Here is a 52025-nt window from a genome sequence, read left to right as displayed (position 1 = left end):
CAGCTACCGCTGGGAGGTGCCCCCGGACGGAGTCTGGGGGAGGTAGCTGGGGGAGATTGAGGACAACGCGGCGAAGCCGTGTTGCGGGGTCCGGGGCGCAGCCCCGCGCAACGGACCCGCACCCGGGACACCCGGAGCGCCCAGCGGCAGCGGCTCGGCAACGACTAGCGGCAGCGGTCCACGGCCTCGATCGTCCGCGCCGCCTCACCCAGCGCGGCCCGCAGCACCGCAGGATCCGTCGCCTCGGAGAACGCGGCCTCGGGCGCGACCAGCCAGCCCGTACCGGTGATGGGCGGCGGCTCCGCCTCGTCCAGCCGGAAGCCCCGGCCGTTCGTCTGGGTGCAGGCGCTGCCCGGGACGTCCCACGCGTCCGCCGTGCCGGGCGGCACCAGGAAGCCGAGGGTGTCGCACTCGCCGTCGTGCAGCACCGGGCCGACGCCGTCGCGCAGCCGCAGGATGTCGACCGCCTCCAGGCCCTGCCGGGCGGGCACGGTGACCAGGTCGCAAGGGCCGGCCTCGACGGCCTCCCCCGCGGCGCACGGGGACGGGCTGTGGTCCTCGCGCGGCTGGTGCAGGGCCGTCGTCCGCGAGCTGCTGATGTCCACTCCGGCCTCCACCAAGGGAAACCCCTCCTCCGCCGTGCCAGCCGTGTCCGCTCCGCGCAGAGCGCGCTACACCGGTACAACGCGCGAAGGGCGTCAACGGCAACGGTGCCGGGCCGTCACAAAGGATGGCACTTCATGGCGGATCGTAAGTGAGATATCCGTTTTGTAGGAGATTTACGGGAGAACGGCCGCTGGCGGAGGGCGCGTTGCCGGTACGGTCTTCTCCGCCGATCCGGCAGCCGAACCACGAGAGGGGCCGATCATGGCCTCGTCCCACGCGTCCTCGCCGTCACCACCGCCCCGCCCGAACACGGCCTTCCGGCAGTTGCGGGGAACGCTGTCGCCGGGCGAGTTCGCGGCGGCCGTGCGGCGCGCGGCCCGGGAGATCGGCGAGCAGGTCTCGTGCGACGCGCGCTACGTCGGGCGCGTGGAGTCCGGGGAGATCCGCTGCCCCAACTACGCCTACGAGCGGGTGTTCCGGCATATGTTTCCCGGCAGGGAACCGGCGGACATGGGTTTCTCGCCGCGGAACGTGGTACGCGGCAAGAGGGCGTGCGCATCCGCCGAGGCACCGCCCCATGAGCCCGCGGGAGCGGCCGGCGGCCGGGCCCCGGGCGCTGCCGGTATCCCCTTCGAGAGCCACAAGGAGAGCGACGTGTTGCGTCGCGCGTTCATGACCAGCGGCACGGCCACCGTGGCGGCCGTCTCCCTGGGTGCCTCGCTGGGCGCCGCCCCGGGCATCCCCGTACCGCGCCGGGCCGGGGAGGCGGAGGCGGCGGCCGTGGAACAGGCCGTCCGCCGCATCCGGCTGCTGGACGACCGGCACGGCGCGGACGGCCTCTACCGGCGCGCAGCCCGGCCGTTGAAGGTCGCGTACGAGCTGCTGGACGCGGACACCCGGCGGCAGTCGGTCGCGGACCGGCTGCACGCGGGGGCGGGGGAACTGGCGATCTCCGTGGGCTGGCTCGCGCACGACTCGGGCCGCTTCGCGGACGCCCGCTCGCACTACGCGGAGGCGCTCGCCACCGCGCGGGTCGCCGGGGATCCGGGGCTGGAGGCGCACGCCTTCTGCAACACCTCGTTCCTCGCGCGGGACGCCGGGCGTCCGCGGGAGGCCGTACGGGCGGCGCAGGCGGCGCAGCGGGCCGGGCGGCAGTTGTCGTCGCCCCGGCTGATGTCGCTGCTGGCGCTGCGGGAGGCGGGCGGCTGGGCCGGGCTCGGGGACCGCGGCGCGTGCGCGGCGGCGCTGGCGCGGGCGCGCACACTGTTCGAGCGCGGGGCGGCGGACGCGGACCCGGAGTGGATGACGTTCTTCGGCGCGGCGGAGCTGGAGGGGCTGGAGGCGCAGTGCTGGTCGGTGCTGGGCGAGTGGACGCGCGCCGCGGAGCACGCGCGGCGCGCGGTCGATCTCCAGGACGCGCACTTCGCGCGCAACATCGCGCTGTTCACCACCCAGTTGGCGGGCGACCTCGCCCGCGGCGCACGACCGGACGCGGCCGCCGCCGCGGGGAACCGGGCCCTGGACGCGCTGGACGGCATCCAGTCCACGCGGATCCGTTCGATGCTGGCCGCCACGGCGCGAGTGCTGCGCGGCTGCCCTAAAGAGGCGGGTGGCTTCCTGGACCGGTACGCGGCCACGACCGGCCGTTTCTGAGCAGCGGGACCGGGGGCGGGGCCCGGCGGGAACCGCCTACGCCAAGTGGCCCGTGTCGTTCCAGCGCTCGATGGCAGGGGCCCCGTAGGCCCAGCCCAGGATGGACAGCGACGTCGGGTCGAGCCGGACGCGGGCCGCGAAGGAGGCGTCGAAGCCCAGCCAGCGCGCCCCGATCGTGCGCAGGATGTGCCCGTGGGCGAAGATCAGCACGTCGCGCTCCGCCGAGCGCGCCCATGCGACGACCTGGTCCGCGCGGGCGCTGATCTCCGCGAGGGTCTCGCCCTCGGGGACGCCGTCGCGCCAGATGAGCCAGTCGGGGCGGCCGGCCTTGATCTCGCCCGGGGTCATGCCCTCGTAGGCGCCGTAGTCCCACTCCATCAGCGCGTCCCACTCGGTGGCCCGGTCGCCGAAGCCGGCCAGCTCGCAGGTCTCCTTGGCGCGCACCAGGGGGCTCGTCCGGATCTCGACGTCCCGCAGGCCGTCCCAGGGCGCGCGGTGCAGCCGCTCGCCGAGCAGCTTGGCGCCGCGCCTGCCCTCGTCGAGGAGCGGGATGTCCGTGCGGCCGGTGTGCTTGCCGGAGAGCGACCACTCCGTCTGTCCATGCCGGGCCAGCAGGATGCGCGGTGCCATGACGAAGGCCCCTTCAGAAGATCTCGGTGATTATTCGGTGATTTTGGCTACAGATCGTGGCAGATATTTACAAGCTCCGACAGAAACGAGCCGCTCGTCCTCCATCATCGCTCACACCCGCCACAGGCAACCCTCCAGCCAATCCCGACGTCTCCCCCCTCGCACTCCGCCCCCTGTCGCCGAACAACGGGCGAACTCGGCGTTTCCGATAAGTCGCGGGGCGGTGTGCGACGGATGCGGCGTACACCGTACGGTTGCATGCGCGCTTGTTGGCCGCCTGAACACATGGAGAGCGTCCGGATGTACCGCACCGCACCACAGGGGAAGCGGCCGCGCTGGTGGACCGAGCTGCCGTTGATCGCCGTGGTGTACGCGCTGTACTCGGCGGGCCGCCTGCTGGTCAGGGGCGATGTGCAGTCGGCCGTCGATCACGGTCTGGCGATCCTCGACCTCGAGAAGACCTTCCGAATAAATTTCGAGCACCCGCTCAACCGGCTGTTCACGGACCACCCGGCCCTCGGCATACCCGCCGACTTCGCCTACGCGTCCCTGCACTACGTCCTCACCCCCGCGCTCCTGGTCTGGGCCTTCAAGCGCCGCCCGGCCGACTACCGCTTCCTGCGCAGCTGGCTGATGATCGCCACCCTCATCGGCCTCATCGGCTTCACGCTCCTGCCCACCTGCCCGCCCCGGCTGCTGGACCCCGCCGAGGGGTTCGTCGACACGATGCGGACGTACGCGTCGTACGGCTGGTGGGGCGGTGACGCCAGCGCCCCGCGCGGCCTCGGCGGGATGACCAACCAGTACGCCGCCATGCCGAGCCTGCACGTCGGCTGGGCCCTGTGGTGCGGCGTCGTGCTGTTCCGTTACGGCCGGACCACGTGGTCGAGGATCGCCGGCGTGGTCTATCCGCTGGCCATCGCGCTCGTGGTGATGGGCACCGCCAACCACTACTTCCTGGACGCCGTCGCCGGGTGCGCCGTCATGGGCGTCGGGCTGCTGCTGGCCCGGCCCGCGGTGCGGGCCGCCGACCGGATCCGGGGCCGGTTCTCCCGGCCGACAGGCAAGGAAACCACCGGTACGCCCGCGGATGTCGGTGCCGGATGCGAGACTTCGGCAGGTACAGCGCACTCCCGGGCCGCGGCCTCCGGCGCACCGGCCGGAGACGGCTCCCGGGGCGCGCCGGAGAGACTTCGCAAGGCGGAGGCCAGTGACCAGATCCCTCGACAGCCGACCCCCGACGAGGCCGGGGACAACCGTCCCGACGGCGCTGCGGCAGCGGCTCGCTGAGCTCCGCGGGCCGGGCACCGCGGCCCGCCCGCTGGACGCCCGCGCCCTGGCGGCCCTGGCCGCGAACCCGGGCTGCCGCCGCCGGGTGCTGCTCGACGGGGCCGGGGTCGACAAGGGCGCGCTGGCGCGGGCCCTGGGCGCACCGGCCTCCTTCGGGCAGTCGCAGTTCGCCCTGGCGCGCGGCCACTCCTTCGAGAAGCGGGTCAAGGCCGACGGCGGCGCCGCGCTGACCGGCCTGCTGCACGAGCGGCTCGGTGACGGCTCGCCCCCGCCGGAGCCGGGTTCCGTGGCCGTGCCCGACCTGTCCGCCGCCGGCCCCGAGGGCCGCACGGCCCGTACCGCCCTGGCCCTGCGCGAGGCCACCGGCGCCGGGCGCTGGACGCTCCTGGACCACCCTCTGCTGGCGCTGGACGTCGCCGGGACCCCCGCCTACCTGGAGCCGGACGCGGTGGTCGTGCACCCCGACGGCGGCTGGACCGTCGTGGAGATCAAGTCCTTCGCGATGGTCGACGGCGCGGCGGACCCGGCCAAGGCGGGTGCGGCGGCCCGGCAGGCGGCGGTGTACGCCCTCGCCCTGGAGGAGGTGGCGGCCCGGATCGCGGAGCCCTCCCCGCGCGTGCACGCGCGCGTGCTGCTCGTCTGTCCCAAGGACTTCTCCAACCTCCCCGCCGCCGAACTCGTCGACGTGCGCAAGCAACTCGCCACCACCCGGCGGCAGCTCACCCGGCTGTCCCGGGTCGAGGACATCGCCGCGGGGCTGCCCGCGGGCACCACCTTCGACCTGTGCCCCGCGGAGGACGGCCGCACGGCCACCCGGCCGGCCGGCGAACTGCTGGCCGCCGTCGAGGCGGTCGAGGCGGCGTACGCGCCGGAGTGCCTGGCCGCGTGCGAGCTGGCCTTCCACTGCCGCGCCCGGTCCCGGGAGGCGGGCGCCGTGGAGTCGCTCGGGCGCGGGCTGCGCGGCGAGCTGGGCGGCCTGACCACGGTCGACGCGGTGCTCGCCGCCGCCCGGAGCGAGGCGGGCGACCCGGAGGACCCCGCCGTCGCCGCCCTCCGTCGCGCGGCCGCCCTGCGCACGGAAGCGCTGGCCCTGTCCGGCACGGGTACGGAGGCCGCCGGATGACACCCAGCCGTACGGGCTCCCGCCGTACGAAGCCCCGCGTCCCCGCCTCCGTCCGGACGGAGGCCGCATGTCGCTGATCACCGCGCTCGCGCGCATGGAGGCCGTACGGGAGGGCAGGGCCCGCCCGCTGACGACCGTGCGGCACCGGCACCTGGCGGAGCGGCCCCTCGTCCTCGTACCGCTCACCACCGCCGGTGAGGCGGGCGCCCCGCTCGGCGCGCTCGTGGGCACCGACCGGGACGCCCCGCGGCTGCTGGTGGTGCCCCAGCCGCGCGACCGCGACCTGCGCTCCGCGTTCCTCGCGGAGCTGGCCGACGCCGTGCTGCCCTACGTCGAGGGCTTCGCCGACGCGGTGGAGACGGAGGAGCGCAAGGAGACCGACCCGGCGACCGGGAAGAAGGTGCCCGTCGAGGTCGAACTGTGCGCCGACGCGCCCCAGTTGCTGGTGCCGGGCGCGGCGGGCGTGGAGTACGTCCGGCTGCTGGGCCGCTCCATGCGCTTCCGCCGCACCGCCGAGCAGGACCCGGAGGCCCTCTTCCCGGCGCCCCCGCGCGTGCCGCTGCTCGGGCGCTGGCTGACGCACTTCGGGGAGCGGGCGCGGGTGCCCGGTTCGTCGCTGCTGATGCCGATGACGCGGCTCCTCGCCCGGCACTGGGCGACGGGGCAGAGCAATCTGGAGGACCAGCACCTGGGCGCGCTGCTCGCCTGGCTCGCCCCGCCGCCGGGGACGACCGGCGCCGAGGCGGCGCTGCGCGCGGAACTCGCCCGGGACGCTGAGGGCCTGCTGCTCTGCCCGCCCGCCGGCCCCGCCACGGACCCCGCCTTCGACAACAGGAAGCTGGCGCCCGCGACGGCCCGCTACGACCGTGCCCGCGCGGAGGCGGCGGAGGCCACGGCCGCACCGGCCGCCGCGCCGCACTCGGGCACGTCGATGGCGAAGGCCCGGCAGCGCGCCGCGAACAGCGCGCTGGAGAGCGCCGAACGGGAGATCCGCGCCCTCCTGACGTCCCAGCTGCGCCCCACCTGGGACGCCGTGTGGCAGGGCGTCGACCTGCTGCGGGCCCTGCCCGAGGGCGAGCGGGTCGCCGAGCGGTGGAAGCGCGACCGCTGGTCGTACACCACGCACCGCGACCGCGTACGGGCCGGGGAGCCTCCCCAGCCGCGGCGGGACGACGCGGTGACCGCGGCCCGGAAGCTGGCGGCACGGGAGACGGCGCTGACGCGGCTGGACGCGCAGGAGGCGCTGGACGATCCGCTGGTGATGGCCGCGCGGCGGCTGGCGGGCGAGGCGTTCGCGGGGGAGGTCGTCGAGGTGGTCATGGAGTACTCGGAGGCGAAGGTGCCGCGCCCGCGCCCGCTGGTGACGGTGCGCACGGACGACGCGCCGCTGCTGTCCGGGGGCACGAAGCTGTACCGGGCGCTCGGCGGGACCGCGCAGACCGCGGAGTTCGTGGGGCCGGTGCCGGACGAGCCGGGTGCGCTGACGGTCCGGCTGACCGGCGGCATGGGCCGGGGCAAGGTGCCGGAGCCGGGGTCCGTGCCGGAGAAGGGCGACCGCGTCTGCTGGACGCTCTTCGAGCACTCCCCCCGCGGCGGCCCCGAACTGCCCGACCCCGAGCGGACGCCCTGGACCCACGGCGGCCCGCCGGACGGAACGGCGGACGCGCCGGACCCGGTGACCGCGGAGGACCACCTGTGAAGGCGACCGGAGCAGTGCCCCCCGTCCCGGCGCCGCGCACCCGTACCGCCGCCTTCGACCCCTCCGCGGCGGCCGCCGCGGCGACCGGGGCGATCCTGCGCGACACCCTGCACGGCGCGCACCGCGGTGTCGTCGTCGACTCCCCGCCGGGCGCGGGCAAGTCGACGCTGGTCGTGCGGGCGGCACGGGAACTGGCCGCCGCGGGCCGTCCGCTGATGATCGTCGCGCAGACCAACGCCCAGGTCGACGACCTGGTGCTGCGGCTGGCGGAGAAGGACCCGGAGCTGCCGGTCGGGCGGCTGCACAGCAACGAGGCGCGGCCCTACGACCTGGCGCTCGACGCCCTCCCGTCGGTGGTGAAGTCCGCGCGGGCGGCCGATCTCGCGGGGCTCGACGTCGTGGTGTCCACGGCCGCGAAGTGGGCGCACACCAAGGTCGCCGAGCCCTGGGGGCATGCGATCGTCGACGAGGCGTACCAGATGCGGTCGGACGCGCTGCTGGCGGTGGCCGGGCTCTTCGAACGGGCGCTGTTCGTGGGCGACCCGGGGCAGTTGGACCCGTTCAGCGTGGTCGGCGCCGAGGGCGCGGCGCAGTGGGCCGGGCTGTCGTACGACCCGTCGGCGAGCGCGGTGTCCACGCTGCTCGCCCACAATCCGGGCCTGCCGCAGCACCGGCTGCCGGTCTCCTGGCGGCTCCCCGCTTCGGCCGCGCCCCTGGTGTCGGCGGCCTTCTATCCGTACACGCCGTTCCGCAGCGGCACGGACCACGGCGACCGGCGGCTGGCCTTCGGGGTGCCGTCGGACGGCTCGGCGGCGGACCGCGTGCTGGACGAGGCCGCCGCGTCGGGCTGGGGGCTGCTGGAGCTGCCCGCCCGGCACACGCCGCGCACGGACCCGGAGGCGGTCGGCGCGGTGGCGCTGGTCGTCCGGCGGCTGCTCGACCGGGGCGGGGCGGCGACGAGCGAGCTCCCGCCCGGCCCGGTGCCGCTCACGGCGGACCGGATCGCGGTGGGCACGGCCCACCGCGACCAGGCGGCCGCCGTCCGGCACGCCCTGGCCGGGCTGGGTGTCCCGGACGTGACGGTGGACACGGCGAACCGGCTGCAGGGCCGGGAGTTCGACGTGACGGTGGTGCTGCACCCGCTGTCGGGCCGGCCGGACGCGACCGCCTTCCACCTGGAGACGGGCCGCCTGTGCGTCCTGGCCTCACGGCACCGGCACGCGTGCGTGGTGGTGGGCCGCGCGGGCGTCGACACGCTGCTGGACGAACACCCGTCGACGGAGCCGGTGCAACTGGGAGTGACGATGAAGTTCCCGGACGGCTGGGAGGCGAACCACGCCGTGTGGGCACACCTGCTGGAGCACCGGGTGCGGTGGCGGGGCTGACGAACGCCGGACGAAGTCCGGCACGCCGCCGGAGGCGGCCGAAGAACACAGCCCGGACGGCTGGGAGGCGAACCACGCCGTGTGGGCGCACCTGCTGGAGCACCGGGTGCGGTGGCGGGGCTGACGCCGGGATCGGCGCGGGGCCGGTCCGGGGCGCTCACCTGAGAGCCGGAAACCCCTCCCCCGTGGGCGCACTTGCGCGGCGCAGGACAATGGATGGCGGTGCAGACGATCCTGGAGGTATGTACATGTGCGAGCCGAAGCAGGCTCCCGGCGCGCGCGACAGCGGTCCGCGCCGCTTGAAGCCCGCGCAGCTGCTCTTCGAACCGCCCGAGGCCGTCGCCGACCCGGAGCACTTCTTCGACCTGGAGTCGATCGAGGACCCGCGGGAGCTGCTGGACCGCTCCACCGAGCTGGCGATGGCGTTCCGCGCCGCCGCGGACAGGGCGACCGAGTTCCAGGCGGTGGCAGCGGCCCAGCTCGCCGACCCCGGGCGCTTCGACCGGCTGCCGACCGCGGTGATCGCGGAGCGCGCCGAGTGGAGCGAGGACTACGCGAAGAAGATGGTCGAGTTCGGCCGTGATCTGCTGCGGGGCGGCAGCACCGTCGAGTGACCGACGCGGCCCGTGGTTCCCTGCCGTGGGCCGTTGGCATATGCGCCGCGGAAGATAGCGCACCACGCACCGCGCTGTCCCGACTTCCGGCAACTATCGGAAATGGCCGGTGACTTGCCCGGGAGCATGGGTGCCATGACCTCCCGGCCGAACGACCCCCGCCCCGTCCGTCTCCCGTCGTCCCCCTCCGTCCGCGCCTTCCCGGCCGCCGTCCGGCCGGGCCGCCCGTTCGCCCGCCGGGCGGCGCCGGCCCGGGGCGGGGTCCGGCGGGCCCCCGGCGACGGGCTCCGGCACACCGCCGCCCCCGTGACGCTCGCCGGGGCCGACTGGCTCGCCTCCGCCGGGCCGTCCCCGCATCAGGTGCACGCCCTGTGGGCGGAGAGTCCGGGCGCCCCCATGGTGCTGCCGTGCGGCACGACGTTCGACGTGGTGGGCGTCCCCGCCCTCTTCGGGCGGAAGGTCCTGGACCGGTTATGGACGACCGGGCCGGGCTCCGGGCCGGTCGCCGTCCAGCGCGGGCGGCTGCTGCTCTTCGCCTCCCCCGGCACCGCCCAGCGGCTGCCCGCGCTGCTGGCCTGGGAGGAGTGGGCCCGTGCGATGCCACCGCTGCTGTGTCACGGCACAGGCGACGCGGTGACCGTCCCCCCGCTCTATCCGCCCGCCGAGGAGGAACCCGTGCCCCCGGCCTCCCGCTGGCTGGTCGCCCCCGAGGTGCGCCACCCCTGGCTGCCGGACGCGGAGGTGCTGCTGTGGGCGTGCGTACGGGTCGCCCGCGAGGCCGCCGACGCCTTGGACAGGCCCGTGACCAGCACACCCACGTTCTGAGCCCGCTCAAACATACGGATTTTCGTTCCACCGGAACGGGGTGCTAAAGTCTTCCACGTCAGCAGGCGCCGCTAGCTCAGTTGGTTAGAGCAGCTGACTCTTAATCAGCGGGTCCGGGGTTCGAGTCCCTGGCGGCGCACAGACGGAAGAAGGCCCCCACCACTGGTGGGGGCCTTCTTCGTGCGCGGGCACCCGGCGGGCACGCGCTCAGTCCCGGGTCACCCCGACCGTCCAGGACCCGGCCGCCGTGCGTCCGCGCACCGTGACCCGTACGCCGTCCGCCTCCGAGCGGAGGGACTCTCCCACGCCGAGCGGGGCGTCCGCGAGCGTCGGGTAGACGGACTCGCCCCAGCACGCCTGGTGTCCGGGGTGTCCGTCCAGCACCTGCACGGGCCCGTTGCCGGACGCGACATCGCTCTGCACCCGGTAGACCAGGACGCCTTCCGTGCAGGTGGCGGCGTCGTTGCCGGACGCGGAGCGGGCCTCGACGGCGATGGCGCTGGTGGGGCCGGTACGGACCACGACCATGCGGGTCCGGTTGTCGCCGCCGGGAAGCATCGGGGCCTCCAGCGGCTGGAGGGTGTGCAGGCTGCTGCCGCGGCCCGGGACGCAGGCGACCTGGCGCGCGGTGAGCCAGCCCAGCTTCCACTTGTGCCAGCCGAAGGGGTCCGAGGCCAGCCCGAACTGGCTGCCCATGAGGTCCCAGTCGCCGACGTGGGTGTCCCAGTCGCCCTTGCCGTCCGTGGGCCGGTGGTAGAGGTCGGGCAGGTCCAGGACGTGCCCGGTCTCGTGGGCGAGGACGTTGCGGTCCGGCGGATGGTGTTCGAAGACGGTGACGACGCGGCGCAGGGTGGTGCCGTCGACCTGGACGGGGTGGTCGAGGTTGACGACCTTGGTCGCGTCGGAGTCGACGCCCGGGGCGTCGGGGTCGGCGACGAAGTAGACGAGGTCGTAGCGGCTGAAGTCGACCTGGCCCTCGGCGGCCGCGATGGCGTCGCGCAGGTACTCGGAGCGCCGGTCGCCGTCCCAGTCGCGCTGTATCCGGTACGTGGTGGCGGAGCGGGGCATCCGCAGCCAGTGGCGCATCGGGTGGGCGCGGAGCGAGAACCGTCCGTAGGAGGCGCGCTCGAAGAAGCGGGTGGTGGCGGGGAAGTGGTCCGCCGCGAGCCGTTCGGGGGTGACCTCGGGCCGGGAGTCAGGGAAGGACAGGAAGATCATCACGGCGTCGAGGCGGCCGACGGGCCGGGGATAGGCCGGGTTCCAGGTGTCGAGGCCCTCGGAGTGGTGCGCCTGACTGCGCGGGAGCGCGCACGGGCCGCCGGGCCCCACGGCGTGCGCCGGTCCCGCGATGACCGTGGTGGCGATCGCGCAGAGGGCGGTGAGGACGGCCCCGGCCCGGCGCAGCCGTGGTCTTTCCACCCCCATGGGTGTCTGCGGACGCACCACGTCGACCTCCCGGAACGGATTCGGGACACCTCATCCAGCCTCAATCGCTTTGTGGTGATATGCCCGTTTCTATTGCCCCGGTCGAGTGACTAAGCCGACTTCTGGGTACATCACACTCAGTCACTGATGGTCAATCGAGATGGCGCAGCACCATCAGCTCAGCCATGAGCGCGCACGGTCGAGCAGAAATGGACAAACCGGAGAAGGCGCCAGGGGCGGCGGGGGCCGGGCCGCTGGATCGGTCCACGTGCGAGCCCTATGATCGCCACATTTCCAGCACGGATTCCCCCGGACAGACGGCCGTCCGCCGGATGCTCGGACATGCGTACGAGAGCCAAGAGACCCATACGAAACCAGTGCGGAACGAATGCCATGCGGGAGCGAGCGGTGAGCGGAACCCTCGACGGCCAGGGCGGCGCGCCCGGCTCAACGCCTACAGTCGTCACGCAACGTAACGAATCCAGCGATTTTCGTGCCGCCTTCCATGCCGCGCAGCTCGCCATGGCCGTGGTGGGCCGCGACGGTCTGGTCCGTACCGCCAACCACGCGCTCGGCAAGCTGCTGGGCACCGATCCGGCCCGGCTCACCGACGCACCGGCCGCCGACTTCGCCGGGCTGCGCGAGGACCCGCGCGTCTGGAGCGCGTACCGCGAGGTGCTGCTCGGGCGACGGGACCGGCTGCACTGCACCCGGCGGCTCGGGCGGCGGGGCGGGCAGGGGGTGTGGGCGGAGGTGGTCGTCACCCCGCTGCCGGACAGCTGCGACACCCTGCTGTCGGTGGCGGACATCAGCGACCGGCGCGATCTGCGGGCCCGGCTGCGGCATTTGAGAATGCACGACCCGGTGACCCGGCTGCCCAACCGGAGCCTGTTCTTCGAGCGGCTGACCGCGGCACTCGCCTCGGGGTCCGTCGCGCACGGCGGGCGCGGCCGGATCGGGCTGTGCTACCTCGATCTGGACGGCTTCAAGGCCATCAACGACACCCTCGGGCACCGGGCGGGCGACCGGCTGCTGGGGGCGGTCGCGAAGCGGCTGACGGAGTGCGCGGCGCCCGGCGGCCATCTGGTGGCCCGGCTCGGCGGCGACGAATTCGCGCTGCTGGTCGAGGAATCGGCGGGCACCGAGCAGCTCGTCGGGCTCGCCGCGGCCGTCCAGGCGGCGCTCCAGCGGCCGTTCGAGGTGGCCGGGCAGCGGCTGGCGGTGTCGGCGAGCATCGGCGTCGTCGAGCGCCCGGCGGCCGGTACGCACGCGACGGAGCTGATGCAGGCCGCGGACACCACGCTGTACTGGGCGAAGGCCGACGGCAAGGCCCGCTGGACCCTCTTCGACCCGGAGCGCAACGCCCACCGGATGACCCGGCAGGCCCTCTCCAGCACCCTGCGGCCGGCGGTCGAGCGGGATGAATTCGTGCTCCAGTACCAGCCGTTGGTGGGGCTGGGCGACGGGGTCGTGCGGGGTGTGGAGGCGCTGGTGCGGTGGCGCCACCCGCAGTTCGGGATGCTCCCGCCGAATCGGTTCATCGGCCTCGCGGAGGAGACCGGCGCCATCGTCCCCCTCGGCCGCTGGGTGCTCGCCACCGCCTGCCGTCAGGCGCGCCGCTGGCAGCTGGCCCACCCCCGGGAGCCGATCGTCGTCAGCGTCAACGTGGCCGTGCGGCAGGTCTGGGACTCCGACCTGGTCGCGGACGTGGCGGCGATCCTCGCCGAGACGGGGCTGCCGCCCCGGCTGCTCCAGCTGGAGCTCACGGAGTCCGCCGTGATGGGCTCGGCGGGGCGGCCGCTGCAACAGCTGCACCAGCTCAGCGACATGGGGGTGGCCATCGCCATCGACGACTTCGGCACCGGCTACTCCAACCTCGCCTACCTCAGCAGACTGCCGGTCTCCACGCTCAAGCTCGACGGCTCCTTCGTGCACGGCTTCCGCGCGGAGGAGCCGCCGAATCCGGCGGACGAGACGATCGTGGAGGCGCTGGTGCAGCTGGCCCACCGGCTGGGGATCAAGGTGACGGCGGAGTGCGTGGAGAGCGCGGAGCAGGCCGAGCGCCTCGGCCGCATCGGATGCGACACCGGTCAGGGCTGGTTCTACTCCCGGCCGGTCGCGGCCGACTCGATCTCGGCGCTCCTGACGGAGGGGGTGGTGGGCGCGGCCTCTTCTCCGCACCGCACCTTCCCCTGACCGGGGCTACGCGGCGGGCAGCCCGTAGACGTCCGCGATCAGCTCGAAGCTGCGCAGCCGCGCGTCCGCGCCGTGCGCGTTGCTGGTGATCATCAGCTCGTCCACCCCGGTCCGCTTCACCAGCGCGTTCAGGCCGTCCGCCACCTCGTCCGGCGTCCCGTGCACCACGTTGGACAGCCAGTCGTCGACGAAGTCCCGCTCCGCGGGGCTGTAGTCGTAGGACTCCGCCTCCTCCGGCGTCGGGATCAGGCCGGGCCGGCCCGTGCGCAGCCGCAGCATCGAGAGCGCCCCGGTGCGGGCCTGCCGGCGGGCCTCCGCCGCGTCGTCCGAGGCGAACGCCTGCACTCCGATCTTGGCGTACGGACGGTCGAGGACCTCGGACGGCCGGAAGGACTCCCGGTAGAGGTCGAGGGCCGGGACGGTGTTGGCCGACGAGAAGTGGTGCGCGAAGGAGAACGGCAGCCCGAGCACCCCGGCGAGCCGTGCGCTGAAGCCGGAGGAGCCGAGCAGCCAGATCGAGGGACGGTCGGCCCGCTGCACCCCACCGGGGACCCGGCCCTGCACGGGCCCGGGGATGGCGTGGATGCGGGAGTAGGGGTGGCCGTCCGGGAAGTCGTCGTCCAGGAAGCGGGTCAGCTCGGAGAGCTGCTGGGGGAAGTCGTCCGCGTCCTCCCGGAGCCGGTCCGCACGGCGCAGCGCCGCGGCGGTCGCGCCGTCCGTGCCGGGCGCGCGCCCGAGCCCGAGGTCGATGCGGCCCGGGGCGAACGCCTCCAGGGTGCCGAACTGCTCGGCGATGACGAGCGGCGCGTGGTTGGGCAGCATGACCCCGCCCGAGCCGAGGCGGATGCGGTCGGTGTGGGCGGCTATGTGGGCCAGCACGACGGCCGGGGAGGAGCTGGCGATCCCGGGCATCGAGTGGTGCTCGGCGACCCAGAAGCGGTGGAAGCCACGCCGCTCGGCGAGCCTGGCCAGCTCCACGGTGGTGGCGAGCGCCTGCCCGGCGGTCCGGCCGCTGCCGACGGTCGCCAGATCCAGCACGGACAGGGGCACGGGCGCGCTCCCCCGCGCAGTACCCCGGATGAAGTCACCGTCCTGTACGTCGGCCACGGTGGTCCGCCTTCCTGCTCACCGGCGGCACTCTCGTGCCGCGCTCCGGTCGTTTCGGGTCGTTTCGCCAGCGGACAACCGGAGAAGATCTCCGGTTATTCCCGGAGGTCATGGACTTCCCGATCTTCCCCGCCCTTCCCCGATCTTCCCCGCGGCCTCACGGGACCCACATGACATACGCATATGCCATGGTGGCGAGGTCCTGCACAGGGGCGCACGAGTCGGCCACGGTACGGTCAACACCCTCTTCTTATCGCACCTTTCGCGGATATCGTGGGCAGCGGGAAACCCACCGGAAGCCCGTAAGGGGGGAAACCGTGGCGCTCAAACCCGAGCCGATGGCGCCGCTCCACTCGGTGCAGTACGCCCTCCGCGTCCTGGAGGCGGTCGCCGGACGGCCCGCGGGGGTGACCGAGTCCCACATCGCGCGCGAGACCGGCCTGCCCGCCCGCCACCTCACCCCGCTGCTGCTGATGCTCCGCCGCGAGGGCTACGTCCAGCGGCTGCCCGACGGCGCGTACGCGGTGGGCGACGTCCAGGCCCTGACGGCCTCCGGCCGCGACCGCGAGCTCGCCCTCCGGACCAGGCTCCGGCAGTCGCTGTCGGCGCTGCGCGACTCCGTCGGCGCCGCCGTCTACCTGAGCCGCTACATCGACGGCGAGATCAGCATCACGGAGTACGCGGACGGGCCGCAGACCCCCAAGGTCCACGAGTGGGTCGACTTCCGCTCGGCCGCCCACGCCAGCGCCCTGGGGAAGTGCCTGCTCACCCAGCTCGACCACGACGACCGCCGCGACCACCTCTCCCGGCACAGGACCGCCCGGCTCACCTCCCGGACGATCACCAGCGAGAAGGTGCTCCTCCGCCAGCTCGACGCCCGGCCCGCGACCGTCCCCGTCCTCGACCTCCAGGAGTACGCGGTGGGCACGGTCTGCGCGGCGGTGCCGATGACGGCCGGGCGCTCGGTCGGCTGCCTGGCCCTGTCGCTCCCGCTGGACCGCGCCCACCGCCTGCGGCACGCCGCCGACACCCTGAACCGCCGCGCGGCGCCCCTGCTGCTGTCGCTCGCCCTCTGACCGCGCGGGCCGGTCCAGGACCGGCCCCGGACCGGCGGCGGTGGAGAGCACCCTTCCGGACCAGGTATATTTATCTCGTCAGCAGGCGCCGCTAGCTCAGTTGGTTAGAGCAGCTGACTCTTAATCAGCGGGTCCGGGGTTCGAGTCCCTGGCGGCGCACAGACGGAAGAAGGCCCCTCGCCAATCGGTGAGGGGCCTTCTTCGTGCACGCACGGCCACCGGAACCCGGGGCCCGGGACCCCGGAGACCCCCGAGACGCCGATGACATAAGTCATCGCCGACCCGTGATCGACGAATCTGCCGCCGTTCCTCCCCCGCCGACAGACTTCTTGCCATGGACACCGCGACGATCACCGCAGCCCCCGCCCCCGCCATGGACACCGCCATGGACACCGCCACGGGCACCGAGCAGGTGGCCGGGATCAAGCCGCTGCCGGTCTGGTACTTCGCCTTCGAGGCCGTGGCCTCCGCCTCGTACGACCTGTACATGGCCTTCCCCGGCCAGGCGCTCTGGGTGCTGATCCCGCTGGCCGTCTGCAACCTCGTCATCTCCCTGACCCTGCTGCGCTCGCGGCTGCGGCTCGCGAAGCGGCTGTGGCGCGGCAAGGGCACCCGCAAGATCGCCATCGGGCTGGTCGCCCTGCGCCTCGGCAGCCACTTCGCGCTGACCCTGATGGGCGCGGCCGTGGTCTCCCGGGCGGGGCACCTCGTCTTCGCGGCCGTGATGGGTGTGCTCTCGGGCGCCATGCTCTGGTTCACCCAGCGCACCGCCCTGCGGGCGGTCGCCGCCGGGGACGCCCGGCACGCGCTCGCCACGCGGGAGGCGTGAGGGGCCCGTAGCATGGAGGACCCGCCGCCCTCGCGCAACGAGAACAGGAAGGAGCGGTACGTGCCGCAGCAGCGCCGCCCGTCGGCGGCCGCCGTGCTCCTGTTCCTCCTCGCGGTGGTCTTCGGCCCGTCCCTCGCCGGGACGGGCTCCTTCGCGTTCGCGTCCGGGAAGCCCGCGGCCGCGCAACCGCCCGCGGCGGTGCCCGAGGCCCGGCCGCACACCGCCGACGCCCCCGGCACCGGCGGCACCTGCACCCCGCAGAACGCCCCGATCGGCGGTACCCAGGCGGTCGTCGCCCACCCGCAGACCGACCCCCTCACCGGCCCCGGCGGCGCCACGCGCGCCTCTCTGCCCACGGGCCGGGCGCCCCGGCCGGGCGGCCCCCGGGCCCCGCCCGTTCCGGTGGCGGGCTGCGCCGAGCTGCTCCCCGTCCTACGGATCTAGACCGTCCGCCCACGGCCCGCGCACCGGGCCGTGTCCCGGCACGTCCAGATATCCGTAAGCCTCAGGAGCACTCCCCTATGTCCACACGTCTCTCCAGTCCCTCCCGCCGCATTGCCGCGATCGGTGCCGTCGTCGCCCTCGTGGTCGCGCTCGTCGCCGCGGGCATCGCCATCGGCAAGAACGCCGGCGGCTCCGGCAAGCGCGGGCCCGCCGCCGACTCCGCTCCCTCCTCCGACCAGCGCCAGGAGGTCTACGACAAGCTGGAGAAGGCCACCGCCCGCCGCGCGGACGGCGACCCGCTGGCCGTCGGCAGGACCGACGCGCCCGTCGTGCTCGTCGAGTACGCCGACTACCAGTGCTCGTACTGCGGCAAGTTCACCCGCGACAGCCAGCCCGAACTGATCAAGAAGTACGTGGACGAGGGCACCCTGCGGATCGAGTTCCGCAACTTCCCGATCTTCGGCAAGGACTCCGAGCGGGCCGCCCGCGCCTCCTGGGCGGCCGGTCAGCAGGGCCGGTTCTGGCAGTTCCACGACGAGGTCTACGCCAAGACCCGCAAGGGCGACGCGCTCGCCGAGGACAAGCTCGTCGACATGGCCAAGGACAGCGGCGTCACCGACCTCGACAAGTTCCGCGCCGACCTGAACGGCACGGCCTCCGCGGACGCCGTGAAGAAGGACCAGGAGGAGGGCTACTCCATCGGCGTGCAGTCCACCCCCTCCTTCCTCGTGAACGGGCAGCCGATCGCGGGCGCCCAGCCGATGAGCGCCTTCGACGAGGCCATCGCGCGGGCCAAGGCGGCGAAGAAGAGCACGAAGTGACCGACATCGGCTACCTCGCTGCGTTCCTCGGCGGCGCCCTCGCCCTGGTCAGCCCGTGCAGCGCGCTGCTGCTGCCCGCGTTCTTCGCCTACTCGCTGACGAGCCCCGGCCGGCTGCTCGCCCGTACGTCCGTCTTCTACCTGGGGCTCGCCACCACGCTCGTCCCGCTCGGCGCCGCCTCCACCGCCGCCAGCAGACTCTTCAACGGCCACCGCGACCTGCTGATCACCGTCGGCGGCTGGGTGGTGATCGCGATGGGCGCGGCGCAGATCCTCGGTCTGGGCTTCGCGTCGAAGCGGGCGCAGGCGGCGGCCGGGCGGATCACACCGCGGTCGGCCGCGTCGACGTTCCTGCTGGGCTGCGTGTACGGGCTGGCCGGGTTCTGCGCCGGACCGATCCTCGGCGCGGTGCTGACCGTGACCGCGGTGCACGGCAATCCGGTGTACGGGGCGTCGATGCTCGCCGTCTACGCCCTGGGCATGGCGCTGCCACTGTTCGTGCTGGCGCTGTGCTGGGACCGCTTCCGGCTCGGGGGACGGGCCTGGCTGCGCGGCCGGGAGTTCCGCGTGGGACCGCTGCGGCTGCACACCACCTCCCTGGTGTCCGGGCTGTTCTTCATCGGGATCGGGGTGCTCTTCCTCGCGTACGACGGGACGACCGGGCTGCCCGGCTTCCTGGACGCGGACCAGGAGTTCCGCCTGGAGGAACTGGCCTCCCGGGTGGGCAACGCCGTACCGGACTACGCCCTGCTCGCGGTCGTCGCCCTGGCCGTCGCCGGGGTGCTGGCGCGGATCGCGCTGCGGCCGGAGAAGCAGGCGGAGACGGAGAAGGCAGAGGAGGTCACGCCGGGTCGGCCGCCCGCTCGGCGTTCATGACGGTGGGGCATGCTCGTCAGGTGGGACGCTTCCCCGCTCCGCGCCCGCGGAGCGGGGTCGCGGGTCAGAACTGGACGTCGGAACAGGCGTAGAACGCGTTGCCGGTGTCGGCGATCGTCCACACCGCCAGGATCAGCTGCTTGCCGGTCCGCCCGTCCGGGATCGTCCCCTCGTGGGTGACGGTCGCGTCGGGCACCCGCCCTCCGTACGGCACCGTCAGGAACGGCTCCGGTTCGAGATCCGACCTGGTGAGCGGCATGGTCGGGTCGTAACTCGGCTTGGTGAGGTAGTACTTGAAGTCGGTCGTCGCGTGCCGGGCCGTGAGCCGCCACCGGAAGGTGTAGCTCTGCCCCGCGGTGACCTGGGTCGCGGGCCACTGCCCGCCACGGGGATCGTCGAGCTGGGCGAAGCGGCTGTTGCCGCCCGCGCAGATCGTGCCGTCGGAGGGTCCGTGCGAGGGGAAGCCCTTGGGGCCCTCGACGCTCTGGGGCTCCCATTGGATGTCACCGCAGTCCTGCACGGTGCCGTTCGCGCAGAATTCCTGGCGACTGGTGGGAGAGTCGGTGTAGCCGTGGCTGTTGGCACTGCCCGTGCCGAGCAGGGAGACAGCGGCGATGCCGAGGCCGATGATCGCCGCACTGATCTTTTTGCGCATGCTGGAAGCTCTCCTCGAAGAACGTGGGGGGTTCTGTGAACTCGGGAACGTGGGGGTTCCGTGAGCCGAGAGAAATGCGGTCTAGACCAAGGCGGAGGCTAGTACCGACGTCTAGTCATGTCCAGGCCAATGGTTGAAAGAAATCCGGCCGAGGCCGTACGGTCACGCGCGGTCAGCGGACCCGGCCGTACCGGTTCGGGTGGTAGCGCGAGAACGTGGAGACGCGGACCTTCATGCCGGGCCGCGGCGCCTCGATGTACCGCTCGTCCCCCAGGTAGATCCCCGCGTGGTGCACGCCGGACGCCTTGCCGTTGCTGGTCCAGAAGACGATGTCGCCGCGGCGCAGGGCGGAGCGTGCGATCCGGGTCGTGGCCCGGTACTGGTCGGACGCGATGCGCGGCAGCCTGACCCCGGCCCGGCGGTACGCCTGCTGGATCAGCCCGGAGCAGTCCCATTTGTGTGGCCCGTTGCCACCGAGGGCGTACGGATCGCCGATGTGCGCCATGGCGAAGGCGATGGCGGGTTCGAGGTCCCGCCGCCCGGCGACGGGACCCTCCAGCACCTCACCGGTTCCCGCGTCCGGCACGTCCTCGGGCACGCCCGTGTCGACCACGGACTCACGCACCCCCTCCCGTACGGGCTCCCCAGCCACCCCCGACCCGACCTCGGACTGCCCCGATCCCGGCCCGGCCACCCCCGGACGCCCCGGGACCTGACCGACTCCGGCAGGACCCACACCCGGGGGCACCGGTTCCGCCCCGGCCGTCCCCGGACCCACCGGATCCTGACCGCCCCCGACAGGGCCCGCATCCGGGGGCACCAATTCCGGACCCACCCCAACCCCGGCAGGGCCCGCGCCCTCCGGAGACACCACCCCTTGGCCGGACCCGGCGGAGGCCGCCTCCCCCGGAGGCTCCGCGTCCACCCACCCGCCGGCCCCCGCACCCACACCACCGGCCCCTGCCCCCTGGGCCCCCACCCCCGGACGATCCGCCCCCTGCCCCGGCGACGAAGGCTCCGCCCCCGCGTGGTCCACCCCCGGCCCGGCAGTCACGGCATCAACGCGACCGTCTCCCTGCTCCCGAGACCCCACACCAGGACGACCCGAACCCGGGCCCGCCCCCGCCTGGTCCGCCCCTGGCCCGCCAGTCCCCGCGTCAGCGCGACCGACTCCCTGCTCCCGAGGCTCCACACCAGGGCGACCCGAACCCGGCCCGGTCACCCCCGGAAGCTCCAAACCCGGACGCCCCGGCCCCGGAGCCTCCACCCCCGCCTGATCCACCCCCGGCCCGGCAGTCGCCGCATCAGCACGGCCGGCCTCCTGCTCCCGAGACCCCACACCAGAGCCGCCCGATCCCCCACCCGACCCCGAGGGCTCCGCGCCGGGCCCGGCATCCGCACGGCCCGCCCCCTGACCCGGCCCCGAAGGCCCCTCCCCCGCCTGATCCGTCCCCGGCCCGGTAGTCGCCGCGTCAACGCGACCGTCTCCCTGCTCCCGAGACCCCACACCAGGACGACCCGGCCCCGGGCCCGGCCCCGGAAGCTCCACACCGGGCCCGGCAGTCGTCGCATCAGCGCGGCCCACCCCCCACTCCCGAGACTCCGCACCAGGGCGGTCCGATCCCCCACCCGACCCCGGAGCCCCCGCCCCCGGCGCATCCGACGGGCCCGTGCCCTGCCCCTCCACCCCTGGGCCCGGGCGCGGAGGCCCCGCGTCCAAGTGGCTCAGATCCTGCCCGGAAGGCCCCGAAGGCTCGGGAGGCCCCGAAGACCCCGCCTCCCGGCGATCCGGGCCCCCGCCACCCGACGACCCGGCAGCCCAGCGGCCCAGCGCCCCCGTATCGTGACCGCCCGCCCCCACGCACCCGCGCACTCCCGGCCCGGCCAGGACCGCCGCTCCCACCGCCACGACCGCCGCGCCGCGCATCGCACACCTGTGCCACGCGTGACTCTCGCCACTCGCGCCACCCTCCCCGGCCCCCTCCGTCTCGGTGAATGCCGGTATTCGCACGGCGTCGCCGCCTTCCCTCGTACGAGGCACAGCCTCTCAATGGCCAGCAAAAACCGCATGTCGGGGCATTACGGTCAGCAAGCAGGGCCGTCACCGCGATCAAGGGGTGGTCGGGAGCACCCTCCCGGATCGGGTAGAGTTTTCTTTGTCAGCAGGCGCCGCTAGCTCAGTTGGTTAGAGCAGCTGACTCTTAATCAGCGGGTCCGGGGTTCGAGTCCCTGGCGGCGCACAGACGGAAGAAGGCCCCTCACCACTGGTGAGGGGCCTTCTTCGTGCGCGCGGAAGATCCCGGAAGCACGGGTACCACTTCCGAACGCTTCAACCGCATTCACACAGGTATCCACGAGGCGCACCGCTTTGCCCGGTAAACACCTTGTTTCACCCTTGTGATCATGGTGCGGCGTCCGAGATCCTAACCAAAAGCAATGACTCAACGTCATTGGGTAACCAATGAGTTGGGCTGTGCCGGTGGGGAGCCGGCATGACCGGGCCCGTACGGCCGTGGGGGGCGACAGGGGCTCGCGACTGACACACGCAGTCAGCATGCGTGCGGGGGGAATGACCATGACGTCCACACCTGCCGACGCCCGGCAGCAGATCCATCGCCCGGCGGCCACCGGCGCACCGCCGCGCGCGCCGGGCCGCCAGGGCCCGCACTCCGCCGGGGCCACGCCGACACCGCTCGGCGACCACATCGCGGCCCTGACGCCCACGCGCCTGCCCAGAGCGCGCGGGCGCTACGACTACGAGCACTACAGCAGGCTGGCGGGCCCGCTCACCGAGCCCGAGCCCGGCAAGCCGTACCGCGTCCGCTACCGCAGCCTCCTCGCGGACGAGACGCACCGCGTCATCGGCGCGCTGCTGCTCGGGGCCGCGCCCGTCGTCTCGGCAGGGCTGCTGCTGTGGCTGATGCAGCCCGCGCACTGGACGCAGCGCGACCATGTCTCGGCCCTGACCCGGACGCTGGACGCGATAATGCTGGTGTCGATCGGGCTGATCGAGCTCTTCCGCACCCTGAACGTCGCCTCCAACGCCCACGCCACCCTCGTGGCGCGCGACCCGGTCCCGGTGGTGCCCGAGAGCGGCACCAAGGTCGCGTTCCTCACCTCGTTCGTGCCCGGCAAGGAGCCGATCGAGATGGTCACCCGGACGCTCCAGGCGGCGGTCCGGCTGCGGCACCGCGGCCCGCTGCACGTCTGGCTGCTCGACGAGGGCGACGACCCCCAGGTCAAGGACATCTGCAGACGGCTCGGCGTCCACCATTTCTCCCGCAAGGGGGTCGAGGAGTGGAACCAGCCGAAGGGTTCTTTCCGCGCGAGAACCAAACACGGGAACTACAACTCCTGGCTGGCCGCCCACGGCGACGACTACGACTTCTTCGCTTCCGTCGACACCGACCACGTGCCACTGCCCAACTTCCTGGAGCGCATGCTCGGCTACTTCCGTGACCCGGATATCGCGTTTGTCGTTGGACCACAGGTGTACGGGAACTACGATGCGGCCGTGACCAAGGCCGCCGAGAGCCAGCAGTTCCTTTTCCACGCCCTGATCCAACGCGCCGGCAACCGCTATGGCGCCCCCATGTTCGTCGGCACCAACAACGCGGTCCGCATCAGCGCTCTCAAGGGCATCGGCGGGCTCTACGACTCCATCACCGAGGACATGGCGACCGGCTTCGAACTGCACCGGCACCGCAATCCGGCGACCGGCCGGAAGTGGCGTTCCGTGTATACCCCGGACGTCCTCGCGGTGGGCGAGGGGCCGAATTCCTGGACCGATTTCTTCACCCAGCAGCTGCGCTGGTCCCGGGGCACTTACGAGACCATCATCAAGCAGTTCTGGAAAGGCCCGGCCACCCTGTCGCCGGGCAAATTCCTCAACTACTCGCTGATGGTCATCTATTATCCGATGACCGCGCTCAACTGGCTGCTCGGCGCCCTCAGCTGCGCACTGTTCCTGGGGCTCGGCGCCTCCGGTATCCAGATCGATTCCGAGGTCTGGATGATGCTCTACAGCGATGCGGCGGCCCTCCAGATCGGGCTCTACATCTGGAACCGCAGGCACAATGTGTCGCCGCACGAGCCCGAGGGCTCCGGCGGGCTGGCGGGCATGGTGATGTCCGCGCTGTCGGCGCCGATCTACGCCCGTTCCCTGCTGGACGCGGCCCTGCGCCGGAAGAGCACCTTCGTGGTGACACCCAAGGGCGACTCCGCCAGCCCGGACACCCTGTTCGGCACGTTCCGCGTGCACCTGTTCTTCCTCGCGGTGTTCGGCGGCTCGCTGCTGGCCTCGTTCTGTCTGGGGCACACGCACATCGCGATGCGCACCTGGGCGACGCTGGCCCTCGCGATCACCCTCGCGCCGATCGCCGCGTGGTGGTGGACCGTGCGCCGAGCCCGGCAAGCCGTGGAGGCCGGCCGATGAACCAGCCCCGTTTCCGTGTCAGCCGCCGCACCCGCCGGATGGCCGTCGGGTCGGCGGTGGTGCTCGTCCTGGCGGGAATGAACGGTCCTGCGCTGTGGGGCTACGCCTCCGACCAGTACCACGAGTACAAGATCAATCAGCCCGGGTACAAGGCGAAGAACGGCCACTGGGACGTCGTGGACGTCCCCGACGAATACCGCATCAACACGATCCACGCCGCGCTGCTGCACACCGGCAAGGTGCTGCTGGTCGCCGGTTCCGGGAACAACGCCGCGAATTTCAAGGCGAAGTCCTTCCGTTCCGTCCTCTGGGACCCGGCGAAGAACACCTTCAAGAACATCCCCACCCCGAAGGACCTCTTCTGCTCGGGGCACACCCAACTCCCCGACGGGAAGCTGCTGGTGGCGGGCGGCACCCAGCGCTACGAGAAGCTGGGCGGGGACGTCACCAAGGCCGGCGGTCTGATGGTCGTCCACAACGAGGACCCGGACAAGCCGATGACGCTGCCCACGGGCACCAGATTCACCGGCAAGAACAACGGCAAGACCTTCGAGTCCAGGGACCCCGTGCTCGTGCCGCGGGCGAAGAAGGTCCAGGACGAGCAGACCAAGAAGGTCACCGTCACGGTGAGCACCGCCCGCGTCTATGTCGAGGCCCTGGAGAAGGGCCACCAGTTCGAGACGGGGCTCACCGACAACTACACCATTCAGGGCCTCAAGGGCACCGACGTCCGCAATGTATACGGCATCGCCAACAAGCTCTCGTTCGACAAGAAGGACTTCCAGGGCATCAAGGACGCCTACGAGTTCGACCCGGAAGCCGAGCGCTATGTCACGGTCGATCCGATGAACGAGGCCCGCTGGTATCCCACCCTGACCACCCTCAAGGACGGCAAGGTCCTCTCCGTCTCCGGCCTGGACGAGATCGGCCAGGTCGTCCCGGGCAAGAACGAGATCTACGACCCGAAGACGAAGAAGTGGTCCTACCTGCCCAAGGAGCGGTTCTTCCCGACCTATCCCGCACTGTTCCTCACGGACAACGGGCGCATTTTCTACACGGGTTCGAACGCGGGCTACGGCCCGGCCGACAAGGGCCGCTCCCCGGGCATCTGGGATCTCGGCAGCAACGACTTCACCGAGGTCCCGGGGATGAGCGACCCGGACGCCCTGGAGACCTCGATGTCCGTCCTGCTGCCGCCCGCGCAGGACCAGCGCTATATGGTCCTCGGCGGCGGCGGGGTCGGCGAGGACAAGAAGGCCACCGCGCGGACCCGGATCGTCGATCTGCACGCCTCGAAGCCGCGCTTCCGGAACGGGCCCGACCTGTACGCCAAGGCCCGCTATCCCAGCAGCGTCATCCTTCCCGACGACACGGTGCTGACCACCAACGGTTCGGGCGACTACCGGGGGCGCAGCGACTCCAACGTCCTCAAGGCGGAGATCTACGACCCGAAGAGCGATGCCCGGCGCTCGGCCGCCGATCCGCTGGTCGGCCGCAATTACCACTCCGGCGCGCTGCTGCTGCCCGACGGGCGGGTGATGACCTTCGGTTCCGACTCCCTCTTCGGCGACAAGGCCAACACCAGGCCGGGCACGTTCCAGCAGCAGATCGACATCTATACGCCGCCCTATCTCTACAAGGGCGGCACCCGGCCGGAGTTGAAGGACACCGCGCCCCGGACGGTGCAGCTGGGCGGCAAGGTGTCGTACCGGACGCAGGGCGTGCGGCCGGTGGCCAAGATGCGGCTGATCCGTCCGGGGTCGTTCACCCACGTCACCAATGTGGAACAGCGGTCCATCGCCCTCGACTTCACGAAGGAGTCGGGCGGCGTATCGGTGACACTCCCCAAGGACTCGTCCTTGGTGCCTCCGGGCTGGTACATGCTGGCCGCGGTCGACGACCGCGGGGTCCCGTCGGAGGCGGTCTGGCTGAAGGTCCCGGGGGCGTAGGGGCGGCGCCCGGGACCCGGTCGATCAGCGGGCGTTGCGCGCCAGCTCGAGCGCGTACGTCTCCCACCACTGCCCCGCGTCCGGCCCGCCCTTGCAGGTGCCGTCCGACTCCCCCGGCCGCTTCACCCACAGATAGGCGTCCACCAGGGAATCGCCGGTGTGCGTGGTGGGGGGCTCGCCCAGTGCCCGCCCCGAGGGGTTGCACCAGGCCTTCTCGTGGTCGCCGGAGAGCGGGCCGTTGCCGTTGCGGCTGGTGTCGATGACGAAGTGCTTGCCGCCCAGCAGGGACGCCAGGGTGTGCCCGTATTCCTTGTTGTCCTGTGTGGTCTGGAAGTTGGACACGTTGAGCGCGAAGCCGTCGGCCTGTTCGATGCCGGCCCGTTTCAGCGGCTCGACCATCCGGTCGGCGGGCGTGACCCAGCTGGAGTTGCCCGCGTCCAGATAGACCTTGGTGTGCGGCAGCGCCTTGAGCTTGCCCACGGCTTCCTTGAGGAGGGCGTACCGCTCCTCGTGGAACTGCTGGGGGGTGCAGCCGTCCTCCATGTGCGGCAGGGCGTCGGGCTCCAGGATCACGGTGGCGTTGCGGTCGCCGATGCCCCTGGCCGCCTTGTCCAGCCAGTCGCGGTAGGTGTTGCCGTCGGAGGCCCCGCCCTGGCTGTACTGGCCGCAGTCGCGGTGCGGGATGTTGTAGAGGACGAGGAGCGCGGTCCGGTCGGCCTGGGCGGCCGCTTCGGTGTAGCCGCGGGTCTGGCCCTCCGGGTCGTCGACCCCGATCCACTCCGCGACCGGCTGGGCGGCGATCTTCCCCAGCAGGTCGGCCTTCTTGCCGCTGCCGTCCTTGCGGAGCTCGTTGGACCGCTTGGAGGCGGTGGACTCAGGGTTGACCCAGAACGGCGCCCGGGCCTTGGGCTGTTGGGCGGGCTGCCGGGGCGGTGGGTCGGCGGCCGCGGGGGGCTCCGCGGAGGACGATGTGGACGAACATCCGGCGAGGAGCAGCAGGGCCGCCAGGGCGGCTCCCGCACCTGTCCGGGTCGTGCGGGCGCGATGCGTGCGGCCGGTGTGGCTGCCGTACATCCATTCCCCCTTGGGTGTACTTCCTGTGGGGTGTCCCCCGGTCCCCACGGGACAAGACCGGTCTTTTCCATGCTTGCACAGAAATCGCGGCCGCTGTGGGTGCTCGGGCGATGACCCGGCGTCAAATCGCCCTGTTGGAGCAGGGGCAGGCCCCGGAGCCCGCTCAGACATGTCCGGCGCCGGTCAGATAGGCGGATACGACGACGTTGGAGTCGTACGAGTGGTGGACGCGGTCGAAGCCGCCGCCGCAGGTGATCAGGCGCAGCTCGGCACGGTCCGGTCTGGCCGTGCCGTAGACCCGGGCGGCGTCGAAGCGGTCCTTGGGGACGACGGAGACGTCCTCGACGGTGAATTCGGCGGTGGTGCCGTCCGCGCGGTCGACGGTGACGGTGGCGCCGGGTCCGAGGCTGCCGAGGTCGTAGAAGACGGCGGGGGCGTGGTCGGTGTCGACGTGGCCGACGAGGACGGCGGCTCCGGGCGTGCCGGGCTGGGGGCCGCCGCGGTACCAGCCGACGGCGCCGGCCCGCTGGTACGGGGGCGGTGCCACGGCTCCGGCGCGGTCCAGGTCGCTGCCCTCGATCGGGGCCCGGACGCGGAGTGACGTGATGACGAGGGTCTTGGGGGGCGCCGCGGGCAGGGGTGCGTGGGCCGGGGGCAGCGGGTGGGCCTCGGGGCGGCCCGCCGCGGCGACGTCGCCCGCGACGGGGGTGGCGGTGACGTTCCCTTCGGTGATCTCGCGGCCCCAGAGCCACACGGCCACCAGCAGGACGGCCCAGGCCGTTCCGGTCAGGAGGCGGCCGCGGCCGCCGGTGCGCGCTTCGGGCATGGCGGGTCGCCTTCCGTCACCGCCGGGCCGCGTAGGCGCGGCGGCGGTGCCAGATCAGTCCGGCGGCGAGCAGGGTGCCGGCGCCCGCGAGGACGAGGCCGGGGGTGCCGGGGGGTTCGGGCGCGGCCACGGTGCCGCCGCCTCCGGCAGGTACGGGCGCCACGGGCCCGCGCCGCGGCTGCCGGTCGGCGCGGGCGTCGTGTGCCCGGACCTCGCGCCGGTATTGCTCTTCGGTGACGATCGTCAGCCGGCCCTCGGTCCGGCGGCCGTCGCATTCGACCCTGACGGGGTAGCTGCCGGGGGGCGTGGCCGGGCGGACGGTCGCCTCGGTGAACAGTCCTGCGGCGTCCTTGGCCATCCGCGCGTCGGAGACGAACGCCGGTGAGGCGGCGAGCCCCTTGTCGGTGGCGCACCCGGCGACGCGGAGCCGGACGTGGCCGCCGGGGGTGCTGGTCACCGGGGTGAGGCCGACCGTCCCGGACATGGTGACGGGTCCGTCGGTGGCGTACGCGGGGGCCGTGCCGACGGCCAGCGCCGCGAGGGCGGCGCACAGGGCGGAGCGGAGCGGGTCCATGTCCCAGAGCTCACCCGGTGGCATCGGGAGGCGCATCCGCTCCGTCGCGACATTGCTCCGTCCGGTTCCGCGATCCTCCCATTGCCGCACCGGCCCCGCCGCTCCCCGCGGGACCCGGTGACCGGTGCCCGGCGCCCCCCGGGGTCAGATCAGGTCGATCAGGTCGGCGATCGAGTCGACGACGCGGGACGGGCGGAAGGGGTGGCGGTCGACGTCCTCCGGGCGGGTGAGGCCGGTCAGGACCAGGAAGGTCTCCATCCCGGCCTCAAGCCCGGCCAGCACGTCGGTGTCCATGCGGTCGCCGATCATCGCGCTGGTCTCGGAGTGCGCGCCGATCGCGTTCAGCCCGGCCCGCATCATCAGGGGGTTGGGCTTGCCGACGAAGTACGGCTCGCGGCCGGTCGCCTTGGTGATCAGCGCGGCCACGGAGCCGGTCGCGGGCAGCGCACCCTCCGCGGAGGGCCCGGTCTCGTCGGGGTTGGTGGCGATGAAGCGCGCGCCGTCGTTGATCAGACGGATGGCCTTGGTGAGCGCCTCGAAGGAGTAGGTCCGGGTCTCGCCGAGGACGACGTAGTCCGGCTCGACGTCGGTCAGGACGTAGCCGATGTCGTGCAGGGCGGTGGTGAGTCCGGCCTCGCCGATGACGTAGGCGGTGCCGCCGGGCCGCTGGTCGTCCAGGAACTTGGCGGTCGCCAGGGCGGACGTCCAGATGTTCGCGACGGGCACGGCCAGCCCGATCCGCTCCAGCCGGGCGTGCAGGTCGCGAGGGGTGTAGATGGAGTTGTTGGTCAGGACGAGGAAGGGCTTGCCGGACTCCCGGAGCCTTTTGATGAAGGCGTCGGCCCCGGGCACCGGAATGCCCTCGTGCATCAGCACACCGTCCATGTCGGTGAGCCAGGATTGGATGGGCTTGCGCTCTGCCACGGTGGGACTCCTGCCCGTATGCGACCCCTTGCGGGGCTGGGGAAACGCCGGGACGCCGCCGCTCGTGCGCCGCCCCGGCACCTCCAGCCTAATCAGCTTCCGGAGACCTTCTCCCGGGCGCCGGCACCGGAGGGCGGGCTCTTGTCGTCCCGCGCCCGGCCCGGCGCCTCAGCGCCGTGCGCGCCGCGCCCCGACGATCATGGACCCGCCGGCCAGGAGCAGGGCGAAGGCGGAGGCGCCGATCGCGAAGAGGGGGCGCTGCGAGCCGGTGTCGGCGAGCAGGGAGTGCTCGCCCTCCGCGCCGTGGCCCGGGTGCGTGCCCTGGCTCGCGGAGGGCGCGGCGCTCCGGTGGACGGCGGTGCCCTCGACACCGAAGGTGTAGTCGTCGGACTCCCCCACCCAGTCGCCGTTGTTGCCCCGCCGCTGCACCGCGGTCACATTGGCCGTGACCGGCCCTTCGGGGGCACCGCCGGTGAACCCGAGGCGCACACGCACGGGGACGGCCGCGTGCGCGGGCACCGCGAAGCCGGGGAAGTCGGGTGACGTGCCGTCGAAGACGCCGACGTTCTCCGCCTGGTCGGTCCGCTCGAACCGCACCGGCCGCCAGCGGTTGGCGGCGGTGTCGTAGAAGTCGAGCCGGATGTCGGCGGGCTTCAGGACACGCTTCCGGTCGGCGAGGACGGCCACCGGGTGCACGTCCCGGCAGTCGGACGCCGTGTCGTTCCTGAGCTCCAGCTCCCAGGTCTGCTGCTCCCCGTCCCGCTCGTACGTGTCGGGCCCGCCGCTCAGCCGCGCGGCGATCGGGAAGTCGGTGCTCCCGGGACGGCTGCACCGGGACTGCACGGGGGCCCGGTCGCGGGGGTGCTGGGGGTGCTGGGGGTAGGTGGGTGCCGCCGTCGAGACGATCGCGAGCGCGACGGCGCCGACGACGAGCGCGCGGGGCAGGAGCATCGGGCGGCCTTTACGGGTGGGGGCTCGGGGGAAAGCACGGTGTCACTGCGTGGCGGCGCGGTGGGGAGCCGCGCGGGGCGGTGGGCCGAGTGGGCGGCGGTCACCACCCGATATCCGCACGCCTCGGGGCCCGACTGGAGTACGGCGCCGCCGCCGCGGCCGGGTCGCGCCTTTTCCCCTACCCGCCCCTTCCCGAACTGGGGGAGACCCCCAGACCCCCGACCACGCTCCGCGCGGTGTCCTCAAACGCCGGACGGGCTGGATTTGCCCGCAGGCTGCGGACTACGCCGGCAAACTCAGCCCGTCCGGCGTTTGAGGACGCGGCCGCAGGCCGCCCCCGCCGCAGGCGGCAACGGCGGGACGGACTGCCCCGTTCGGGTGACCATGCGACTGAATGGGTGAATCCATGGGGATCGCATAGAGACAGCGCTGCGCGCAGCGCAAACGCACCGGCGTACCGATCGGAACGGAGAGCCCGATCATGCCCGCTCGAAACGACGCGCATTTCCCCGATTTCTCCGCCTTCATCGACGGCGTCAACAACACCGACCACGAGCAGTTCACCGCCCAACAGCCCAACGCCCCGGTGGCGGTGACGGAGTTCACCGCGATGAGGCGGCATGTCCAGTCCCTCTATGCCGGCATCGAGCACGTCCCGCACAGCTTCGTGGACGACAACGGCCAGGTCTTCGACTGCGTCCCCGTGGGCAGCCAGCCCGCGCTCAAGGGCAGTACCGGGGAGCCGCCCGCCCCGCCCGACGCGCCGCCCGGTCCCGGCACCCGCGGGGCCTCGCAGAGCATGCCGCTGCAGCCGCAGCTGCGGTCCGACCGCATCGACAAGTTCGGGCACTCGATGTCGTGTCCGCCGGGCACGATCGCGATGCGCCGGGTCACGCTGGAGGAGCTGGCGCGTGGCGGCACCCTCCGGAACTTCTTCCGGAAGAGCCCCTACGGGACGGGGCGTCACCCGCGGCTGAGTCCGCCCGTGCAGGGCGGCATCCACAAGTACGCGCACGCCTATCAGATCGTCGACAACCTCGGCGGCCACAGCTTCATCAACGTCTGGGATCCCAATGTCGGGTCCGAGGTGTTCTCCCTGTCGCAGCACTGGTACGCGGCGGGCTCGCCGGTGCAGACCGTGGAGTGCGGCTACCAGGTCTATCCGGGGAAGTACGGCACCACCCAGCCGTGCCTCTTCATCTACTGGACGGCCGACGGCTACCAGAACACCGGCTGCTACAACCACGACTGCTCGGCGTTCGTCCAGACGAACTCCGCCTGGGCCTTCGGCGGCACGCTGGGTCCGGTGAGCGTCTCCGGCGGCGCGCAGTACGAGCTCGAAGTGGCGTGGTATCTGTCGGGCGGCAATTGGTGGCTCTACCTCGGCGGCACCAGTGCGAGCAACGCGGTGGGCTACTACCCGGGTTCGCTGTACGGCGGCGGTCCGCTCGCCGGGCACGGGACGGACATCGACTACGGCGGCGAGGTCGTGAACAACGTCGCGTGGCCCCCGATGGGCAGCGGCGCCTTCGCCTCCGCGGGGTGGCAGTTCGCCGCCTACCACCGTGACGTCTACTACTACGGCACGGCGGGCGGCGCGACGGAAGCGTCCCTGACGGCGTCCCAGCCCTCACCGAGCTGCTTCACCACGGCGGTCGGCCACGCGGATCCGCCGTGGAACGAGTACTTCTTCTACGGCGGTCCGGGAGGCACGGGCTGCGAGTGAGGGCCGCCCCGCGGCTCAGCGTGTCGCGGTCGTGCCCGGGAAGCGCTCCAGGGCCTCGACCACGAGGGCGTGGTCCTCCGCCTGTGTCAGGCCCGAGACCGCCACCGTGCCGACGACTCCCGTGCCGCGCAGCCGGAGGGGGAAGGCGCCGCCGTGGGCCGCATAGCGGGCCTGGTCGAGGTGGGAGTGGGTCTCGAAGGTGCGGCCCTTGGCCCGGAAGCGGGCCCCCACCAGGCAGGAGGACTCCGCGTAGCGTTCGACGACACGGCGCTTGCGGTCGAGCCAGGCGTCGTTGTCGGCGGAAGTGCCGGGCAGGGCGCAGTGGAAGAGGCGCTGGGGGCCGCGGTGGACGGCGATGCTGACGGCCGCGCCTCGCCCGCGGGCGAGGGAGACGAGCAGGGAACCGAGTTCCCAGGCGTCGTCGTTGCCGAACCGGTCGAGGACCAGCCGCCGTTCGTCCTCCTCCAGGCGGGAGATCTCGTCGTTCGCGAAAGCGTCCAAGGCGTCGTTCATACCTTTGTCTCCTCGATCCGTACCGTACGGCTCTCGGCCGCCGACAGCCGTGCCGCTTCGAGCACACGCAGGGCGGCTGCCGCCTGGCGCGCGGTGACCGGGGGCTCGCCGCCGGTGCGGAGGGCCTCGGTGATCGCGGCGTAGTAGGCGGGGTAGTCGCCGGGGAGGGTGGGGACGGGTTCGCCGCCGCCCGACAGGGGGGACTCGCCCGCACCGATCCGGCCCCACGCGGATTCCGGTTCGACGCCCCACGCCGTGCCGCCGCCCGACGGCCGCAGTCCCTCGCGGAGGGCCGCCTCCTGGGGGTCCAGGCCGTACTTCACATAGCCCGCGGCGCTGCCCAGCACCCGGAAGCGCGGCCCGAGTTGGGCCGTGGTGGCACTGACCCACAGATGGGAGCGGACGCCATTGGTGTGGGTGACGGCGATGAAGGTGTCGTCGTCGGCCTCGGCGCCCGGCCGCCGTACGTCGGCCTCCGCGTATACGGTGGCGGCGGGGCCGAAGAGGGTGAGGGCCTGGTCCACCACATGGCTGCCCAGGTCGTAGAGCAGCCCGCCGATCTCCGCCGGGTCGCCGGACTCCCGCCAGCCGCCCTTCGGCCGGGGCCGCCAGCGCTCGAAGCGGGACTCGAAGCGCAGGACCTCGCCGAGCGCGCCGTCGCGCACAAGCTGCTGGACAGTACGGAAGTCGTTGTCCCAGCGGCGGTTCTGGAAGGCGCTGAGCAACAGGCCGCGTTCGTCGGCGAGTTCGGCGAGCGCCTCCGCCTCGGCGGCGGTCGCGGCGAGCGGCTTGTCCACGACGACCGCCAGCCCGGCTTCGAGCGCGGTGCGGGCGAGCGGGACGTGGGTGCGGTTGGGAGAGGCGATGACGACGAGGTCGAGCTCGTCCGCGCGGCCGAACAGCGTGTCCGCGTCGGCGGCGGTCCGCACACCCGGGTGCTCGGTGGCCGCCTGGCGCTGCCGCTCGGGGTTGGCGGTGACGACCGTGTCCAGGGCGAGGCCCTCGGTCGCGGCGATGAGCGGCGCGTGGAAGACGGAGCCCGCCAGGCCGTAGCCGATGAGCCCGACGCGATAGGGAGCGCGGGTGAGGTCAGGGGTGCGGTCAGCCATGCCCTCCACTTTGGCAACGGTGTTGCCAAAGTGCAAGCGGGGGTGACAATGGCCTGGTGAGCAGTGTGAACAGACCCCTCCCCCAGCCCGCCGCACCCGGCACCCCCGGCACTTCCGGACCGGCCGGGGCGAATCTCGCCGCGCTGCGCGATCACAACACCGGCGTCGTCCTCGGGCTGCTGCGGGACGCGGGCGCGGAGGGCGCCAGCCGGGCGGAGCTGGCCGCGCGTACGGGCCTGACCCCGCAGGCCGTCAGCAAGATCGCCGCCCGGCTGCGGACGGCGGGGCTCGCGACGGACGCCGGACGCCGCGCCTCCACGGGCGGGAAGCCGCCGACGGTGCTGCGCCTGGTCCCGGACGCGGCCCACGCCGTCGGGCTCCATCTGGACCGGGACGCGATGACGGCGACCCTCGTCGACCTCACGGGCGCGGAGGTCGCGACGCGTACGGCGCCGCTGGCGTTCGGCGCGGGGGCGGACGCGGTGCTGGACGCAGTGGTACGGGAGGTGGGGGCCCTGCTCGGTGCGGGCGGTTCGGCCAGGGGTGCCGTCCTCGGGGTGGGGGTCGCCGTGCCCGGTCCGCTGGACCACCGGAGTGGGGTGCTGCACCGGGTGACCGGTTTTCCGCAGTGGGACGGCTTCCCCTTGCGGGACGCGCTCGCCGGGCGGCTGGGCATGCCGGTCGTCGTCGACAAGGACACGAACGCCGCCGCGCTGGGCCTGCTGCCCCGCGCCGGCGCGGGCTCCTTCGCCTATCTGCACCTCGGCACGGGCCTGGGCGCGGGGCTCGTCCTCAACGGCGGCGTGCATCGTGGCGCGCGGACGGGGGCCGGGGAGTTCGGGCATCAAGTCCTCCAGCTCGACGGGGTGTTGTGCCCCTGCGGCAACCGCGGCTGCATCGAGGCGCTGTGTCTGGCAGCGGTGGCGGACGGCGACACCGGGCTGGCCGCACGCCTGTTGGGGGTGGGCGCGGCAAACCTGGTACGGCTGCTGGACATCGACCTGGTCCTCCTCGGGGGTCGGACGGTACTGGCGGACGCCGGGGTGTATGTGGCGGGTGTCGAAGGCGTGTTGGGCGGTACGACTCCGGTGGCCGTCACCCCGGGCGGCGCGCGGACGGTGGTCGAGGGAGCGGCGGAACTGGTGTTGGCGCCGGTGTTCGGAGCGGCGGCCGGGTAGGCGTAGCGGCGTCTGCACATGCAGCGCCTTTCCCTCTTGTGAGTGGATTTTTCGCAGCATCATGCGAGCAGTACTCATGAAGTGCCGATAAACGGCAATCAGCGAGCAGGGGAAGGCGGGCGGGTCCCATGTACGCACGGAGTTTTCTCGGCAGGATGGCGGCGGCCACCGGTGCGGCGATCGTGCTGGCGGCGGGTGCGGTCTCTCCTTCGCAGGCCGCCTCGGGGACGTTCTTCTACACGAGGGCGGACAACGGGAGTGAGACGTTCCTCGGCAGCACACCCAACGGCCAGTGCCTCTCGATTCCCGGCGGGGCGTCGTACGCCCACAACGACACCGACACCGACTCCAATCTGTACACGGACAGCAGTTGCTCCACGTTCAAGGCATCTCTCGGCTCCCGGCAGTCGGACAGCTACTCGTCACCGTTCCCGATGTACGTGAGGTTCGGATAGCACGCGGAGCACTGTCCTTACGGGGGGCCAGGGCCTTCGAGGTTGAGGCGTGCGTTACTTGGCGTGGGAGCGCCGTCCCGGAACCGGCGGCGGCTCGGGGGCTTCGATCGCCGCGACCAGGACCGCGTCCTGACTGCGGAACTCCGCCTTCAGCACGTCGAATCCATGCCGGTCGGTACCGACGGTCGTCGGGCCGGGTACCACGATGATTTCCCCGCCTCCCGCTTTGAGCGTCGCCCGGACCTTCCCCCATCCCTCACGGGACCCCAGGGGGAGGTCCGGAGTCGTCTCGATCACGGTGGTGATGACCTTCCACGCCCGGAGCTCGGCGTAGTTCCGGCACCGGGACGCCTGGCGCCGGGCCTCGGCGGTGTCCGCGCCGGACACGTACACCAGCGTGGGAGGCGGACCGTGACGGCAGGGCTTCCCGTCGGTCTTGCATCCGTACGACAGCGCGTCCACCGGCCTCAACTCCCTGTCTGGGCACCACCTTCCGGCGCCATGGCGGACTCGGGCCGGGGCGGTGCGACCAGTTCTATCTGGAAACCGTCCTCGTTCGCCAGGTAAGCCGCGTAGTGGGTGACGCCCCCGGCGTACGGGTGACGATCCGCGAACATCAGCTCCCATCCGTGCGCCTCGCCCTCCTTCGCGAGGGCCTCCACCTCGGCTTCATCCTCGACGTGAAAAGCGAGGTGGTTGAGGCCCGGCCGGCATCTGTCGTGGGTCCCCGACGTGAGTGCCGGGGATTCCTCGATCACCAGGTAGAACCCGCCCTGCCGCCAACTGCGGCCGCGCTCCCAGAGTTGATACGGCTCGTACCCCAGCGTCTCCAGCAGCCACCCGAAGCTTTTCGCTGCGCGGGCGAGGTCGGGCACCCAGAGTTCGACGTGGTGGAGGCTCCCCCTCATGTCGGCCACCCACCGTTCCGGCGGCGTCGCGTGCGGCGCATCAGCCATTGCGCGGCCGCGCGGTCTCTGTGCACGGACGTGACGCGGGACGGGGTCGTCGCCTCGGGCAGCCCCGACGGCCTCAGCGTGCCGTACTCCAGGAAACGGATCACCCCGCAGCTCTCGCAGCGGGCTGCCCCTGCCCCGTTGGGCCCCGTGGCCCACTCCCAACCGCCCGCGTGTGCGCACACACGCGCCATCGTTCTCACAGCCCGTGCTCCCTGCGCCAGTGGCTACGCTGTGCGACCACGGCGGCCCCCGTTCTCACCTTGTCCCCACTCGCCTCCGCCTCGCGGTACGCCGCCGACAGCTCCGGGCAGGTCTCGCAGTCGATGGGCGATCTGGCCATCTGGGGCCACAGCCCCGCGGTTTCCCGCTCCTCGCGGGTCGCCAACCTCAGTGCGGTGAACGGGACTTCCCACTCCTCGCCGCCCCCGGGTGCCCTGACGTGCACCCGCTTCCCCATGCTGTCCACCACCAGCGCCACCCGTGACTCCCGGGTGTCCACCACGAACGCGCCGTTCCTGTATGTCATCGCTCCACGACCTTCCCCTCCGCTACGCGCTGTAGTCACTACGTTCACGATGGACCTGCACGCGCCTCGAGCGCAAGAAATTGACTTCCACATCGCAGGACTTCATCCCTGTGGGTGACGCGAGGGTCTGCAATCAGAACGCCCTCGGGTTGTGGACCACACTGGGCAGCCCATGGCCAGCAAGGGAGAGCGAACATGGGACATCCAGCGCGCCGCACAGCACTCCGCCGGAAGTTGGGCGCAGAGCTGAGAACCCTCCGGGAGGCCGCCGCGGTCTCGGTCGAGGAGGCGGCCACGGCGATCCACGGCGACCGAACGAAGATCAGCAGACAGGAGACCGGGCGTCACCGCGTCACCAGGCTCGAGCTGGAGACCCTGTTCACCCTCTACAAGTGCGAGGATGAGCAGCTACGCCAGTGGCTCATCGCACTCTCGGCCCAGGGCGGCGGTCGCGCCTGGTGGCGTCAGCACGGAGAGTCCTTCAGAGACGGCTTCAAGGAAATGCTGACCCTGGAGTCCGACGCAGCGAGAATCGCGGCATTCCAGCCGCGAGTTGTCCCCGGACTTCTTCAGACACAGGAGTACGCAGCCGCCGTCATCACGGACAGTGCAATGGAGTTGCCCCCGGAGGGAATCGATTTCTATGTGGACATTCGGATGAGTCGGCAGAGCATCTTCCTTCGAGGCAACCCTCCGAAGTACACAGCGATCATGGCGGAGGGCGTCCTCCACCAACAGATCGGTGGCCCAGACACCTTGGCCGACCAGCTCCGGCACCTTGTGACGTTGAGCGAGACACCCGAGATCACACTCAAGGTCATCCCGTTCTCGCAGAGCGCGTTCACGAATACCGGAGGAGGGCCCTTCGTCCTGTACTCCTACCCCGACCCACTGGACTTCGATGTCGTGCAGGTGGCATACCTCCATGGAGACCTGTACTCGGAGGAGGATGAGACGGTGACCAAGTACCGGAAGGCTTTCGAGCGACTGCAGGCCACCGCTCTGCCGCCCGAACAGTCCGTTGAACTGATCTCGTCGATCTCACGCGATCTGGAACGTGGATGAGGTGCTCCCGTGATAACCCACAGCCTCCCGCACCACCGATGGTGCAAGTCTTCCTACAGCGGCGACGAGGGACCCCAATGTGTTGAAGTTCAGCCGACCTGCGACGACTTGATAGCCATAGGCGACAGCAAGAACCACCCCCGCGACATCCTCGCTATCCCGGCCCGCACTTGGACCGCCTTCATCCATGCCGTGCACCACGACCTGCTGGTGAAAGGTTAATCCGTGATACGCCACGACCTGCCCACGTCCGCGTGGCGCAAGTCTTCCTACAGCGCAGACACCGGCTCGCAATGTGTTGAAATACAGCCAACCCACGACGACTTAACGGCCATAAGCGACAGCAAAGCCCGCCCCCGCGGCGCCCTCGCCGTCCCACCCCGCACCTGGACCGCCTTCGTCCACGCCATGCGCCACAGCCAACTCCAGCCGCTACGCGGCTAGATCAGCGGCTCGAAGCCCCACCAAGCGCGCCTACGGCGCATCCCGTTTCGGCGCGGCGAGATCCAGGAGCGTCGCCGAGAGCTGATCGGCGGTGAGAGGAGCCGCGGGCAACGGAGCCGCGGCCTCGGCTCGTAGGCCGCCGAGGAGCAGGTGGAGGTGGCGCAGCCAGGCGCCGGGCGCGGCCGTGGCGGACGCGGGGACGACGCGTCCGAGAGCGGCCAGCATGAAGAGCAGGTCCTCGGTGACGATGTCGTCCCGCATCGAACCCTGCTCCTGGGCACGGCGCATCAGCAGGGAGACCGTCTGGTGGTGGTGCGCCTTGAGGGCGTCCAGGGAGGGTACGTCCTGGACGCCCGTGGTCATCAGGTCGTTGGCGCCCCGGTCGGCGGCCAGGCCCTCGAAGATGTACTCGAGATAGCGGACCAGACCCTCCCAGGCGTCCTCGGCATCCCGAGCGTCCGCGCCATGCCGAAGAGTGTCGTTCAGCGAGTCGCCGAAGACGGCCTCGATGAGCGCCCCGCGGGTGGGGAAGCGCCGGTAGAGGGTGGCGTTGCCGACACCGGCCCGGCGGGCGATCTCGTCGAGCGGCGCCTCCATGCCCTGCTCGGCGTAGATCTCGCGGGCCGCGGCGATCAGCAGTTCGCGGTTGCGCTGGGCGTCCCGCCGCAGCGGGGCCGGACGGCCACCCTCCGGCGATGCCGGTGCCGCCCCGCCGCTTCGCTCAGCACTCACTGTCCCTCACCGCTCCCGCGCCGTATGTCGGCCGTATGCCGGCCGTATGCCGATGCCGCCCTCCACTGTCGCCGACAGCACCCCGACAGCAAAACGTGGACCACTCCCCGTTTTGCTTGTTAGGGTCGGAGCCGTCAATCGGGGAGCAGTCCCCACTTGATGGGGTCGTGGCCTGCCCGAGGTCAGGGCCCGACGACGAAGGGACGACAACCCGTGAGCACGATGCCCGCGTTCGAGACTCTCGCACCGGCCGGTACGGACTTCACCGCCGACCCGTACCCGGTCTACGCCCACCTGCGCGAGCAGGGGCCGGTGCACCGGGTGGCCACCGAGGGCGCCGGCCATGTCTGGGTGATCCTGGGGCACGAGGAAGTGCGGGCCGCGCTCACCGATACGCGGCTGAGCAACGACGTGCGCAACTCCGCCCACTGGCAGGACGACGGCGGTTACGCCATCGGCCGCAACATGCTCCAGACCGACGCGCCCCAGCACACCCGGCTGCGCAAGATGGTCGCGGGGGCGTTCACCGCGCGCCGGGTCGAGTCGCTGCGGCCGCGCGTCCAGCAGCTGACCGACGAACTCCTCGACGCCATCGCCCCGTTGTCCGGTGCAGATCTCGTCGAGTCCCTCGCGCGGCCGCTGCCCATAGCGGTCATCTGTGAACTGCTCGGCGTGCCGGCCGCGGATCAGGAGACCTTCCGGGTCTGGTCGGACGCCATGGTCTTCCAGCCCACACCGGAGGCCGCGGGCGCCGCGGCCATATCGATGACGGACTACCTCAACGACCTGCTCCAGGCCAAGGACCGCTCCCCGGGCGACGACCTGCTCAGCGCGCTGGTCCAGGCCCGCGACGCGGAGGGCGCGCCGCTCGACCCGCAGGAACTGCTCGGCATGGCGTTCGTCCTGCTCGTCGCGGGCCACGAGACCACCGTCAACCTCCTGTCCAACGGGACGTACGCCCTGCTGACCCACCCCGAGCAGCTCGCCGCGCTGCGTGCCGACCGGTCGCTGCTCGAGGGCGCGATCGAGGAGATGCTGCGGTACGAGGGGCCGGTGACGTCCTCGTCGTTCCGCTGGGCCGCGGAGGACGTGGAGATCGCCGGTGTGACCATCCCGGCCGGCGAGGCCGTCATGATCATGCTGGGCTCGGCCTCCCGGGACTCCGGCCGCTTCCCCGGCGCGGACAGTTTCGACATCCGCCGCCCCCGGGCGGGCACCGGCGGTCCCGGGCACATGGCCTTCGGCCACGGCATCCACTTCTGCCTGGGTGCCCCGCTCGCCCGTCTGGAGGCCGAGGTCGCCTTCACCGCTCTGCTCGACCGCTTCCCCGATCTCGCCCTCGCCAAGGACCCCGCGGAAGTGCCCTGGCGCCCCGGCCTGATCCGGGGCCTGTCCGAACTCCCCGTCCGGTACAGCCCCCGCCCCTGAGAACCGGTCACCGGGACCGTCTCCACTACGCCGGGTGCAGGGAAGCCCTCTCGGGCCGCCCCCACGGTCCAGTGGGGGCTCGGCGTTCATACAGAACAAGACCGCGTCGCCAGCGGGCACGGCGCATCAGGTCGGGCGCGATTCGGGCAGCACGTCACCAACGCCAGCGACAGGAACTTCGGCCTCCCCAGGTAGAACCCGTGGGACACGTCGCCGCCCCACCCCAGCCGTTCAACAGCCGAGGCCACGAGGACGGTCTGCCAGATCGCGTCCTTGTCTCGCACCGAGGAGAACCGATGTGTGTACTCCGCCAGTTGCTCTCCCAACCACTCGCCGACTTCCTTCGCTTCCTCCCAGGTACCCCGGATCAGCTGTGACGGCTTCAGCAGCCAATACGCCGTCTCCAGCGGCGGCACACCGGCCACCCGCCACTCCGTCACCGCCGCGCGATACCTCTCCGCCACGTCTTGTGGGCTCGTTGTCGTCGGCTCCATCGACGAGGGCGGACGACGGACGCTCTCCTTGTCGAAGTCCGCTTTGTCACCGAGCCACCGGTAGCCGTGGAAGTGCACAGGACATCCTGTTCCGGGCAGTCGGAGGTGGCCCCTGCCCCTCCTGAAAGGCAGGGGCCACCTGTCAGCGGGCGGTCGGTCAGGCCGTGAGGCCGAAGCGGGCCGGGTCGATACCGGCCGCATTCAACTCCGCGGCGGTGAACCGCAGCGGCTCCGTGTCCGGCCGCTTGCTGTCGCCGAGGGCGTAGGCGTCCTCACCGATGCGGGCGAGGGTGACACACGATTCACCGTCCGGGTGCGTATTGCCTCCGCACGCCTTCGAGAACCGGGCTCCGTCGAGCGTCAGGCTGTACAGGTCGGTCATGGTCTGCCTTCCCGATAGGTGGCAACGGAAAGCCGAATGCTGTCCGTTGCCACCTGCACAGCGTGGAGTCGCCGGAGGCGCGAGGCCAGCTTCAGTCGCGAGGCGGACTAAAGATCACGGAGGGCCTCCGCGCATTCCACCAGGAAGCTCCGGGCATCGTCACCGAAAAGGGCGTAGCTTTCCAACGTGGCGAACAAGTCCAAGTGCGCGGCTACGTCTCTTGAGTCCCTGAGGACGAGAATCCCGGTTGTTGTCTCCACCGTGGCAAGGGACGTGTCATAGACCGTGAATGTATCCATGGGGGCCACGGGCATGTGCCCTCCGGTGAGGATGACGCCCAATCTCACGTTGGGGAGTCTCGACACCGATACGAGCCGGTCGACCTGCATGGCCATGGCCGGGGCAGGGACGAGCGGCCATTTCACGGCCAGTTCCGACAGGAGGAACGTGAACCGCTTCCTCGTGTCGTAGAGGACTTCCTGCCGTTCCAGCTTCTTCGCGATCAGCAGACCCTGGTCCCCTTGCAGGTCGGCCAGACTCGCTTTGATGTACTCGGGGGTGGACAGCAGGCCGGTGATCATGGAGAGCAGAAAGTATCTGAACTCGGTGCACGATGCTTCAAGCGCGGCCAGCTCCTGCTGCTTCCGCTGAAGCCCCTTGCGCCGGAGTGAGCGCAGGTCCTGCCACTCGGTGCGGGCCACCCTTGCGAGAGCCGTGACCTCGTCGATGAGTTCCGGAGGGGCCTCTACCGCCCGCAGGATGCGCTCTACGTCGATGATGCCGGGAAGGACCTTCCCGTTCTCGATCCTGGAAATCTTGGACTGAGACATGTTGCAGCGCAGAGCGAGCCGGTCCCCGGAGAGGCCGGCTCGCTTGCGCAGGTCTTTGAGCGTCTGGGCCAGCTCCCGCTTGGACTGGCCCAGTTCCTCAGGATCGAACGTCACCTGTGCGGATACTCCAGAAACGGCACAGATCCCTCTACGGCGATCCGTTGGTATTCAAGGAACGGCGCAGGGTCACCCGCGTGCAATTCGCGGCCGATCTGCTTGCCGTCCGGCTCGTAGTGCATCAGCACGATGGTGGAGCGGTCGAACATCCAGAAGTCCGGAACATCCGGAAGAGGGTTCTCTTTGTCGGTGGCATCCAGGATTCTGATGTCCTCTCCGATGAACGCCTGATGCCGGTAGTACCTCTCGAACTCGAATCGCAGATATTCCGAGAGCGGCCGGGTCACGATGTGCACCCGGCCGACAGACCCTCCTGCCGCCTTATGCTTCTGGATCAAGGCGGTCCAGGAGTCTTCATAGGGCTCGGAAAATCGAGCCCCGCTCTTGAACGCTGCGAACTCTTCCGATTCCTGCGGCACAAGGTACTGCGGCAGGGTCTCAAGTCTCCATGCTTCCTGTTGGAATTCCTGGAACTTGGCTGCCCACTCCTCACCATCCAAGAGCACGAAACGCCTCCCTCAACACGCTCTCGGGGATTTCCACGAGGCCTTCCCCAGTCGGGGGCCGGAAGGCGTCGGACGCCTCGCCCTGGACCAAGAACGATCCCGTGTGCGTCCGGTACACGTTGGGGCAGTCCCCTTGGCCGCACTCCCCGTTCCCGTTACCAGTGAGGCGGGTGAGCTCAACGCGTTCAGGCATGCGCAACCCCCTTGCCCGCGGCCCTCGGTCGGGCCGACCGATGACGACGGTACGAGGAGCTATGCAGGGGCGTCCATGCCGGGACGCGACTATGCGCGTCATGGACTAAGGATCTTGAAAGGGTGCGCCCCTCGTCCCCGTGAGCCTCGCGACCACCGTCGCGCGCACCGCCCGGGTGCGGCTCACCGGGCCGGAGGCCTACCGTCCGGAGGGCCAGGGCCCCGGTGCCGCCCAGGCCACCCGCCCTCACCTGGAATGATGTCGTCCGCCGACCGGGCGGACACACACCGCACTTCGGCCGGAAGCCGCCTAGAAACCCGCACTCCCCTCCCGCTTGCATAGCCATGCCCAAACCTTGGGCGCCATACGGAGGGGGGACCTTTGCGTAAGCCGAAGGCAAGACCCAGAGCATCCAGATCGTCCAGAGCGGCAACCCCGAGTGGCATAGCCGGTGGTGCGGCGGCGCTGATCAGCGCCGCCGCACTCGTCGTTTCCGCGGTACCCGCGGACGCCGCGCCGGCCAAGAAGCCGTCCAGCCCCGGTGAGGTCATCCCCGGGCAGAAAACGGCGACTCCCGCCCTGGTGGACGGTATTCACGAGGCCACCAAGGCCTCCGGGAGCGCGGCCGACGCCGCCACCGCACACCTCGCCGACAAGCAGGGCCGGTACCACATCGCCTCTCCCGCCCGCGACTTGAAGCCCGTGCAGACCACCGCCTCCGGCGCGTCGGAGACCGTACGGCTTCAGCAGAAGCACCGCGGGGTGGAGGTGCTCGGCGGGCAGTACCTCGTCCGGATGGAGAAGCGGGACGGCAAGCGCGTCGTCACCGGCACCTCCGGCAAGTACTTCACCGGGCTGACCGCCGACACCACGCCCGAGGTCGACGAGGCGCTCGCCGTCGAGCGGGCCGTCGACGCCACCATGGCCGACCTCACCTCGAAGACGTTCGGCAAGGACGAGGGCTCGGACGACGCCAAGGAGCCGCTGGCCGGTACCGCTCGCGGGCTGGTCGTGCTGCCGCAGGGCAGCGGCGTGCTCACCCAGCACGTCACCGTACGGGGCACGGACCCGGTCAGTGGGGCCCCTGTGCTGCGTGAGGTGTTCGTGGACGCCAAGGGCGGCTATCCGGTCCTCCAGTACAGCGGGATCAGGACGTTCGCGGCCCCCGGCCAGACGACGGGCGCGGCGGAGCAGTCCCCGGGTGCGGCGGCCACCACCGCACAGAGCCGCCGGACCCTCGTCGACGCCCCCGCCCTCAAGGGTTCCGGCGTGAAGTTCGACAAGCAGACCGTCGAGCTCAACCTGACCAAGGACGAGGCGAGCAACACCTACGTCATGCGCGACCGCTCCCGTGCACAGCAGGGCAGCAACAACAACCAGATCTCCACCTGGGACGCGCGGAACAAGAGCGTCGGCGACGTCTCCGGCACCTGGCCTTCCGACATCAAGGAATTCGCTTCTCCCGGGCCGAACTTCGGCCAGGAGGCGACCGAAGCGGGCGCCGTCGACGCGCACTGGGCGGCGGGCAAGGTCTACGACTACTACAAGAACGTGCACGGCCGGACCAGCCTGGACAACCGCGGGATGGCCCTCAACTCCCTGGTGGGCGTGAGCTACTACGGCATGCCGTATGTGAACGCCTTCTGGGACGGCACCAAGATGGTGTACGGCAACGGCGACAAGGAATACCGTCCGTTGTCCGCCGGGCTGGACGTCGTCGGCCACGAGATGACGCACGGCGTCGTGCAGAACACGGCCGAACTCGTCTACGCGGGCCAGTCCGGTGCCATGAACGAGGCGCTCGCCGACTACTTCGGCCAGGCCATCAAGACCGACGCGTACGGCATTTCCATGGACAGCCCGGACTCCGGGCTGCTGGGCGACACGCTGTGCCGGACGAAGACCCCGCGCGCGTGCGCGATCCGCGACCTGAACGACGGAAGGACCACCTCCAAGTCCTTCCTCGGCGTGGCCATCAGCACCGACAACGGCGGTGTCCACCTCAACTCCACGATCTTCTCCGGCGCCCTGTGGGACATCCGCAAGGACCTCGACCGGACCCTCGCCGACAAGATCGTCTACAAGGCGCTCAGCGAGTACATGACCCCGCTGGACGGCTTCACCGAGGGCCGGGCCGCGGTCATCGCCGCCGCGAAGGACCTCAAGGTCTCCGACCGTGAACAGCGCGCGGTCGAGCGGGCGTTCAACGCCCACGGCATCGTGCCCGGCTGGGAGCTGGCCATGGGCGTCGACTCCGACCAGCTGTTTGCCAAGGTCAACACGGCCCGTTCCGGCGTCGGCGCGGGCGGCGGCTGGTGGGTCGCGTCCAAGTCCAACGACGACGGCTCCGAGCCGTACTCGGTCTGGGCCGGACGCGTCGACGGCAGCGGCGAGAAGAAGCTGATCAGCCCCAACGACGGCTTCTACCACGTGAACCCGGTCACCGACGGCAAGTGGGTCGTCTGGCAGACCTACAAGCGGACCTACGTGGAGGTCCAGGCCCGGCGGATCGACGGCGGCCCCGTCAAGCGCCTCTACAGCTCCCGGCGCGGACTCAGCGCCCTGCACATCGAGGGCGACGTCGTGGTCATGGACGCCATGACCACGGTCTCCCAGCGGCACGCGATCTACGTCCGGCTGAGCGACCCGACGAAGTCCACCGTGGTGGACGAGGGCGGATGGAGAGTCATTTCCGGCTACTCGTCGATCAGCCACGGCCGGATCGCGTACTCCAAGGTGGCCCTGAACGGCGGCAAGCCCACGTTCAGCACGGAGATCCTGGACCTCAACACCGGTAAGCGGACGGTGATCCAGCAGGCCGCCGCCCCGGCGGGCTTCAGCCAGACCGCCATCAACGGCAACAGTGTCTATTGGCTGGTCAACGGTGCGCAGTCGAACGACCCGACGGTCGTGCGCCGTGCCAACCTGGACGGCTCCGGGGCGAAGGACATCAGCCCCGCGCAGGGGGCGGACGCGCTGCGCGCCCTCGACCTGACGGCCTCCGACGACGCGCTGACCGTGAGCGCGTACGTGCCCGACACGACGTACCGCAACGAGACGCTGGCCAAGCTGTGGCAGTTCACGGCGGACGGCTCGCCGCGCGGCCGGGTCTCCTGCAACCGCGGTGAGCAGTACTCCGCCGCCGCTGCCGGAGGCAGGCAGGTGGTCTGGGTGGACTCCACCACGGGCTACACCGATCTGGTGACCCGTACGCGGCCCGCGGGCAACTGCGGCTGAGCCACGCTCTCACAGCTGAAAACGGTTCAATCCGTATCCGTGTGACGGGAGCGGACCAGGGCGATCAGGCCCAGGCCCGCTCCTGAGAGCATCAGCCCGCCGCCGAGAATCATGGTGTTGCCCATCGGCGGCCCGCTGCGGGTGGGCCGCGGGGCGTGCGCTCCCGGTCCCGCGAAGGCGGGCACGGTGCAGGCGCAGGCCAGGAGCACGCCGCCGATCATCGTCGCGGCGGCCGTCGGCCGCCACCGTCCTCGCCCGGTCCGACGGTGGCGGCCCCCCTTCGCTCCTCGCAGCTCGCACATATCGGAAAATATGCGGCCGTGGGGGGCGGGGAGGCCGCAGCACACGCCGCCGTTCCCCCGAATCCCCCAAATCTCCGAAGAGGCGCTACGCGTCCTTCAACTCCTGGCGCTGGCGCCCCAGGCCCGTTATCTCCAGCTCGACCACGTCCCCGGCGCGGAGGTACGGCTTGGGGTCGGGGTGGCCGTCGGCGACGCCCGCCGGGGTGCCCGTGTTGATGATGTCGCCCGGGTAGAGGGTCATGAAGCGGCTGACGTAGCGGACGACTTCCGGGACCGTGAAGATCTGCTCGGTCGTCAGCGCGTTCTGCTTGAGCTCGCCGTTGACCCACAGGCGGAGGTGGAGCGTCTGGGGGTCGGGGACCTCGTCGGCGGTCACCAGCCAGGGGCCCAGCGGGTTGAACGTCTCGCAGTTCTTGCCCTTGTCCCACTGGCCGCCGCGCTCCAGCTGGAACTCCCGCTCCGACACGTCGTTCACCACCGCGTACCCGGCGATCGCGGCCCGCGCCTCCGCGTCCGTCTCCAGATGACGGGCCGTGCGGCCGATGACGACGGCCAGTTCGACCTCCCAGTCGGTCTTCTCGCCGCCGCGCGGCACCAGCACCGGGTCGTACGGGCCGACGACCGTGTCCGGCGCCTTGAGGAAGAGGACCGGCTCGGCGGGGGGCGCGACGCCGAGTTCGACCGCGTGGCCGTGGTAGTTGAGGCCCACGCAGACGATCTTGCCGATGCGGGCGACCGGCGGGCCGACGCGCAGGCCCGCCGGGTCGAGGGCCGGGAGGATGCGGGCGCCCGCCGCGGCCCGTACGCGCTCCAGCGCCGAGCGGTCCGCGAGCAGCTTCCCGTCCACGTCGTCCACGATGGACGTCAGGTCGCGCAGCGTCCCGTCGTCCTCCAGCAGCGCCGGGCGCTCCGCCCCCACCGGCCCCACACGCAGCAGCTTCATTCCTTGATCGTCCAAGAGCGGAGGCGCTCTCCGCAAGGTCCCTTTCGGTCTGCCGTGTGGCGAAAGTCCTGCCCTAGGCCTCGACGGTCCGTGCCGCCGACGGCACGTCGTCAGGCCCAGGGTCCATGGCCAGGACCTCGCCGTCCGGCCGGGCGGCGTCCGCCGGCCGCGGCTTCGGCCCCAGCCAGGAGACGGCCAGCGCCACCAGGACGTTGGGCAGCAGGGCCAGGGCGCCCGCGTTCACGCCCCATACGGGGTCGTGCTCGGTGAAGACCAGGGCGCAGACCAGGGTTCCGCCCACCACCAGGCCGCTCAGCGCTCCCCACAGCGTCATCCTCCGCCACACCAGACCCAGCAGGATCATGGGGACGAGCTGGGCCATGCCCTCGTACGAGATGAGCGACAGGCGCACCAGCGTGTTGGGCGCGGTGTAGGTGAGCAGCAGGGCCACGGTGCCCGCGGCCACGACGACGATCTGGGCGCCGGTCTTCTGGCGGTCGGGGCGGCCCGCGAGGCGGGGGACGGCGCCCAGCACGCTCTTGCCCCACATCGTGCCGATGACCAGCATGAACACCGCCATCGGCACGATCGACGACAGCGCCGCCGCCACGCCGATCAGGCCCACCGCCCAGGCGGGCAGCGAGTCCACGACGAGCTTGAAGAGCGCCAGGTTGGAGCCTGCCCCGGTCAGCCCCGGCACCACGAAAATGGCCGCCATGCCGAGCAGCATCGGCACGAACAGCAGCACGTTGTAGAAGGGCAGCAGCATCGCGTTGCGGCGCAGGGCGCCGGCGCTGCGGGCGCCGAGGTAACCGGCCACGGTCGTCGGAAAGATGACGACCGTCAGGGAGTTCAGGAAGCTCGTCGTCACGAACCAGCCGCCGCCGAGCCCGCTGCCGCCGTGGCCCGTGAACGTCAGCCACTCCGGCTTCTCCGCCACGATCCGGTCCAGGAACGGCCCGTAGCCGTCGAAGTAGTGCAGCGGCACGTAGACGGCGAGGAAGCCGAGCGTGCCGATGACGAGGACGTCCTTGAGGACCGACACCCAGGCGCTGCCACGCAGCCCGCTCACCACGACGAAGCCCGTGGTGACGGCGAACGCGATGAAGTACGCCCAGTCGAGGCTGATCGCGCCGTACGAGATGGTCGAGACGACCACGCCCATGCCGGTGATCTGGAGCTGGATGTACGGCAGCAGGCAGACCGTCGCCAGGATCGCCACGAGCGTGCCGAGCCAGGGGCGGTTGTAGCGGTGCGCGACCATGTCGGTGATGGTGACAAGGCCGTGCTTCCGCGCGTACGCCCAGAGGGTCGGGCCGACGACGTAGCCGATCGCGTAGCCGCACGACATGTACGCGATGACGTAGAGCACCGGGGCGCCGTGGTTGTAGCCCCAGCCCGCGGCCCCCAGATAGCTGAAGCTGGTGTAGCCCTCGCCCGCCATGAGCACCCAGATGAAGACGGTGCCGAGGCTGCGGCCGCCCACCGACCACTCCGCGAGGCCGCCGCCCGATCCCCTGCCCCGGACGGCGAGCAGGCCGAGGCCGACGGTGAGGACCATGAAGACGGCGAAGACGGCCGTGGCGACCGTGGCGTTCGAGCCGTTCACGCGCGGCCTCGCTTACGGTCGCCCCGCCAGGCGAGGTAGACGGCGGCGGGGGTGAGGAGGGTGGCCAGCAGCAGCCAGGCGAAGAGGAAGGGGAGTCCGAGGACGGTGGGATGGATGCGGTCGGTCAGGGGCAGGGTGCCCAGGAACAGGACGTACGGGATGAGCAACCACAGCAAGGTGGGACGTTTCAGCACGGGCCGACCCTATGCCGGGGCTCCGCCCCGCACCCCGCTCACGCCCCCACCAGCCGCGACGCCGAATAGATGCACAGACCCGCCAGGGCGCCCACCACCGTGCCGTTGATGCGGATGAACTGGAGGTCGCGGCCGATGTGGGCCTCGATCTTGCGGGAGGTGTGGTCGGCGTCCCAGCCCGCGATGGTGTCGGTGATCAGCGCGGTGATCTCGTCGCGGTAGGTGGTGACGACGTAGACGGCCGCGTCCTCCAGCCAGGTGTCGACCTTCGCGCGGAGCCGGTCGTCGGTGGCCATACGGGCGCCGAGGGAGAGGAGCCCGGCGCGGACACGGAGGCGGAGCTCGCTGCGCTCGTCCTCCGCGGCGGCGACGATCATGGCCCGTACGGCGCCCCAGGTGGAGGCGATCAGATCCTGCACCTCGCCCCGGGCGAGGACCTCGGACTTCAGGCGCTCGACCCGCGCGCGGGTGTCCGTGTCGGACTGGAGGTCACGGGCGAAGTCGCCCAGGAAGCGGTCCACGGCGCCGCGCGCCGGGTGGTCGGGCATGTCGCGCATCTCCGTGACGAAGCGCAGCAGCTCCTTGTAGACACGCTCGCCCACCTTGCGGTCGACGAACCGGGGCGTCCAGCCGGGCGCGCCGCCGGTGACCGCCTGCATCACCGAGTCGCCGTGCTCGACCAGCCAGTCGTGGGCGCGCACGCACACGAGGTCGACGACCCTGTGGTGCCCGCCGTCCGCGACGACCTTCTCCAGCATGGTGCCGATGCCCGGCGCGATCTCCTGGGCGTCGGCCCGGCGGGTGATGGCCTCGCCGACGACGGCCTGGACGTCGGAGTCCCGCAGGACGGTCAGCGCGCCGCGCAGCGCCGTGGCCAGCTCGGCGGTCACCCGGTCGGCGTGCGCGGGCTCGGCGAGCCAGCCGCCCAGCCGGGAGGCGATGCCGACGGCCCGCAGCCGGACGCGGACGACGTCGCCGGAGAGGAAGTTCTCGCCGACGAACTCGCCGAGGCTCTGCCCCAGCTGGTCCTTCTTGGTGGGGATGATCGCCGTGTGCGGGATCGGCAGGCCCATCGGGCGCCGGAAGAGCGCGGTGACGGCGAACCAGTCGGCCAGGGCACCGACCATGCCCGCCTCGGCGGCGGCCGCGACATAGCCCGCCCAGGGGCCGGCGCCCGCGGACTGCCCCCACTTCGCGAGCGCGTAGACGACGGCGACGAGGAGCAGCAGCCCGGTCGCGAGGGCCTTCATCCGGCGCACTCCGCGCCGTTTCTCCTCGTCTGCGGCGCTATAGGTGAGACCGCCCGTCGGGGAGGGCATCACTCCTTCGGGGGCGTCCGCATCGCCGCCGGGGGACCCGCCAGGGGACCGTTCCATCCGCACCACCCGTTCCAGCCGTCTTCACATGCATTGTCCCTGCCCGAGGTACTCCGGGAACGGACCGGGAGTTCCCGGCGTCTGACAAGTCGCATGTGACACGTTGCGTGATCCACTCGGCCGACAGGCGCGCCCCCAAGAGGCCGTGGGATCATGGAACGGCGATCGGACCGCGAGGGCGCTGTTGCAGATCAGTCGCTGTTTCGTCCCCGGTTCCGCACCCGGAGCGGCTCGCTCCGTCACTCCCAGGAGAGACTCGCCATGAACAGGCCACCCCTGTCCCGCGGTACGGCCTACGCCGTGCTCGCCGCGCTGGCAGCCGTGGTGATTCTCGTCTCGACGGCGATATTCGTCGGCGTCGGCAGCCATGGCCGCGGTCCCGCGGCGAGCCCGCACGAGGCCCATGGCACGGCCGCGCCGGCCGCCTCCGGCGAATGGGTGGGCGCCTGGTCCACCGCCCCCGCCGCCGCCGAGTCGAACACCCGCCGGGGCTTCCCCGGGATGTCGATCCGGAACGTGGTGCGCAACGGCGTCAGCGGCAGCGCCGTGCGGATCCAGCTCTCCAACCTCTTCGGCGCGCAGCCGCTGCCCGTCACCCACGCCTCGCTGGCCGTGGCCACGGCCCACGGCTCCCCCGCCGCCGTGCCGGGCAGCATGCGGCAGCTGACCTTCGGCGGACAGCCCACGGCGACGGTCGCGGCCGGGCGGTCACTGCTCAGCGACCCCGTCCAGCTCGCCGTGAGCGCCGGTGCCGACCTGCTCGTCACCACGTACTCCCCGGCGCCCTCCGGCCCGGTGACCTACCAGCCGCAGGCCCGCCAGGTGTCCTACGCGGCCCGCGGCGACCACGCGGAGGACCCGCAGGGCACCGGCTACACCATGAAGACCCCCTACTGGCGGTACCTGACCGCCGTGGACGTCTGGTCCCAGGAGGCGCGCGGCGCGGTCGTCGCCTTCGGCGACTCGATCACCGCGGGCGTGAACTCCACCGTCGGCGCCAACCACCGCTGGACGGACTTCCTGGCCGCCCGGCTGCGCGGCGAGCCCGGGGCGCCCCGCTACAGCGTCCTCAACGAGGGCATAAGCGGCAACCGCATCCTGCTCGGCAACTCGGGCCCGCCGCCGGTGAACAACCCCAGCGGCCTCGACCGCTTCGAGCGGGACGTCCTCAGCCGGTCGGGCGTGCGCGTCGTGGTCATGATGCTCGGCGTCAACGACATCCTGCGGCGTCCCCAAGTGGACGACCCGCAGCGCATCCTCACCGGCCTGCGGACGCTCGTGGAACGGGCGCACGCGCGCGGGCTGCGGGTCGTGGGCTCCACGCTGACGCCGTTCGGCGGGCACGTGGGGGCCGTGGAACAGCAGGAAGTGACCCGGCAGGGCGTGAACGAGGTCATCCGCTCCGGCCAGGTCTTCGACGACGTGGTCGACTTCGACCGCACGCTCCGGGACCCGGACGATCCGGAGCGGCTGCTTCCGGCGTATAACTCGGGGGACTGGCTGCATCCGAACGATGCGGGGTATCGGGCGATGGCCGATACGGTCGATTTGAACGCGCTGAAGGGTGCGGCCGTCACGGCCCTGTGACCCCCGGGGCCCCGGGGGGCGTGCCCCCGAATCTCCGGCTGCGGGCCGGTTCGCCGCCTGCGGCGGGGGCGGCCTGCGGCCGCGTCCTCAAACGCCGGACGGGCTGATTTTGCTGACGTAGTCCGCAGCCTGCGGGC

52 protein-coding genes and 3 tRNA genes are annotated in these 52025 nt (G+C 71.7%); 27 read left to right on the top strand and 28 right to left on the bottom strand.

Annotated features, from left to right (window positions below; translation table 11 throughout):
- Positions 1–164: 164 nt before the first annotated feature.
- On the bottom strand, positions 165–605 hold the full coding sequence (locus ACWD4A_RS23215; RefSeq protein WP_451196848.1) for a hypothetical protein: 441 nt from the start codon (positions 603–605) through the stop codon (positions 165–167).
- 262 nt (positions 606–867) lie between these two features.
- Between ACWD4A_RS23215 and ACWD4A_RS23210 the strand changes: the two genes are divergently transcribed.
- Complete coding sequence (locus tag ACWD4A_RS23210; protein WP_451196845.1) at positions 868–2259, top strand: tetratricopeptide repeat protein; 1392 nt, start codon at positions 868–870, stop codon at positions 2257–2259.
- Positions 2260–2295: 36 nt separating this feature from the next.
- On the opposite strand, the gene ACWD4A_RS23205 is transcribed toward ACWD4A_RS23210, so the two are convergent.
- Positions 2296–2889 carry a histidine phosphatase family protein gene (locus tag ACWD4A_RS23205; RefSeq protein WP_451196842.1) on the bottom strand — a complete coding sequence of 198 codons (594 nt, stop codon included), beginning with the start codon at positions 2887–2889 and terminating at the stop codon, positions 2296–2298.
- A gap of 300 nt (positions 2890–3189) precedes the next feature.
- Here ACWD4A_RS23205 and ACWD4A_RS23200 point away from each other — a divergent pair, with 300 nt between their 5' ends.
- The 7 genes from ACWD4A_RS23200 (at position 3190) to ACWD4A_RS23170 (ending at position 9964) form a co-directional block, all read left to right on the top strand.
- A complete protein-coding gene (locus ACWD4A_RS23200; protein WP_451196840.1) occupies positions 3190–4179 on the top strand; it encodes a phosphatase PAP2 family protein in 990 nt (329 codons plus the stop codon).
- Complete coding sequence (locus tag ACWD4A_RS23195) at positions 4100–5302, top strand: hypothetical protein (protein WP_451196838.1); 1203 nt, start codon at positions 4100–4102, stop codon at positions 5300–5302. Before ACWD4A_RS23200 ends, ACWD4A_RS23195 begins: the two co-directional genes overlap by 80 nt.
- Before the next feature lie 67 nt (positions 5303–5369).
- On the top strand, positions 5370–7001 hold the full coding sequence (locus ACWD4A_RS23190; protein ID WP_451196836.1) for a hypothetical protein: 1632 nt from the start codon (positions 5370–5372) through the stop codon (positions 6999–7001).
- A gap of 14 nt (positions 7002–7015) precedes the next feature.
- Entirely contained in the window at positions 7016–8386 is a 1371-nt protein-coding gene (locus ACWD4A_RS23185) for an AAA domain-containing protein (protein WP_451196833.1), read from the top strand.
- Between the two features lie 248 nt (positions 8387–8634).
- Positions 8635–9000, top strand: coding sequence for a hypothetical protein (locus ACWD4A_RS23180; protein ID WP_451196831.1), 366 nt, complete (start codon positions 8635–8637; stop codon positions 8998–9000).
- Positions 9001–9135: 135 nt separating this feature from the next.
- Positions 9136–9825, top strand: coding sequence for a bifunctional DNA primase/polymerase (locus ACWD4A_RS23175; protein WP_451196829.1), 690 nt, complete (start codon positions 9136–9138; stop codon positions 9823–9825).
- Positions 9826–9890: 65 nt separating this feature from the next.
- Positions 9891–9964 (top strand) — tRNA-Lys (locus ACWD4A_RS23170).
- 68 nt (positions 9965–10032) lie between these two features.
- Here the strand turns inward: ACWD4A_RS23170 and ACWD4A_RS23165 are convergent.
- Positions 10033–11250, bottom strand: coding sequence for a M6 family metalloprotease domain-containing protein (locus ACWD4A_RS23165; protein WP_451196861.1), 1218 nt, complete (start codon positions 11248–11250; stop codon positions 10033–10035).
- A 408-nt stretch (positions 11251–11658) separates the two neighbouring features.
- On the opposite strand from ACWD4A_RS23165, the gene ACWD4A_RS23160 reads away from it, so the two are divergent.
- A complete protein-coding gene (locus tag ACWD4A_RS23160) occupies positions 11659–13446 on the top strand; it encodes a putative bifunctional diguanylate cyclase/phosphodiesterase (RefSeq protein WP_451196827.1) in 1788 nt (595 codons plus the stop codon).
- Positions 13447–13452: 6 nt separating this feature from the next.
- Here the strand turns inward: ACWD4A_RS23160 and ACWD4A_RS23155 are convergent, their stop codons facing one another.
- Positions 13453–14553: an LLM class flavin-dependent oxidoreductase gene (locus tag ACWD4A_RS23155; protein ID WP_451196824.1), complete on the bottom strand. Its 1101-nt coding sequence runs from the start codon at positions 14551–14553 to the stop codon at positions 13453–13455.
- Positions 14554–14870: 317 nt separating this feature from the next.
- Here ACWD4A_RS23155 and ACWD4A_RS23150 point away from each other — a divergent pair, with 317 nt between their 5' ends.
- The 6 genes from ACWD4A_RS23150 to ACWD4A_RS23125 all read left to right on the top strand — a co-directional run bounded on the left by ACWD4A_RS23150 (position 14871) and on the right by ACWD4A_RS23125 (position 18598).
- On the top strand, positions 14871–15629 hold the full coding sequence (locus ACWD4A_RS23150; RefSeq protein ID WP_451196822.1) for an IclR family transcriptional regulator: 759 nt from the start codon (positions 14871–14873) through the stop codon (positions 15627–15629).
- Positions 15630–15714: 85 nt separating this feature from the next.
- Positions 15715–15788: transfer RNA gene (locus ACWD4A_RS23145), tRNA-Lys, on the top strand.
- A 175-nt stretch (positions 15789–15963) separates the two neighbouring features.
- Positions 15964–16458, top strand: a complete 495-nt coding sequence (locus ACWD4A_RS23140; RefSeq protein WP_451196819.1) for a hypothetical protein — start codon at positions 15964–15966, stop codon at positions 16456–16458.
- A 12-nt stretch (positions 16459–16470) separates the two neighbouring features.
- A complete protein-coding gene (locus ACWD4A_RS23135) occupies positions 16471–16902 on the top strand; it encodes a hypothetical protein (RefSeq protein WP_451196816.1) in 432 nt (143 codons plus the stop codon).
- 77 nt (positions 16903–16979) lie between these two features.
- Positions 16980–17723, top strand: coding sequence for a DsbA family protein (locus tag ACWD4A_RS23130; protein WP_451196814.1), 744 nt, complete (start codon positions 16980–16982; stop codon positions 17721–17723).
- Positions 17720–18598: a cytochrome c biogenesis CcdA family protein gene (locus tag ACWD4A_RS23125; RefSeq protein ID WP_451196812.1), complete on the top strand. Its 879-nt coding sequence runs from the start codon at positions 17720–17722 to the stop codon at positions 18596–18598. Before ACWD4A_RS23130 ends, ACWD4A_RS23125 begins: the two co-directional genes overlap by 4 nt.
- Before the next feature lie 64 nt (positions 18599–18662).
- Here ACWD4A_RS23125 and ACWD4A_RS23120 read toward each other — a convergent pair whose 3' ends face one another.
- Complete coding sequence (locus tag ACWD4A_RS23120) at positions 18663–19253, bottom strand: lytic polysaccharide monooxygenase auxiliary activity family 9 protein (RefSeq protein ID WP_451196810.1); 591 nt, start codon at positions 19251–19253, stop codon at positions 18663–18665.
- Between the two features lie 172 nt (positions 19254–19425).
- A complete protein-coding gene (locus tag ACWD4A_RS23115) occupies positions 19426–19878 on the bottom strand; it encodes a C40 family peptidase (RefSeq protein ID WP_451196808.1) in 453 nt (150 codons plus the stop codon).
- Positions 19879–21419: 1541 nt separating this feature from the next.
- On the opposite strand from ACWD4A_RS23115, the gene ACWD4A_RS23110 reads away from it, so the two are divergent.
- From ACWD4A_RS23110 to ACWD4A_RS23100, 3 genes are all read left to right on the top strand, one after another.
- Positions 21420–21493, top strand: a tRNA-Lys gene (locus ACWD4A_RS23110).
- A 335-nt stretch (positions 21494–21828) separates the two neighbouring features.
- Positions 21829–23688 carry a glycosyltransferase family 2 protein gene (locus ACWD4A_RS23105; RefSeq protein WP_451196805.1) on the top strand — a complete coding sequence of 620 codons (1860 nt, stop codon included), beginning with the start codon at positions 21829–21831 and terminating at the stop codon, positions 23686–23688.
- Positions 23685–25637, top strand: a complete 1953-nt coding sequence (locus ACWD4A_RS23100; RefSeq protein ID WP_451196802.1) for a galactose oxidase-like domain-containing protein — start codon at positions 23685–23687, stop codon at positions 25635–25637. Before ACWD4A_RS23105 ends, ACWD4A_RS23100 begins: the two co-directional genes overlap by 4 nt.
- Before the next feature lie 24 nt (positions 25638–25661).
- Here the strand turns inward: ACWD4A_RS23100 and ACWD4A_RS23095 are convergent, their stop codons facing one another.
- The 5 genes from ACWD4A_RS23095 to ACWD4A_RS23075 form a co-directional block, all read right to left on the bottom strand.
- Positions 25662–26711, bottom strand: a complete 1050-nt coding sequence (locus ACWD4A_RS23095; protein WP_451196799.1) for a glycoside hydrolase family 6 protein — start codon at positions 26709–26711, stop codon at positions 25662–25664.
- 163 nt (positions 26712–26874) lie between these two features.
- The gene (locus ACWD4A_RS23090; protein ID WP_451196797.1) at positions 26875–27537 is read right to left on the bottom strand and encodes a class F sortase; all 663 of its coding nucleotides are present in this window, start codon (positions 27535–27537) and stop codon (positions 26875–26877) included.
- A gap of 16 nt (positions 27538–27553) precedes the next feature.
- Positions 27554–28111: a hypothetical protein gene (locus ACWD4A_RS23085; RefSeq protein ID WP_451196795.1), complete on the bottom strand. Its 558-nt coding sequence runs from the start codon at positions 28109–28111 to the stop codon at positions 27554–27556.
- 144 nt (positions 28112–28255) lie between these two features.
- On the bottom strand, positions 28256–29035 hold the full coding sequence (locus ACWD4A_RS23080) for an HAD-IIA family hydrolase (RefSeq protein ID WP_451196792.1): 780 nt from the start codon (positions 29033–29035) through the stop codon (positions 28256–28258).
- A 168-nt stretch (positions 29036–29203) separates the two neighbouring features.
- Positions 29204–29986: a hypothetical protein gene (locus tag ACWD4A_RS23075; RefSeq protein ID WP_451196789.1), complete on the bottom strand. Its 783-nt coding sequence runs from the start codon at positions 29984–29986 to the stop codon at positions 29204–29206.
- Between the two features lie 481 nt (positions 29987–30467).
- On the opposite strand from ACWD4A_RS23075, the gene ACWD4A_RS23070 reads away from it, so the two are divergent.
- Positions 30468–31712, top strand: coding sequence for a neprosin family prolyl endopeptidase (locus ACWD4A_RS23070; protein ID WP_451196787.1), 1245 nt, complete (start codon positions 30468–30470; stop codon positions 31710–31712).
- A gap of 15 nt (positions 31713–31727) precedes the next feature.
- Here the strand turns inward: ACWD4A_RS23070 and ACWD4A_RS23065 are convergent, their stop codons facing one another.
- Together ACWD4A_RS23065 and ACWD4A_RS23060 are read right to left on the bottom strand one after the other, a co-directional pair.
- Positions 31728–32225, bottom strand: coding sequence for a heme-degrading domain-containing protein (locus tag ACWD4A_RS23065; RefSeq protein ID WP_451196785.1), 498 nt, complete (start codon positions 32223–32225; stop codon positions 31728–31730).
- On the bottom strand, positions 32222–33334 hold the full coding sequence (locus tag ACWD4A_RS23060; protein ID WP_451196783.1) for a Gfo/Idh/MocA family oxidoreductase: 1113 nt from the start codon (positions 33332–33334) through the stop codon (positions 32222–32224). The genes ACWD4A_RS23065 and ACWD4A_RS23060 overlap by 4 nt, the downstream gene beginning before the upstream one ends.
- A gap of 65 nt (positions 33335–33399) precedes the next feature.
- Between ACWD4A_RS23060 and ACWD4A_RS23055 the strand changes: the two genes are divergently transcribed.
- The gene (locus ACWD4A_RS23055) at positions 33400–34512 is read left to right on the top strand and encodes an ROK family transcriptional regulator (protein WP_451196858.1); all 1113 of its coding nucleotides are present in this window, start codon (positions 33400–33402) and stop codon (positions 34510–34512) included.
- Positions 34513–34640: 128 nt separating this feature from the next.
- On the top strand, positions 34641–34967 hold the full coding sequence (locus tag ACWD4A_RS23050) for a hypothetical protein (RefSeq protein WP_451196780.1): 327 nt from the start codon (positions 34641–34643) through the stop codon (positions 34965–34967).
- A 54-nt stretch (positions 34968–35021) separates the two neighbouring features.
- Here ACWD4A_RS23050 and ACWD4A_RS23045 read toward each other — a convergent pair whose 3' ends face one another.
- The 4 genes from ACWD4A_RS23045 to ACWD4A_RS23030 are packed head-to-tail and all read right to left on the bottom strand — an operon-like array spanning position 35022 to position 36449.
- On the bottom strand, positions 35022–35429 hold the full coding sequence (locus ACWD4A_RS23045) for a hypothetical protein (RefSeq protein WP_451196778.1): 408 nt from the start codon (positions 35427–35429) through the stop codon (positions 35022–35024).
- A gap of 5 nt (positions 35430–35434) precedes the next feature.
- On the bottom strand, positions 35435–35875 hold the full coding sequence (locus tag ACWD4A_RS23040) for a VOC family protein (RefSeq protein ID WP_451196775.1): 441 nt from the start codon (positions 35873–35875) through the stop codon (positions 35435–35437).
- Complete coding sequence (locus ACWD4A_RS23035; RefSeq protein WP_451196856.1) at positions 35872–36114, bottom strand: DUF6255 family natural product biosynthesis protein; 243 nt, start codon at positions 36112–36114, stop codon at positions 35872–35874. Before ACWD4A_RS23035 ends, ACWD4A_RS23040 begins: the two co-directional genes overlap by 4 nt.
- 5 nt (positions 36115–36119) lie before the next feature.
- Positions 36120–36449, bottom strand: coding sequence for a hypothetical protein (locus ACWD4A_RS23030; protein WP_451196773.1), 330 nt, complete (start codon positions 36447–36449; stop codon positions 36120–36122).
- A gap of 195 nt (positions 36450–36644) precedes the next feature.
- Between ACWD4A_RS23030 and ACWD4A_RS23025 the strand changes: the two genes are divergently transcribed.
- The 3 genes from ACWD4A_RS23025 to ACWD4A_RS23015 are packed head-to-tail and all read left to right on the top strand — an operon-like array spanning position 36645 to position 37958.
- Positions 36645–37514: a DUF5753 domain-containing protein gene (locus ACWD4A_RS23025; protein WP_451196771.1), complete on the top strand. Its 870-nt coding sequence runs from the start codon at positions 36645–36647 to the stop codon at positions 37512–37514.
- A 9-nt stretch (positions 37515–37523) separates the two neighbouring features.
- Positions 37524–37736, top strand: a complete 213-nt coding sequence (locus tag ACWD4A_RS23020) for a DUF397 domain-containing protein (RefSeq protein WP_451196768.1) — start codon at positions 37524–37526, stop codon at positions 37734–37736.
- A 3-nt stretch (positions 37737–37739) separates the two neighbouring features.
- The gene (locus ACWD4A_RS23015) at positions 37740–37958 is read left to right on the top strand and encodes a DUF397 domain-containing protein (protein ID WP_451196766.1); all 219 of its coding nucleotides are present in this window, start codon (positions 37740–37742) and stop codon (positions 37956–37958) included.
- Between the two features lie 30 nt (positions 37959–37988).
- Here the strand turns inward: ACWD4A_RS23015 and ACWD4A_RS23010 are convergent, their stop codons facing one another.
- Entirely contained in the window at positions 37989–38690 is a 702-nt protein-coding gene (locus ACWD4A_RS23010) for a TetR/AcrR family transcriptional regulator (RefSeq protein WP_451196763.1), read from the bottom strand.
- Positions 38691–38912: 222 nt separating this feature from the next.
- Here ACWD4A_RS23010 and ACWD4A_RS23005 point away from each other — a divergent pair, with 222 nt between their 5' ends.
- A complete protein-coding gene (locus tag ACWD4A_RS23005; RefSeq protein WP_451196854.1) occupies positions 38913–40118 on the top strand; it encodes a cytochrome P450 family protein in 1206 nt (401 codons plus the stop codon).
- Between the two features lie 86 nt (positions 40119–40204).
- Here the strand turns inward: ACWD4A_RS23005 and ACWD4A_RS23000 are convergent, their stop codons facing one another.
- From ACWD4A_RS23000 to ACWD4A_RS22980, 5 genes are all read right to left on the bottom strand, one after another.
- Positions 40205–40690, bottom strand: coding sequence for a hypothetical protein (locus ACWD4A_RS23000; protein ID WP_451196761.1), 486 nt, complete (start codon positions 40688–40690; stop codon positions 40205–40207).
- 79 nt (positions 40691–40769) lie between these two features.
- A complete protein-coding gene (locus tag ACWD4A_RS22995) occupies positions 40770–40994 on the bottom strand; it encodes a DUF397 domain-containing protein (RefSeq protein ID WP_451196758.1) in 225 nt (74 codons plus the stop codon).
- 107 nt (positions 40995–41101) lie between these two features.
- Positions 41102–41938: a helix-turn-helix domain-containing protein gene (locus ACWD4A_RS22990; RefSeq protein ID WP_451196755.1), complete on the bottom strand. Its 837-nt coding sequence runs from the start codon at positions 41936–41938 to the stop codon at positions 41102–41104.
- Entirely contained in the window at positions 41935–42447 is a 513-nt protein-coding gene (locus ACWD4A_RS22985; RefSeq protein WP_451196753.1) for a DUF6879 family protein, read from the bottom strand. The genes ACWD4A_RS22990 and ACWD4A_RS22985 overlap by 4 nt, the downstream gene beginning before the upstream one ends.
- Entirely contained in the window at positions 42431–42640 is a 210-nt protein-coding gene (locus tag ACWD4A_RS22980; RefSeq protein WP_451196751.1) for a hypothetical protein, read from the bottom strand. Before ACWD4A_RS22980 ends, ACWD4A_RS22985 begins: the two co-directional genes overlap by 17 nt.
- Positions 42641–43222: 582 nt before the next feature.
- Between ACWD4A_RS22980 and ACWD4A_RS22975 the strand changes: the two genes are divergently transcribed.
- Positions 43223–45877 (top strand): M4 family metallopeptidase, encoded by a 2655-nt coding sequence (locus tag ACWD4A_RS22975; protein WP_451196748.1) that lies wholly within the window; start codon positions 43223–43225, stop codon positions 45875–45877.
- A 26-nt stretch (positions 45878–45903) separates the two neighbouring features.
- Here the strand turns inward: ACWD4A_RS22975 and ACWD4A_RS22970 are convergent, their stop codons facing one another.
- From ACWD4A_RS22970 to ACWD4A_RS22950, 5 genes are all read right to left on the bottom strand, one after another.
- The gene (locus ACWD4A_RS22970; protein WP_451196745.1) at positions 45904–46179 is read right to left on the bottom strand and encodes a hypothetical protein; all 276 of its coding nucleotides are present in this window, start codon (positions 46177–46179) and stop codon (positions 45904–45906) included.
- Between the two features lie 85 nt (positions 46180–46264).
- Positions 46265–47122: a fumarylacetoacetate hydrolase family protein gene (locus ACWD4A_RS22965; RefSeq protein WP_451196743.1), complete on the bottom strand. Its 858-nt coding sequence runs from the start codon at positions 47120–47122 to the stop codon at positions 46265–46267.
- Between the two features lie 73 nt (positions 47123–47195).
- On the bottom strand, positions 47196–48683 hold the full coding sequence (locus ACWD4A_RS22960) for a sodium:solute symporter family protein (RefSeq protein WP_451196851.1): 1488 nt from the start codon (positions 48681–48683) through the stop codon (positions 47196–47198).
- Positions 48684–48727: 44 nt separating this feature from the next.
- Positions 48728–48925: a DUF3311 domain-containing protein gene (locus ACWD4A_RS22955; RefSeq protein WP_451196740.1), complete on the bottom strand. Its 198-nt coding sequence runs from the start codon at positions 48923–48925 to the stop codon at positions 48728–48730.
- A gap of 38 nt (positions 48926–48963) precedes the next feature.
- On the bottom strand, positions 48964–50244 hold the full coding sequence (locus tag ACWD4A_RS22950) for a DUF445 domain-containing protein (RefSeq protein WP_451196738.1): 1281 nt from the start codon (positions 50242–50244) through the stop codon (positions 48964–48966).
- A gap of 318 nt (positions 50245–50562) precedes the next feature.
- Here ACWD4A_RS22950 and ACWD4A_RS22945 point away from each other — a divergent pair, with 318 nt between their 5' ends.
- Positions 50563–51888: an SGNH/GDSL hydrolase family protein gene (locus ACWD4A_RS22945; protein ID WP_451196735.1), complete on the top strand. Its 1326-nt coding sequence runs from the start codon at positions 50563–50565 to the stop codon at positions 51886–51888.
- Positions 51889–52025: the final 137 nt, after the last annotated feature.

Source organism: Streptomyces sp. NPDC002537 (genome assembly GCF_053594975.1).
The sequence above is the reverse complement of the archived record's forward strand: the minus strand, read 5'-3'. Positions and strand labels throughout refer to the sequence as shown.

What these genes read in the sequence shown, in the direction of transcription:
- ACWD4A_RS23090 (WP_451196797.1), bottom strand. Translation starts at nt 27,537, where the DNA reads ATGCCCGAAGCGCGCACCGGCGGCCGCGGCCGCCTCCTGACCGGAACG.
- ACWD4A_RS23190 (WP_451196836.1), top strand. Translation starts at nt 5,370, where the DNA reads ATGTCGCTGATCACCGCGCTCGCGCGCATGGAGGCCGTACGGGAGGGC.
- ACWD4A_RS23165 (WP_451196861.1), bottom strand. Translation starts at nt 11,250, where the DNA reads ATGGGGGTGGAAAGACCACGGCTGCGCCGGGCCGGGGCCGTCCTCACC.
- ACWD4A_RS23030 (WP_451196773.1), bottom strand. Translation starts at nt 36,449, where the DNA reads ATGACATACAGGAACGGCGCGTTCGTGGTGGACACCCGGGAGTCACGG.
- ACWD4A_RS23140 (WP_451196819.1), top strand. Translation starts at nt 15,964, where the DNA reads ATGGACACCGCGACGATCACCGCAGCCCCCGCCCCCGCCATGGACACC.
- ACWD4A_RS23040 (WP_451196775.1), bottom strand. Translation starts at nt 35,875, where the DNA reads ATGAGGGGGAGCCTCCACCACGTCGAACTCTGGGTGCCCGACCTCGCC.
- ACWD4A_RS23200 (WP_451196840.1), top strand. Translation starts at nt 3,190, where the DNA reads ATGTACCGCACCGCACCACAGGGGAAGCGGCCGCGCTGGTGGACCGAG.
- ACWD4A_RS23100 (WP_451196802.1), top strand. Translation starts at nt 23,685, where the DNA reads ATGAACCAGCCCCGTTTCCGTGTCAGCCGCCGCACCCGCCGGATGGCC.
- ACWD4A_RS23085 (WP_451196795.1), bottom strand. Translation starts at nt 28,111, where the DNA reads ATGGACCCGCTCCGCTCCGCCCTGTGCGCCGCCCTCGCGGCGCTGGCC.
- ACWD4A_RS22945 (WP_451196735.1), top strand. Translation starts at nt 50,563, where the DNA reads ATGAACAGGCCACCCCTGTCCCGCGGTACGGCCTACGCCGTGCTCGCC.
- ACWD4A_RS22950 (WP_451196738.1), bottom strand. Translation starts at nt 50,244, where the DNA reads ATGCCCTCCCCGACGGGCGGTCTCACCTATAGCGCCGCAGACGAGGAG.
- ACWD4A_RS22960 (WP_451196851.1), bottom strand. Translation starts at nt 48,683, where the DNA reads ATGGTCCTCACCGTCGGCCTCGGCCTGCTCGCCGTCCGGGGCAGGGGA.
- ACWD4A_RS23025 (WP_451196771.1), top strand. Translation starts at nt 36,645, where the DNA reads ATGGGACATCCAGCGCGCCGCACAGCACTCCGCCGGAAGTTGGGCGCA.
- ACWD4A_RS23060 (WP_451196783.1), bottom strand. Translation starts at nt 33,334, where the DNA reads ATGGCTGACCGCACCCCTGACCTCACCCGCGCTCCCTATCGCGTCGGG.
- ACWD4A_RS23075 (WP_451196789.1), bottom strand. Translation starts at nt 29,986, where the DNA reads ATGCTCCTGCCCCGCGCGCTCGTCGTCGGCGCCGTCGCGCTCGCGATC.
- ACWD4A_RS23210 (WP_451196845.1), top strand. Translation starts at nt 868, where the DNA reads ATGGCCTCGTCCCACGCGTCCTCGCCGTCACCACCGCCCCGCCCGAAC.
- ACWD4A_RS23105 (WP_451196805.1), top strand. Translation starts at nt 21,829, where the DNA reads ATGACGTCCACACCTGCCGACGCCCGGCAGCAGATCCATCGCCCGGCG.
- ACWD4A_RS23050 (WP_451196780.1), top strand. Translation starts at nt 34,641, where the DNA reads ATGTACGCACGGAGTTTTCTCGGCAGGATGGCGGCGGCCACCGGTGCG.
- ACWD4A_RS23035 (WP_451196856.1), bottom strand. Translation starts at nt 36,114, where the DNA reads ATGGCGCGTGTGTGCGCACACGCGGGCGGTTGGGAGTGGGCCACGGGG.
- ACWD4A_RS22970 (WP_451196745.1), bottom strand. Translation starts at nt 46,179, where the DNA reads ATGTGCGAGCTGCGAGGAGCGAAGGGGGGCCGCCACCGTCGGACCGGG.
- ACWD4A_RS23175 (WP_451196829.1), top strand. Translation starts at nt 9,136, where the DNA reads ATGACCTCCCGGCCGAACGACCCCCGCCCCGTCCGTCTCCCGTCGTCC.
- ACWD4A_RS23130 (WP_451196814.1), top strand. Translation starts at nt 16,980, where the DNA reads ATGTCCACACGTCTCTCCAGTCCCTCCCGCCGCATTGCCGCGATCGGT.
- ACWD4A_RS23070 (WP_451196787.1), top strand. Translation starts at nt 30,468, where the DNA reads ATGCCCGCTCGAAACGACGCGCATTTCCCCGATTTCTCCGCCTTCATC.
- ACWD4A_RS23135 (WP_451196816.1), top strand. Translation starts at nt 16,471, where the DNA reads ATGGAGGACCCGCCGCCCTCGCGCAACGAGAACAGGAAGGAGCGGTAC.
- ACWD4A_RS22980 (WP_451196751.1), bottom strand. Translation starts at nt 42,640, where the DNA reads ATGCCTGAACGCGTTGAGCTCACCCGCCTCACTGGTAACGGGAACGGG.
- ACWD4A_RS22995 (WP_451196758.1), bottom strand. Translation starts at nt 40,994, where the DNA reads ATGACCGACCTGTACAGCCTGACGCTCGACGGAGCCCGGTTCTCGAAG.
- ACWD4A_RS23095 (WP_451196799.1), bottom strand. Translation starts at nt 26,711, where the DNA reads ATGTACGGCAGCCACACCGGCCGCACGCATCGCGCCCGCACGACCCGG.
- ACWD4A_RS23205 (WP_451196842.1), bottom strand. Translation starts at nt 2,889, where the DNA reads ATGGCACCGCGCATCCTGCTGGCCCGGCATGGACAGACGGAGTGGTCG.
- ACWD4A_RS23180 (WP_451196831.1), top strand. Translation starts at nt 8,635, where the DNA reads ATGTGCGAGCCGAAGCAGGCTCCCGGCGCGCGCGACAGCGGTCCGCGC.
- ACWD4A_RS23120 (WP_451196810.1), bottom strand. Translation starts at nt 19,253, where the DNA reads ATGCGCAAAAAGATCAGTGCGGCGATCATCGGCCTCGGCATCGCCGCT.
- ACWD4A_RS23065 (WP_451196785.1), bottom strand. Translation starts at nt 32,225, where the DNA reads ATGAACGACGCCTTGGACGCTTTCGCGAACGACGAGATCTCCCGCCTG.
- ACWD4A_RS23005 (WP_451196854.1), top strand. Translation starts at nt 38,913, where the DNA reads ATGCCCGCGTTCGAGACTCTCGCACCGGCCGGTACGGACTTCACCGCC.
- ACWD4A_RS22965 (WP_451196743.1), bottom strand. Translation starts at nt 47,122, where the DNA reads ATGAAGCTGCTGCGTGTGGGGCCGGTGGGGGCGGAGCGCCCGGCGCTG.